Raw genomic sequence first — 44587 nt, 5'->3', positions numbered from 1 at the left:
GGCCCCCGGGACCGGTGGCACCGGTGACGCCCTGGGTTCCCTGCGGACCCGTGGCACCGGTCGCGCCGGTGACGCCCTGGGTTCCCTGCGGACCCTGAACACCCGGGATGCCCTGCTCGCCGGGCACGCCCTGATTGCCCTGGGTTCCCTGCGGGCCCCCGGGACCGGTGGCACCGGTGACGCCCTGGGTTCCCTGCGGACCCGTGGCACCGGTCGCGCCGGTGACGCCCTGGGTTCCCTGCGGACCCGTGGCACCAGGCACACCCTGGGTTCCCTGCGGACCCTGGGGACCCTGCTGACCCGCCCCGACGCCTCCGGGACCCTGCGGTCCCTGGGGACCGCGGTCACCCTTGGGGCCACGGTCACCCTTGGAACCACGGTCACCCTTGGGGCCACGGTCACCCTTGTCGCCCTTCGGGCCCTGCTTGCCTTCCTTGCCCTGCGGACCCTGCGGGCCCTGCTTGCCCTGCGGCCCCTGCGGGCCGCGATCGTGGTGGCCCCTGTCGGCCCACGGATCGTTGGAGCCGGCTGTCACGGCCGCATTGCGATCGCTCGACCTCTCGATCGCGTTGGCGATGGCAGCCGTGCTCGAGGCAACGTTGAGCGCCACGGCGAGCGCGCTCGCCGATACGAGCGTGGCCGACCTCAAACGTGAACTTCGGATCGTTCTACGGTTCAAGAGAACCTTCCTCAGGAACTGGGAGGGGATCAAACCGCAAGCACGCGCAGTCGGTGCGCTTCGTTCGCATGCGGGTCACGTGCCCTTGGCCACGGACGAGGACATTCTTTACTCACGGTGACGGAAATTTACGCAGCAAACACAGTGCATGGTCGGTGAATCACCCGAGCAGCCTCAATACGCCCGAATTGGCCTACGTTCGTTCCCCCGTACCTCTTTCGTGCGGGCCCTAATTCCGCGGACACCTCCGCCCAAGACGCTGCTCGGACGGTCTCTGCGGCAATCGGCACACCCCTCGGAGGAGGGGCAGAAATGGCAAGACGAGAGCCGAGGGGATTGACCCCGCTCACATGGTGACGCGCATCCCGCAGAACACGGACATACGACCACGGAGTTGTTTCTCCCGCCCTTGAACCACTCGTGCAATCACCCTCCACTACGCAGCGCTCCTTCCCGGCGCCATTCACCGCCCGGCTGGGGCATGACGACGGACCGGGGGTCCTCCAGCAGGCCCAGCAGATAGTGGCCGTAACCGCTCTTGAGCAGCGGCCGGGCCAGTTCGCGGAGCCGGGCGTCGTCGATCAGACCGGCCCGCCAGGCCGCCTCCTCGACACAGCCGATCTTGAAGCCCTGGCGCTCCTCGACCACGCGGACGTACTCCGATGCCTGGACCATCGAGGCGAAGGTGCCCGTGTCCAACCACGCCGTGCCCCGGTCCAGCCGGACGACGCGCAGGCTCCCGTTCTCCAGATAGGCGCGGTTGAGGTCGGTGATCTCCAACTCGCCCCGGGCGCTGGGCCGCAGACTCCGGGCGATGTCGACGACCCGATGATCGTAGAAGTACAGTCCGGGCACGGCGTACCGCGACCGGGGCCGGGCCGGCTTCTCCTCGATGGACAGGGCCCGGCCCAGTGCGTCGAACTCCACGACGCCGTAGGCCGAGGGGTTGGCCACGGGGTAGGCGAACACCGTGCCCCCCTGCACGTCCGCGTTGCGGGCCAGCCGGGTACCGAGGCCGCTGCCGTGGAAGATGTTGTCGCCCAGGATCAGGGAGACCGGCTCGCCGCCGACGAAGTCGGCCGCCAGCAGGAAGGCCTGGGCGATTCCCTCCGGGCGTTCCTGTGCCATGTAGTCGAATCGCAGTCCGAGTTGACTGCCGTCGCCCAGCAACCGGCGGAACTGCTGCTGGTCTTCCGGGGTGGTGATGATCAGAATTTCTCGGATTCCGGCCATCATCAGTGTGGAAAGCGGATAATAGACCATGGGTTTGTCGAAGACCGGCAGCAGTTGCTTCGACACCGTGCGGGTCAACGGCCACAGTCGCGAGCCGGTACCTCCGGCCAACAGGATTCCGCGCATGGCATCACCATAGGCGAATTGTCCATGAATGCTGCTTTTGGGCACGAGGTGCGCGTCTCTGCGGACTCGGCCGGCCACCGCCACTCGCACACCGAAGAGGCCGGGTGCGCACGCCGTTGTGCGCACCCGGCCTCTCGGGTTCGTCGCCGCGGCCGGCCGGGACGACGTTGCAGGTCAGGGCAGGTCGGTCAGCCGGCCGCGGAGCCTTGAAGGGGACCGCGTCAGCCCAGGCGCTCGACGAGCGCGCGGTACTGGTCCCACAGCTCCTCGGGCGTGTGGTCGCCGAAGGTGTTCAGGTGGTCGGGGACCAGCCCGGCCTCCTCACGCCATACGTCCTTGTCGACCGTGAGCAGGAACTCCAGGTCGGACTCGGACAGTTCGAGGCCGTCCGTGTCCAGGGCGGCCTTGGTCGGCAGGACGCCGATCGGGGTCTCGACGCCCTCGGCGGTGCCGTCCAGGCGCTCCACGATCCACTTCAGGACGCGGCTGTTCTCGCCGAAGCCCGGCCAGACGAACTTGCCCTCGTCGTTCTTGCGGAACCAGTTGACGTAGTAGATCTTCGGCAGCTTGGACTGGTCGCCGTCACGCTGCTCGGCGGCCTTGCCGACCTTGATCCAGTGGCCCATGTAGTCGCCCATGTTGTAGCCGCAGAACGGCAGCATGGCGAACGGGTCGCGGCGCAGCTCGCCGACCTTGCCCTCGGCGGCGGCCGTCTTCTCGGAGGCGACGTTGGCGCCGAGGAAGACGCCGTGGTTCCAGTCGAAGGACTCCGTCACCAGCGGCACCGCGGAGGCGCGGCGGCCGCCGAACAGGATCGCCGAGATCGGCACGCCCTTGGGGTCCTCCCACTCCGGTGCGATGATCGGGCACTGCGCGGCGGGCGTGGTGAAGCGGGCGTTGGGGTGGGCGGCGGGCGTCCCGGACGCGGGGGTCCAGGAGTTGCCCTTCCAGTCGGTGAGGTGCGCCGGGGTCTCCTCCGTCATGCCCTCCCACCACACGTCGCCGTCGTCGGTCAGGGCGACGTTGGTGAAGACCGAGTTGCCCCACAGCGTCTTCATGGCGTTGGCGTTGGTGTGCTCGCCGGTGCCGGGCGCGACCCCGAAGAAACCGGCCTCGGGGTTGATCGCGTACAGCCGGCCGTCCTCGCCGAACCGCATCCACGCGATGTCGTCACCGATGGTCTCGACGGTCCAGCCGGAGATCGTGGGCTCCAGCATGGCGAGGTTGGTCTTGCCGCAGGCGCTCGGGAAGGCGGCCGCGACGTACTTGGCCTCACCGGTGGGCGGGGTGAGCTTGAGGATCAGCATGTGCTCGGCCAGCCAGCCCTCGTCGCGCGCCATGACGGAGGCGATGCGCAGGGCGTAGCACTTCTTGCCGAGCAGCGCGTTGCCGCCGTATCCGGAGCCGTAGGACCAGATCTCGCGGGCCTCGGGGAAGTGCGAGATGTACTTGGTGGAGTTGCACGGCCACGGGACGTCCTCCTGGCCCGGCTCCAGCGGGGCGCCCAGGGTGTGGACGGCCTTGACGAAGAAGCCGTCGTCGCCGAGCTCGTCCAGCACCGGCTGTCCCATGCGGGTCATGGTGCGCATCGACACCGCGACGTAGGCGGAGTCGGTGATCTCGACGCCTATCGCGGACAGCGGCGAGCCCAGCGGGCCCATGCAGAACGGGACGACGTACATCGTCCGGCCCTTCATCGAGCCGCGGAAGATCCCTCCCTTGCCGTCCGCCCCCTGGAAGATCTCCCGCATCTCGGCGGGCGCCTTCCAGTGGTTGGTCGGGCCGGCGTCCTGCTCCTTCTCGGAACAGATGAACGTCCGGTCCTCCACGCGGGCCACGTCGGACGGGTCCGAGGCCGCGTAGTAGGAGTTGGGGCGCTTGATCGGGTCGAGTTTCCGGAAGGTGCCCTTCCGGACGAGCTCCTCGCACAGTCGCTCGTACTCGGCCTCGGATCCGTCACACCAGACCACGCTGTCCGGCTGCGTCAGTTCGGCGATCTCATTGACCCACGAGATCAGTTCCTTGTGGTGGGTGGGGATGACGGGGGGAGCCGCGATGTCGCGCGCCACGATCGCTCCTAAATGAGGGGTTTTTGTCTTGTCGCCCCGTGGGGGCTGCGACCCGGACGCTTCGTAGCCGCTCATCCGGTGCCGACCGCACTCATTTGATCATCCGACGAGAGTGCCCATCTGTCCAGGGGGCGTCACAGGTGAGCGACGTGAGTAATGCCACGATTCCCGCGATTCTTTGCGTCCACGTTGGGTTCGACTGAAGGTCTTTTTGCGTTCGGGCCAGTCGCCGCTGCTCACGGTCCGGGTCTGACAGGCGACTTACGGTGCCGTCGGTATCATGCGCGCATGACTGCGTCCGCCCCCGACGCGCCCCTGGACACGCCGGCCGCCGGCCGCGGTCCGGTCGCGCCCACCCCGCCGCACCCGGTCAAGCCGAAGCTGCGCGGCTGGCTGCATCTGGGCATGTTCCCGGCCGTACTCGTCGCGGGGCTCGCACTCACCGCGCTGGCCGGCTCCGCCCGCGGGCGGATCGCCTGCGGGATCTACGCCCTCACCGCCTGCCTGCTCTTCGGCGTCAGCGCCCTGTACCACCGGGGCGACTGGGGGCCGCGCATGGGCGGCGTACTGCGCCGGCTCGATCACGCCAACATCTTCCTGATCATCGCGGGCACGTACACGCCGCTCACCCTGCTCCTCCTGCCCGGCACCAAGGGGCAGTGGCTGCTGTGGGGCATATGGGCCGCGGCGGCCGCCGGCATCGCCTTCCGCGTCTTCTGGGTCGGCGCCCCGCGCTGGCTCTACACCCCCTGCTACATCGCGATGGGCTGGGCGGCCGTGTTCTTCCTGCCCGACTTCCTGCGCACCGGCGGCATCGCCGTCCTGATCCTGGTCGTCGTCGGCGGACTCCTCTACAGCGCGGGCGGCGTGGTCTACGGCATCAAGCGGCCGAACCCGTCGCCGAGCTGGTTCGGCTTCCACGAGGTCTTCCACTCCCTCACGCTGGCCGCCTTCGTGGTGCACTACGTGGGCATCTCGCTGGTCGCGTACCAGCACGCGTAACGCGACACGCCCTCTCCCACCCGGCCACGGCTCGCACGAGCCGTGGCCGTTTTCGTGCGCCCGGAACCCGACGCCGATTGACGTGCTTTATTTTTTGAGAGCTACTTTCATTTCATGGTTGCTCTCACTTACGCTGAAGACGCGCGGCGCGATCCCCGCCGCTGGTGGGCCCTCGCGGCCCTGGTCGCGAGCATGCTCGTGCTCGGCTTCGACATGACGATCCTCAACGTGGCCCTCCCGACCATGGCGAAGGACCTCGGCGCCACCACCGGACAGCAGCAGTGGATGGTGGACGCGTACGTCGTCGTCTTCGCGGCGCTGATGCTCCCCGCCGGACTGCTCGGCGACCGGTTCGGACGGCGCCTGATGCTGATCGCCGGGCTCGGCGTCTTCCTCGCCGGTTCCGTGGTCGGCGCCCTGGCCGCGGACGTGCACGCGGTGGTCGCCGCCCGCGCGGTCATGGGGGTCGGCGGGGCCCTGGTCATGCCGCTCGCCCTGTCCGTGCTGCCCTCGATGTTCGGGCCCGAGGAGCGCACCAAGGCCGTCGGCGTCATCTCGGCCGCCTCCGCGCTCGGCCTGCCGCTCGGCCCGATCATCGGCGGCTGGCTGCTGAACCACTTCTGGTGGGGCTCGGTGTTCCTGATCAACGTGCCCATGGCCGCCATCGGTGTGGCCGCCTGCGTCTTCCTGCTCCCAGAGACGCGGGATCCTGCGTCCCCGAAGGTCGACACCCTCTCCACGGCACTCACGGCGACCGGCCTCGGCGCGCTGATCTACGCGATCATCGAGGCTCCCGACCGCGGCTGGGGCGACCCCCGCGTACTCGCCATGTTCGCCGCAGCCGCCGTCCTCCTGGCCGGGCTGGTACTGCGCGAGCGCCGCGAGGCCCGCCCCATGCTCGACATGACGCTGCTCGCCCGGCGAGGCTTCCTGTTCAACACGATCGCCGCGACCCTCGTGATGTTCGTGCTGAGCGGACTGATGTTCGTGCTGCCGCCCTACCTCCAGGCCGTGCTCGGCCACGACGCGCTCGGCACCGGGGTGCGGCTGCTGCCCATGATGGGCGGGCTGCTGGTCGCCGCGAAGGGCGCGCAGCCGGTCGTCGCCCGGTTCGGACCGCGGGCCGTGGTCACCGCGGGCCTGGTCGTGCTCGCCTTCGCCGCGCTGCTGGGCAGCCGTACGACGGTGGACTCCGGCTACGGCTTCACCGCCCTGTGGCTGTCGATCGCCGGTGCCGGCTTCGGCTTCTCCGTCGTCCCGGCCATGGACGGGGCGCTGGGCGCCCTGCCCGCCGACCGGGCGGGCAGCGGCTCCGGCCTGCTGATGACGCTGCGCCAGGTCGGCGGCGCGGTCGGCATCGCCCTGCTCGGCAGCCTCCTGGCGAGCGCCTTCCGGCAACGGCTCGACGTCACCGGCCTGCCCGCCGGCACCGCCCACACCGCCGAACGGTCCGTGGTCGCGGCACACCTCGTCGCCGAGAGGACGGGCTCGGCGCACCTCGCGGCCTCCGCGAACGGCGCGTACGTGCACGGCATGGGCCTGGTGCTGCTGGTGGGCGGGATCGCCTCGGTGGTGGCGGCGCTGCTGGCGGCCGCGTTCCTGCCGGGCGGCGCCCGCGGCGCCGTGGAGGCCGAGCCGGGTCAGGACCCGGCCATGGCCCGGCCCTGACCCGATGCCGGACAATGACCTTCATGACGGCCGCACGTACCAGCACCCCAGCCGACCGCCCCACGATGGGACTGAGGGAGCGCAAGAAGCTCAAGACCCGGCAGGCGATCCGTACGGCGACGTACGCGCTGATCGAGGAGCAGGGGTACGACGCCACGACGATCGAGCAGATCGCCGACCGCGCCGAGGTGTCGCCGTCGACCGTCTTCCGTTACTTCCCGACCAAGGAGGACATCGTCCTCACGGACGAGTACGACGAGATCATGCTGGAGGAGCTGCGGGCCCGGCCCGTCGACGAGCCGTGGATGGACTCCCTCCGGCACGTGATGCACAAAGCCCTCGCGCTGGGAATGAGCGACGAGCCCGAGGTGTCCCGGCTGCGCGCCCGGCTGGGCGTGGAGGTTCCCGCGGTCCGCGCCCGGATGATGGAGAGCATGTCGGCAGCCGGCCTGCTCATCCGCCAGGCCGTCGCCGCCCGCACCGGCCTGGACCAGGACAGCCTGGAGGTGCGGGTCTTCGCCATGTCCCTCATGGGCGGCCTGATGGAGGTCTCCCTGTACTGGGCCGAGAACGGGTGCGAGGGTGAGCTGAGCGACCTCATGGACCGGGCCATGGACGTCCTGGAACACGGCCTGCCCACCGGAAATCCGTGAGCCCACGGCCCTCCGCCCGTGCCATCCTGTCCGGGTGAACGGTCCCGTGATCCACGTCGGGTTCGACCCCGGCCTGCACCTGTTCGTCCCGCACCACCGGCGCCCCGGCGCCACCGCGGTCGTCACGGACGGCGTCTCGACGCTCGGCCACGTCGTGGAGTCCCTGGGCGTGCCGCTCACCGAGGTCGGCGCGCTGGTGGTGGACGGCCGTGAGGTGTCGGTGTCGTACGTGCCGCGGGCGGCCGAGACGGTCCAGGTGTGCGCCGTCGCACGCCCCCAGCAGGTCCCCGGCGCTCCCCTGCGCTTCCTCCTCGACGTGCACCTGGGCACCCTCGCCCGCCGGCTGCGCCTGCTGGGCGTCGACACCGCGTACGAGTCCACCGACATCGGCGACCCGGCGCTCGCCGCCCGGTCGGCCGCCGAGAAGCGGGTCATGCTGAGCCGCGACCGGGGCCTGCTGCGCCGCCGTGAGCTGTGGGCCGGCGCGTACGTCTACAGCACCCGCCCCGAGGACCAGCTCCAGGACGTCCTCGACCGCTTCCGCCCCGAGCTGCGCCCCTGGACCCGCTGCACCGCCTGCAACGGACTGGTGCGGGAGGCCACGAAGGACGAGGTCGCCGACCAGCTCGAACACGGCACGCACCGCACGTACGACGTCTTCGCCCGCTGCCTCGACTGCGGCCGCGCCTACTGGAAGGGCGCCCACCACGACCAGTTGGAGGCCATCGTGGAGCGCGCCCTGGCCGGGTACGCCGACCGGAGCTGACGTCCTTCCCGAGTGGGTGCCCGGTGCCCGGCTCAGCCGCCGAGCACGGTGCGCAGGCGGTCCGGGTCGGTCGTGGGGGCGTCGCAGGTGAAGTCGCGGCAGACGTAGGCGGTCGGCTCGCCGTGGACGAGAGGGCGGTCGGCGAGCAGCGGGAACTCCTCGCTGTCCGGAGTGCCGTACGCGACGACCGCGCCGGGGGCGGTGCCCAGAAGTGCCGTACGGTGCAGGGCCCTTGCCGCCGCGTCGTCGAGGGACGGGCCGACGACCGCGACCTCGCGCGGGCCGTCCAGCAGGGCCTCGGCGACGGCCAGCCCCCAGCCGGTGAAGCGCGGAACGCGCGGGCCGAGCGCGCCCACCACGCCAAGCGCCCGCTCGGCGGCGGTGCGGTGGGCCTCGGAACCCGTGTGGGCGGCGTAGCCGAGCAGGGCGCCGGCCGCCGCCGACCAGCCGGAGGGGGTGGCATTGTCGGTGGGGTCCTGGGGCCGGCGGATCAACTGCTCGGCGTCGGCGGCGGTGTCGTACAGGGCGCCCGTCTCCGGGTCGGCGAACCGGGTGAGCACATGCCCGAGGAGCAGCCCGGCGAACTCCAGCCAGACGCCCTCGCCGGTGACGGAGGCGAGGGCGAGGAAGCCCTCGGCGACGTCGGCGTAGTCCTCCAGCACCCCGGCGTTGGCTCCGGCCCGGCCGTCCCTGCTGGTACGACGCAGCGCGGCGTGCTCGTCCATGTGCAGCCGGACCAGCAGATCGGCGGCGCCGACCGCGGCCTCGACCAGGTCCGGGCGGTCGAAGTAGGCGCCGGTCTCGGCGAGGGCGGCGATCGCCAGCCCGTTCCAGGCGGCGACGACCTTGTCGTCCCGGCCCGGTGCCGGGCGCTCGGCCCGCTTCGCCAGCAGCCGGCGCCGTACGGACTCGACCCGGTCGGCGTCGAACACGCCTTCTTGCACGGGGAGTTGCAGAACGGAGGCGCCCTGTTCGAAGGTGCCCTCCTCGGTCACGCCGAAGCAGCGGGCGGCGAGTTCGGCGTCCTCGGCGCCGAGTGCCTCCCTCAGTTGGGCGGGGGTCCACACGTAGTAGGCGCCCTCGACGTGCCGGCCCGTGCCGTCATCGCTGTCCGCGTCCAGGGCCGAGGCGAACCCGCCTTCCGCCGTGCGCAGTTCGCGCACCATGAAGTCGGCGGTCGTGAGGGCCACCCGGCGGGCGAAGTCGGAGCCGGTGGCCCGCCACAGGTGGGCGTAGACCCGGCACAGCAGGGCGTTGTCGTACAGCATCTTCTCGAAGTGCGGCACCACCCAGTCGCGGTCGACGGAGTACCGGGCGAAGCCGCCGCCGAGCTGGTCGTGGATGCCGCCGCGGGCCATCCGCTCGCAGGTGTCCGCCGCCATCTGGAGGGCTCCCTCGGAGCCGGTGCGGGCGTGGTGCCGCAGCAGGAACTCGATCACCATCGACGGCGGGAACTTCGGCGCGCCGCCGAACCCGCCGCGCCGGGCGTCGTACTCCCGGGTGAGCGCGAGCAGCGCCTGCGCCGCCTCCTCGTCCCCCGGCGGCCGCGCGGTGCCGTAGCCGATCTCCCGCTGTGACAGGTCCCGCACGATCTTCCCGGCGACGTCGGCGACCTCGTCCCGCCGGGTCTGCCAGGCCTGCCGCACCCCTTCGAGGACCTGCCGGAAGGAGGGCATGCCGTGCCGGGGCCCGGGCGGGAAGTACGTGCCGAAGTAGAACGGCTCGGCGTCGGGCGTGAGGAACACGGTCATCGGCCATCCGCCCTGCCCGGTGGCCGCCTGCACGGCCTCCATGTACACGGCGTCGACGTCGGGCCGCTCCTCGCGGTCCACCTTGACGCTGACGAAGTGCTCGCCGAGGAACGCGGCGGTGGCCGCGTCCTCGAAGGATTCGTGCGCCATGACGTGGCACCAGTGGCAACTGCTGTATCCGACGCTCAGCAGCACGGGGACATCGCGCCGCCGCGCCTCCTCGAAGGCCTCCGCCGACCACGGCCACCAGTCGACCGGGTTGTCGGCGTGCTGGAGCAGGTAGGGGGACGTCTCGTGGGCCAGTCGGTTCGGCATACCCCCATCCTGCCTCACCCCGCGCCGCCGGACGCGGAGGGTGATCGCACCGCGACTCCTCGTGTGCCCGCAGCTCTTCGCTTCCCGGGGGTCGGCGGCGGTCGGGACATGTGATCGCCGCCCCCTCGCGCTCCCGCGCGAGCCGAAGGACACTCGTAGGCAACGGAGTTGTCGCCGGAGGGGGACGGGACATGCGAGATGGCCATCGGGTGGACGCCGAGCGGCTGCTGACTCGGGCCGTGGAGGAGGAGGTTCGCCGCTCGGGCGGCCGGGTGGACGGAAGCGTGCTGCTGTCCCGGGCGCGCGGCGCGCTGGACACCATGGCCGAGGCCGCGGCGGAGGAGTACGGGGCCTACACGCGGGCGCTGGACGAGGCGGCGGCCGGGCAGCTCACGTTCGCCCAGCGCTACGCCCGCGAGGGCGGCGGAACGCCCCTGCTCGTCGCGGGAGTTGCGGGACTCGCCGCCGTCGTCGCCGATCTGGCGCTGGGCACCGGAGGCGGCACCGCCGTCGGCGCGGGCGTCACCGCCGGGGTGGTGGGCGCCGCCGCCACCGTGGTGAAGGTGACCGCCACCCATGTACCCGCCGCCCACCGCCGGGCCGGGGCGGCAGGCCAGCCCGGCGGACCGCAGCAGTTGCGGTTGCAGTGGCTGACCGCGCTGGAGGTGCGCGGCATCCGCCCGTTCCTCGACCAGCAGCGGGTGCTGAGCGCGTCCACCACGCCGAAGAAGGCGGCGCCCCGGCTGCGCGGCACGGACAAGAGCGCGGCGGCCCGCAGACGCAGTGCCCTCGAGCAGTCGTTCGGCCAACTGCCCGAGTCCGTGGGAGTGTTCGCGGGGCGGCGGCAGGAGATGGCGCGGATCCGGCAGTGGGTGCAGGCGGCCCGCGCGTCCACCGAGACCCGGCCGACCGTCGTGGTCCTGCACGGAGCGCCGGGCTCCGGCCGCAGCACGCTGGCGGTCCGCGCGGCCCACGATCTGAAGGACCAGTTCCGGGGCGCGGTCGTGGTCGACCTGCGCGGCGGCAGCAGGGAGGAGCCGCCGCTTCCCGTCCGCGACGCCCTGCTGCACCTGCTGAACCGGCTCGGCGCGCCCCGCGAGCAACTGCTGTTCCGTGACCGCACCTCCCCCGATCAGCAGCTCAAACGGCTCGGCGAGCTGTACCACCAGCATCTGACCGGGCTGCCGGTCACGATCGTGCTGGACGACGCCTCGGACGCCGAGCAGGTCCGCGCCCTGGTCCCCGAGCGCTCCGACAGCCTGGTCCTGGTCACCGCCCGCGAACCACTGCGGCTGCCCGCCGACCTGCCCGCCTGGGTGCACCAACTGCCCGTCGAGGCACTGGACGCGGTGGGTGCGGAGGAGCTGCTGACGGCCGCCGCACAGGACAGCTCGGGGCCCTACGACGCGGAATCCACCGACCGGATCACGCAGTTGTGCGGCGGGCTGCCGCTGGCCCTGCGCATCGCGGGCTCCTGCCTCGGCCCTCGCTCACCGCGCCGGCTGGCCGGCGACCTCGGCGCGTACGGCCCGGTGGAGCCGGTGGAGCGTGTCCTGTGGCTGCGCTACACCGACCAGTCGGAGCAGGGCCGCAGGCTGCTGAGACGGCTCGCCCTGGCCGGACGCGCCTCCATGGGCGGCGCGGCGGCGGCCGCGCTGCTGGCCACGGACGAGACGGAGGCGAAGAGGCAGCTGACCGCCCTCGCCAGGGCGGGTCTGATCGACCATGTGCGGGGCAACCGCTACCGGCTGCACGACCTGGTGCGGGCCTTCGCGCACGCGCGTCTGCTGGACGAGGAGGACCCCGCCGAGCGGACGGCCGCGCAGGAACGGCTGATCGAGAACTACGCCGAGCTGGCCGACTCCGTGCTGCGCCTGGTCGACGGGAACATGTCCACCCGGTCGGACCGCTTCAGCCCGCACGGTTTCACCTCCCTGGACGAGGCGCTGCGCTGGCTGGACGACGAGTCGAGCTTCATCACGGCCGCCCTCAGGCACGCGGAGGGCGTGAACCAGGGCGCCGTGCTGAACCTGCTCGGCGCCCTGTGCGACTACTGCCTGCTGCGCGGCGACCTGTACCGGCTGGGGGAGATCAGCGAGCTGACCCAGGCCGTCGACCAGGGACTTCTTGTCCGGTCGGTGCAATGGCGTACCGGCATCGCCGCCCGCCAGCTCGGCGAGCTGGACAAGGCGCGGACCACGCTGGCCTCGGTCGTCGACCTCTACCGGGAGGCTCACCACGAAGCGGGCGCGGCCCGCGCGCTGAACTCCCTCGGCATCACGCTGCACCACCAGGGCAACCTGACAGAGGCGGCGGCCCGCTTGCGGGAGGCCCTCGATCTCCAGGCGGCGCCCGAGCTGGCGACCGACCGCGCCTGGACGATGCACGCGCTGGCGGCGGTGGAGCGGGACCGGGCGCACCTGGCGGAGGCGCTGGAGCTGCTCACGCAGTCGCTGGTGCTGCACCGGGAGGGCGGTTCGGTGCACGGCGAGGCGTGGGCCCACTTCCAGCTCGGCCAGCTCGCGCTGCGCAGGGGCGACGTGGAGCGGGCCGAGGCGGATCTGCGCCAGGCGCTGGAACGCTACCGCCGCACCAGGGACGCCCGTGGCGAGGCCTGGGCCCTCACCCAGCTCGCCCGGGCCCGGCTGCTGGCCGGCGAGACGGCCGAGGCGGTGGAGGAGCTGCGGCAGGCGGCGGCGCGGCACCGGGACAACGAGGACGCGCGCGGCGAGGCGTGGACGCTGTACTACCTCGGTCAGGCGCTTGAGGAGACCGGCGCACTCGACCAGTCGGTGCGCGAGCTGGAGCGTGCGCGCACCATGTTCTCCCGGATGCGGGACGTGTACGGACTGGCCTGCGCCCGGCACCACTCGGCCCGGGTCACCCGGGACCAGCGGGCGGCGCAGACCGGCTCACTGCGCAACTCGGGTTTCGCCCGCCAGCTCCTCGTCGACGCCCGCGCCGACTTCCAGCGCATCGGCCTGGCGCACGGTCAGGCGTGGACGTGTCTGGAGCTGGCCGTGGTGGACGCCGGCAACGCGCGCACCCAGCAGGCGCTGTCCCTGTGCGACGAGGCGCTGGCCCTGTTCGCCACCTACGGGGACCGCCGCGGCGAGGACTGGGCGCGGTTCCTGCGCTGCACCCTGCTGCCGTACGCGGCCCCCGGCGGCACGGAGGTCGGCACGGCGGTGGCCCAGGAGGAACTGGCCCAGCTCGCCCGCGGCGCGCATCCGCTGCGCGACGGCAAGCTGAACGACTACGTCGAGGCCTACCGGCTCCTCCTGGAGCGCGGAGTGAGCCTGGAGGCGGGCTGGCAGGCCTGGCGCCTGGGCATGGTGCCGGAGCGGCACGCGCGGGAGGTGATGGGGGTGGCGGTGCCGGACCGTAACTGATCTTCCGTCCGGGCCGGGCCGGCCCGGCCCGCACGAGAGGCCGTGGGCGCACCGCCGGCCCGGGTGTCAGCCCCGCTCGGGCTTGGCCTCGCCGGAGGCGGCGCCGGGCCGCGCCGCGGGGTCCGGGGCCTCCTTGAAGTCGATCCTGCCCATGTGGCGGTTCATGGACTTCATCAGGGCCCACACCGCGAGGGCCATCACCGCGAAGACGACGAAGCCGAGGACGCCGGGGGTGACCTTGTTCTTGTCGAACTCGGCGAGAGGGACCAGGTGCGTCATTGCCAGGCTCACGCTTGCACTCATGTCAGGCATTGTCCCTCACGACTGCCGGACACCCGCAAAGAGGTCGTCCTCCGGGAGCGAGGTGTCGACGAGCGACTTCGCGAGCTCGTACTCCTCCGTCGGCCAGACCTCCTTCTGGATCTCCATCGGCACCCGGAACCAGCCGCCGTCGGGGTCGATCTGCGTGGCGTGGGCGATCAGCGCCTTGTCGCGGATCTCGAAGAAGTCGGCACAGGGGACGTGCGTGGTGAGCGTGCGCTCGGTGTGCCCCGACTTCTCCCAGCGCTTGAGCCACTCGCCGTAGGGGGACTCCAGGCCCCGGTCGAGCAGGGCCTGGTGCAGCGTCTCGGTGCGCAGGCGGTTGAAGCCCTGGTTGTAGTAGAGCTTCTGCGGCTGGTAGGCCGGGCCGTACTCGTCCTCCGGGTACTTCTCGGCGTCCGCGGCGCCCTCGAAAGCCACCATCGAGATCTTGTGGGTCATGATGTGGTCGGGGTGCGGGTAGCCGCCGTTCTCGTCGTAGGTGGTGATCACCTGGGGACGGAAGGAGCGGATCTGGCGGACCAGCTCACCGGCCGCCTTGTCGAGGTCCTCAAGGGCGAAGCAGCCCTCGGGCAGCGGGGGCAGCGGGTCGCCCTCGGGCAGGCCGGAGTCGACGAAGCCGAGCCACTCCTGGCGCACGCCGAGGATCTCGCGGGCCTCGTCCATCTCCTTCCTGCGCACCTCGTGGATGTTCTCCTCGATGTACTTGTCGCCCTGGAGCTTGGGGTTGAGGATGGAGCCACGCTCTCCGCCCGTGCAGGTCACCACCAGCACGTCCACCCCCTCGGAAACGTACTTGGCCATGGTGGCCGCGCCCTTGCTCGACTCGTCGTCGGGGTGCGCGTGCACGGCCATCAGTCGCAGCTGGTCAGTCAAGGCTCAGTCCTCAGGTCAAGTCGGTGCCCGGCTCGGCGGGCAGTCAACGGTGCCGTCCCGCGGCAGGATCGGTCCGGGGTCGCGGTCGGTCGGGCGGGCGCGGGCTTCTATAGTGACCGAATCGGGGGGCGAATAATTCCGGGGTCCGGCTCCGGAAGCCCCCGCGGGGCGCCCGTCCCGCACCGGCCGAGAGGACGATCATGAGCACGGCGAGCACCCGGCTGCCCGAGGGTCGCTACGGCCGCTCCGCGAACGAGCGCGCCGACCACAAGCTCAAGATCACCGGTGCCGTCCTGGGCGCGGCCCTGCTCGCCCTGATCGGCTACTTCGCCTACCACTACGTCGGCCAGAACAAGATCAGCGCGCAGGTCGTCGCCTTCCAGACGTCGGACGACGCGGTGCGGGTCCATCTGGAGGTCCACAAGGACGCCGGCGCCCGCGGCTACTGCACGCTGCGCTCGCAGGCGGCCGACGGCTCCGAGGTCGGACGGGCGGACTTCCGCTTCGACGAGCACGCCTCGCAGATCGACAAGGTGCTCACCCTGCGGACGACGGCCCGGGGCACGACGGCCGAGCTGCTGGGCTGCGACGCCGGGTGACGCGTCGGCGCAGACCGGAACAGCGGTGGCTGACCTGCATTGACGTAGGTCTCACGGCTTATGTCCTCCCCCTTTGCGCCCGGAATTGTTAGGCTCGTGGTTTCGCCCATCCATGAGGGAACATTCTTCTGGGTAGGGCGATGCTTTGTATTCCCAGCACCGACGAGGAGCACCTGTGACCCAGACCAGCGAGAACGTCACCTGGCTGACCCAGGAGGCGTACAACAAGCTCAAGGACGAGCTTGCGTACCTTACTGGTCCTGCGCGCACGGAGATCGCCGCCAAGATCGCGGCCGCGCGCGAGGAGGGCGACCTGCGCGAGAACGGCGGGTACCACGCGGCCAAGGAGGAGCAGGGCAAGCAGGAGCTCCGTGTGCGCCAGCTGACCCAGCTCCTCGAGACCGCCCAGGTCGGCGAGCCGCCGGCCGCGGACGGCGCGGTCGCGCCGGGCATGGTCGTCACGATCGCCTTCGACGGCGACGAGGACGACACCCTGACCTTCCTGCTGGCCTCGCGGGAGTACGCGAGCGCCGAGATCGAGACGTACTCGCCGCAGTCCCCGCTGGGCTCCGGCGTGCTCGGCCACAAGGTCGGTGAGGACGCGGAGTACGAACTGCCGAACGGCAAGGTCGCCTCGGTCAAGATCCTCAAGGCCGAGCCGTACAGCGGCTGAGTCCCCGCACCGGCTTCCGGCGAAGCCTCCGGCGCTCCGCGTGAGCACCGGGGGCTTCGTCATGTCCGGGCCACCACTGGCCCCGGCTTCGCCGTCGCTCGTGCTCAGGCCGTGGCCGAGCGGTACTTGCGCACCGCCAGGGTGCGGAAGACGAGGATGATCAGAGCCGAGTAGATCAGCGAGGCCCAGACCGGGTGCTGCATCGGCCAGGCGGTGGACGTGGACTGGCCGGGGTTGGCGAAGAGCACACGGCAGGCCTGGACGGTGGCGCTGAAAGGGTTCCACTCCGCGACATGCCGCAGCCACGGCGTCATCTTGCCGGAGTCCACGAACGCGCTGGAGACGAACGTCACCGGGAAGAGCCAGATCAGACCGCCGGAGGTGGCCGCCTCGGGCGTGCGGACCGACAGGCCGATCAGGGCGCCGATCCAGGTGAAGGCGTAACCGAGCAGGAGCAGCAGGCCGAAGGCGGCCAGCACCCGGCCGACGTTCGTGTCGCCGTCCGATCCGACGCGCCAGCCGACGAGCAGGGCGACGGCGGCGAGGACGAACAGGGTCAGCGCCGTCTGCACCAGGTCGGCGAAGGTGCGCCCGGTGAGCACCGCGCCGCGCGCCATGGGCAGCGAGCGGAACCGGTCGATCAGGCCCTTGTGCATGTCGTCGGCGATGCCGGCGCCGGAGCTGGCGGTGGCGAAGGTGACGGTCTGCGCGAAGATGCCCGCCATCAGGAAGTTCTTGTAGACGCTGGGATCGGTCGTGCCCTGGATCTGCATGGAGCCGCCGAACACGTAGGTGAACAGCACCACGAACATGATCGGCTGGATGAGCCCAACTGTGCGCGGGTGTGGTTCTGGTTGCAGCAGTCCCCGTCACTCCCGCAGGTCTTCAGGTTCTCCAGCTCCAGCGCCGCGAACTTCGGATCAATGCTGCCGGTGACCTCCATGGGCGGCAGCACCATGAGCGGCGGCACAGGAACCCCTCTAGAGCTTTTGAGCGCCTCCATGGCAGCCTGCCAGGAACCCGAACCGCGCCAGGCTTCCGCGCGCCGCCTCACGGCGCTCCAGGAGTTACCTGAGACCTGCACCTCACTCCACCGGGCAGCAGTCCGCAGCTTCCACAAGATCGCTTCGAACACCTCCCGCTTGGGTGTCCAGTTCTGGCGAGATTCAGGAAGCACGGCGTCAGCCGTCTCCCATTCCTCATCGCTGATCTGAAGCGGCACCAACGTGCCTGTCTCTCTGTGCCACTCCGTGAGGGGGTCGGCGATCCCCTTCCGGCGCGGCTGTCCCTTGCCGAGCACCTGTACACGGATGTCCAGCAGCTCAAGCAGGTCCCGACGCTGCACGGGGGTGAAGGAGTCCATCTCGGTCGCCTGCTCCTCCACCAGGGCAACGATCTCATCCGCCCGCTGCTGCTGATCTTCGGCTTCTCGGAGCCAGCGAGCCACGCGGTCACGCTCGGCCGTCAGTTCGTCTTCCTTCGCCTGGAGAGCTTGTTGCACCTCCCGGACCGTGTCCTCGTCGATGCCGTCTCCGGCGCCCTCATCCAACTCGTCCTCAATGAGCTGGGTGAGCTTATGAAGGAGCTGCCCCTTGCGACTCGCCTTCTTCTTCTCAATCTGCGCGTCCAACTCGGCGAGGCGCTCCCGATACGTCTCAGCGCGCGCCGGGATCGCCCCCAACCACTTGGCGGCGAGGTCCCTGAACTTGTCCACGTCCGAGAGCAGAGCCTCAATCTCAGCCCAGACGGCCCTTTCAACGTCGGGTGCAGGAAGTTCCGCGCAGTCGCACTTCAGCCCGAGCCGCTTTCCCATGCACCGGTAGTAGCCGATGGGAGATTCGGCAGACCTTCCACCCGTGTAGTAGCCGCCGCACAATGCGTGCAGACGACCGGTGAACAGATAGTGATTGAGATCCTTCTTCTTGAACGACCGCCGGTTGAGAGCCTTCCGAAGAGCATCCACCCGCTTCGGATCATTAATCGGTCGAGGGACCTCGATCCGAAAGACCTCAAAGGTCTCCTCCTCGTCATCCTCAGTGGTGCGCTCAATGCGGAACTCCACGTATCCGTCAAGAGCTGTGGAGTTAAGTCGCTTAGCCAGGTTCGCACCGGGCCACGGCAGGCCCTTACGGGTGCGGATACCAAGGGTGTTCAGATGCTCGGCAGCCTCGACACGCGTGTAGCCGAGGTCCACGATCAGATTCGCGGCAAGATTGATCACACGCACCTCGTCCTCGCAGAGGGCGGGAATGGCCTTGCTTCCCTTACCGTTGAGGGTCACGCCGTACGGGGGCTGGCCAAGAGGCCAACCGCCAGCAGCCAACTTCTGATCACGGCCGCCCATGGTTCGCTCAAGGATCAGGGTGTGTTCCAGCTCCGCCATGTACGACAGCAGGCTGAGCATGATGCCGAACAGTTCGTCGTCACTGTCCAGACGACCATCCGCCGTAGCAACCCTGATCTTGTGATGCTTGGTGACGTTGAACACCCAAAGGTGGATGTCCTCCATGGTCCGTCCGATGCGGTCCAGCTTGCCGAAAACGACGAGGTCAATGAGGCCCTTTTCAATGGCCTCGGTCATCTCGTCGAGATCAGGTCGAGAGTCCTTCTTTCCCGACTCCCCACCGTCGACATAAATTTTGTGAACCTTGTACTTTCCAGGCCCGACCTTATAGTCCAGCCATGCCTTGCACTGCTTTTCCTGAGCGTCGAGGCCGTATCCCTCGACCTGCTTCGCGGTCGATACGCGAAGGTAGATGGCCACCCGAATCACGCCCCGAGCGGTCCGACGACCGCGCATGACGGTACCCTTCCCCATGTCAGTCCCTCCGTGACTGGCAGGCCGGTCCATGACTGGCCTGGTCCCAGGGGGCGGCAACCCCCTGGGACCTCCATGTGATGTCCCATCAGGATAGCCGTCCCACTGCTACTCGTCAGGCAAGCTTCGATAACTTCCGCCGATCTCAAGGTTGTTGGACAAGCGGCCAAACAAGAGGTCGGCGAGTCGCTGCTCTTCGCGTTCTCCCCACTCAACGGCGCGCCAACGAGAAATGACTTCGCCGGGCTGCGGCTTCCTCCTCTTCTTCGGGCAGCTCATTCTCCCCACCTCTGATCGCTCATCGCTTCGCGGGCGAACTCACGGTTTAGGGCGAGATCTTCCGCGATTCCGGCGGCGAGTTGGGCAGCGCCAGGGGTGTAGCCGGAGCCGACGTAACGCCAGGTGGCTTCCGCGGCTGTTCCGTCTTGCGGCTCTGCGCTGTTTCTTTGGTGTGCAGCGCGGTCGGCGCGCAAGGCCGCGTAGGTGGTGGAGTAGGCGCGGGATTTGGTGAGGATGTGGCCTCGGTAGCCGAGGGTATGAGCCCAGTCCCGGAGCCGGAGGGGCGCATACTCGGCCAGGCTGCCCAGGTGCCAGCACGTGCGCATGAGGGTGCGGACGTGCCCGCTCACGGGGGCCGACTCGATGTCTCCCCAGGTCGAAAGCGCGTGGTCGACGCCGGCGCCTGTCTCGCTCGCTCCCTTGGTCACGTACTTGGCCACATACGCGGCCACGGCGTCATCGTCGGGTCCGTCGCCGTCGGCGCGTAGCGGCCGGGCGTCGACCTGGGCGCCCCAGCGCAAGACCAGCTCGCCCACGGCCGGGCTGTAGGGCGCGCGGACCAGGACCCGCCGGGCGGAGGCGCTTACGGCGCCGGTGAGCAGTTCGGCAGTGCCCCAGGCCGGGGGTGCCTCGTGGGGTCCGTTGGGGCCGTCGAGGCGGACGACGGCGTGCACGTGGACGGCTGCTCGCTTCTGGTACTCAGCGACGCGGGCGAAGGACAGCCGGGCGTGTTTGGCGAAGTGGGTCTGTACGAGGCCGACGGCGGAGGCGAGGCGACGCCGGACGTCGATGACGAAGCGGTCCCACAGCTTGGAGGCGTGCGCGTACCACAGCACGTGCTTCGCCAAGATCGCCGAAGCCACCGGCTACAAGCGCGAGCACATCGGCAAGATGGCCCGGCCGGAGACCGACGGCAAGGGCGTACGTCCACGGATCACCCAGTACTACAAGATCCTCGAAGTAGTGGACGCGCTACGCATCCCCGGCCATCTCGCAGGACTGGCCCCACGCCCGTGGGAGCTGGCCCAGAGTACGACTCCGTCACGGCCGGACGACCCGAGCACCTTGATCGCCCAGGGTGGGGCAGGCCTGTGGGATGTCGCGGAATTGCTCCGCCGCACGGAGTTGTCGAGCATCAACAGCGCCGCCCTGGAGTCCATCGAGCAGGGTATTGATCAACTCGCCCGCGCCTACCCGTACGCCGATGCCGACTACCTGCACGAGCGCACCCGAAACGACCTGCACTACGTCACCAAGCAGCTCGAAGGCCGGATGACCCTCCGCCAGCACCGCGAACTACTCGTCGATGCCGGATGGCTGTTCCTGCTGAACGCATGCGTCCAGTACGACCGCGGCCAGCGCGAGGCCGCCAACCTCAGCAAGGCCGCCGCACTCCGCATCGGCGAAGAAGCCGGCCACGGCGAGATCAAGGCATGGGCATGGGAGATCGAGGCGTGGTTCGCCCTCACCCAGAGCCGTTGGCAAGACATGCTCGACGCCGTCGAAGCAGGACACGCCTCCGACCAGACACATTCCGTCGGCGTGCAGCTATACGCGCACAAGGCACGCGCCGCCGCCCGCGTGGGAGACGCCCGCCTGGTCCGTGATTCCCTGGACGCCGGACGCGCGCGCCTGGACCGGCTACCAAGCCCGGACCACCCCGAACACCACTTCATCATCGACCCGGACAAGTGGGACTTCTACGAGATGGACGCCTACCGTCTCCTCGGAGACGACGAGCGCGCCGCCACCCACGCCCGGTCAGTGATCCGCATCAGCACCGGCCCCGACGGAACAGAAATCTCCCCCATGCGCGCCGCAGAGGCCCGTCTCACCCTCGGAGTCGCCGCCGCCCGCACCGGCGAAATCGAAGAAGCCATCGGCATGGGCACCGCAGCCCTCGAAGCCGACCGCAAATCCCTCCCGTCCCTGCTTTTAGTCGCTGACGAACTGGACAAGGAACTACGCGCCAGGTACCCGCGCGAAGCCGCCACACGCGATTTCCACGACCGGGTCATGACTATCAAGCAAGGCACTGTCCGACCCGAGCACCCATTCTAAGGGTGGCCCAAAAGAGATACAAAAACTAGTCAAAGTCGTGCTGAAAACAACCCTGTGTGGCTCCCGTGTCGCCCGTCAGCGTGGTGTGCGATCGAACACCCGCACGGTGTGAGGCAACGACACGAAACGGCTCGCCAATGCTCTGTCGAGCGGCGGCCAGCGATAAAGGAGTTGATCCCGATCAAGGGACGAACGAAGTTCGCGGGAGTGGGAGTCGCGGCGGCTATCCTGGTTATGGGCAGCGCGTTCTCGGCTCAGGCCACTGCATTGGACATCGCTCAGGCCAAGGCCCCGTATGAGTCCGGGGGCAAGGTCTACGCCGAAGCAACTCTGTTCGGCCCAAACCCCGTGGACACGCAACTCTGCGTCTACTTGAACGCGCAGCACCCATACGGCCCCGACGTCACCATCGCGTCCGCCTGCAAGAAGTTCGATGCCGGCACGGTGAAGGCATCTGCCCCACGACCCGCATGCGGCAACTACACCACCTGGGCCGCCGCGTTGTACAAGGGGAAAGTGATCTGGCAAGGCAGCACAGGGTACAGGGTCTTCTGCTAGCACCTGCACAATAAGGGGCTCGCCGGAATCACTCCGGTGAGCCCCTTATTCGTGTGCTGGGCAAAACGAATAACCGGCCACCCTGCGCCATGAGACAGTGTGGAAATGAGTCCTGTTTGGGCTGCTCGGCGGCCTGTTTGGGCTGGGTGTAACCCAGCGTGGGTACCGACGAACACGATTCTGGCTCGTCGCCATACGGCGGGCCTTCGTACTTTCGTGGTGTTGCACCTAGTCGACAGTCACGCACGGAGCGCGGCGAAGAAGCGCGCTCAACCGGCTGCCCGGCGGTACTTGCGTACCGCCAGCGTTCGGAACACCACGACAATCAGCACGGACCACAGCAACGATGCCCACACCGGGTGCTGCATGGGCCAGGCGTCCGGCACCGGATATCCCGCCGGGAGATTGCCAAAGAGCTGGCGGCATGCCTGCACGGTGGCGCTGAACGGATTCCAGTTCGCGATGGTCTGCAAGAACGAGGGCATGTTCTCCGACGGCACGAACGCGTTCGAGATGAATGTCAGCGGGAACAGCCAGATCAGGCCGCCGGAGGTAGCCGCCTCGGGGGTGCGTACGGACAGGCCGATCAGCGCACCGATCCACGAGAACGCGTAGCCCAGCAGGAGCAGCAGGCCGAATCCGACCAGTACCTTGCCGAAGTTCTCGTGCGTGCGCCAGCCGACCAGGACGGCGACGACCGCGAGGACCACCAGGGTCAGGGCCGTCTGCACCAGGTCGGCGAGGGTGCGGCCGGTGAGGACCGCGCCACGGGCCATGGGCAGCGAGCGGAACCGGTCGATGAGGCCCTTGTGCATGTCGTCAGCGATCCCCGCGCCGGCTCCGGCGGTGGCGAACGTGACGGTCTGCGCGAAAATGCCCGCCATCAGGAACTCGCGGTATCCGGCGGGGCTAAGGCCCGCACCCGGGACGTTGATCGAGCCGCCGAACACATAGCTGAACAGAACCACGAACATAATCGGCTGGATCAGCCCAAAAATAAGCATCTCGGGAATCCGGGTCATGCGGATCATATTCCGGCGGGCGATGACCAGGGAATCACTCATGCCACTCACTTCGTCTGCTCCTTCCAGGCATTGGGCCGGGCACCTCCACCATCAAGCGCGGGGTGACGGAGCCCCCTGCCGCCGACCTCCAGCCCACTCACGTCCAAGTCTCGGATGCGCGGCGAGATGAATCCTGACTGATACGAGCGAACAGGATCCGGGTCATGCGGATCAGGTTGCGCTTGGCGACGACCATCGAGTCACGTACGGACTGGGTCAGTACGTTGCCGGGCGGCGCGATCCGCGCGCTGTCGGGGGCGGCACTCACTTGGCGGTCTCCTTCTTGTTCCGGCGGTCCCTGGCGTCGGCGCCCCGGGCGCCGCTCGTGCCGCTCTCGTCCTTGGCCTCGGCCACATGGCCGGTCAGGGACAGGAACACGTCGTCGAGGGTCGGACGGCGCAGACCGATGTCGTCGATCTCGATGCCGCGTATGTCCAGCTCCCGGATGATCTCGGCGAGCAGCTTCGCGCCGCCGGTGACGGGCGTGGTGATCTTGCGGGTGTGCTCCTCGACGCTGGTGTCGCCCTTGCCGAAGCCGCGCAGCACCTCGGCGGCGGTGGGGATGTGCTCGCGCTCGTGCACCACGACCTCGACGCGCTCGCCGCCGGTGCGGGCCTTGAGCTGGTCGGAGGTGCCGAGGGCGATGACCCGGCCGTGGTCGACCACCGCTATCTCGTGCGCCAGGTGGTCGGCCTCTTCCAGGTACTGCGTGGTGAGCAGCAGGGTCGTACCGCCGGAGACCAGCTGCTTGATGACCTCCCACAGCTGCTGCCGGTTGCGCGGGTCGAGGCCGGTCGTCGGCTCGTCCATGAACATCACCGGCGGGGAGACGACGAGCGCCGCCGCCAGGTCGAGTCGGCGGCGCATGCCTCCGGAGTAGGTCTTGGCGGGCCGGTCCGCGGCGTCGGCGAGGTTGAACTGCTCCAGCAGCTCCCCCGCCCTGGTCTTCGCCGCCGCGCCCCTCATCTGGTACAGCCGGCCGACCATCTCGAGGTTCTCGCGGCCGGTCAGATACTCGTCGACCGCGGCGAACTGGCCGGACAGTCCGATCGAGCGCCGCACCTCGTTGGGATGTTTGAGCACATCGAGGCCCGCGACGACGGCCTTGCCGCTGTCGGGTCGCAGCAGCGTGGTCAGACAGCGGACGGTGGTGGTCTTGCCCGCGCCGTTGGGCCCGAGCAGTCCCAGCACCGTGCCCTCGGGGACATCGAGGTCGACGCCGTCCAGAGCCCTTACGTCACCGAAGGTCTTCACCAGACCTTCGGCGTAGATGGCGCCTGGCATATGAGTCTCCACGTCGTCGGGGATGGTCGGAAAAGCCTAGAGAGACAGGTGTTGTTCCGCCGGGAATTTTCGTCCGCGCCACGTCCGGGCCGCGTCCACGCAGACCGCGCCGCCCGTTCGCGAACACGACACACCATAACGCGATGTATCGCGTCTGCTCAATGGAATTTCTCGAACGAGTGAGGAAGGTGCTGGTGACCTCCGTGTTCCGCCCGTCCGCCGCCCGACCGCCCGGCGGAGGGCGGGCTCAGTCGATGACCGTGTAGCCGGACTCCCGCAGGGACCGGCCGACCTCGGCGCAGTGCGCCGGCCCCTTCGTCTCCAGGTGCAGCTCCACCTCCGCCTCCGCGAGTCCGAGCCGTGGGTCGGTCCGGACGTGGCTGACGTCGAGGACGTTGGCGTCGACCGCCGACAGCACCCCCAGCAGCGTGGCGAGCGCGCCCGGCCGGTCGGTCAGCCGCAGCCGGACCGCCAGGTAGCGGCCCTGAGCGGCCATGCCATACCGCAGTACCCGCTGGAGCAGCACCGGATCGACGTTCCCGCCGGACAGCACCGCCACCACCGGACCGGACAGGGGGCCCGAACGGCCCAGCAGCGCCGCGACCGGGCTCGCCCCGGCCGGCTCGACCACCAGTTTCGCCCGCTCCAGGCACAGCAGCAGCGCGGCGGACAGCTCGTCCTCGGTGACCGTGCGCACCTCGTCCAGCAGTTCGCGCAGGATCCCGAACGGCACGTCGCCCGGACACCCCACCCTGATGCCGTCGGCCATCGTCACCGGAGTGCCGACAGTCACCGGACGGCCCGCCGCGAGCGAGGGCGGATACGCCGCCGAGCCCGCCGCCTGCACCCCGACGATCCGCACGTCCGGCCGCAGCGACTTCACCGCCACCGCGATACCGGCCGCGAGCCCGCCGCCGCCGATTCCGACGACGATCGTGCCCACCTGAGGGCACTGCTCCAGGATCTCCAGGCCCACCGTGCCCTGGCCCGCGATGATGTCCGGATGGTCGAACGGGTGGATGAACACCGCGCCCGTCCGGTCCGCGTACTCCTGGGCGGCGGCCAGGGTCTCGTCGACCACCTGGCCGTGCAGCCGCACCTCGGCGCCGTAGTCCCGCGTGGCGCTGATCTTCGGCAGCGGGGCGCCCTTCGGCATGAACACCGTCGAGTGCACTCCGAGCAGCGACGACGCCAGAGCGACGCCCTGCGCGTGGTTGCCGGCGCTCGCCGCCACCACCCCGGCGGCGCGCTCCTCGGGCAGCAGTCCCGCGATCCTGACGTAGGCGCCGCGCAGCTTGAACGAACCCGTCCGCTGAAGGTTCTCGCACTTCAGGAGCACCGGCGCGCCCACCAGGCCGGACAGGTGCCTGCTGCCCTCCATCGCGGTCACCCGTGCCACCCCGGAGAGCATCTTCTGCGCGCCGCGCACGTCGTCCAGGGTGACGGGCCAGGGGGAGCCTGCCGTGCTGTAGCTCATGCCCCAAGTCTCGCAGTTCACAGGCCGCGGACGCCGTTGTGACCATCCTCCGAGACCCGGATCGCGCAGTGCCGGTACGACTTGCCACCAGTCCGCGTAACCTGTCCCCCAACCCAGCAGCTCTCCAGAAGCGAGCCCCCGGCCATGCCCACAACCCCCGACACGTCGACGGACGGGACGACCGTCGGTGACAGCGGTCTCCTCGACACCCTCCAGCACGAGGTGGCGGTGTTCGCCCGCCGGGCCGAGCAGACCCGCCTCGGCGGCGTCGGACAGGTGCGCAACTCCATGGACCGCGCCGCGTACCTGCTGCTCAACCGCCTCGACAAAGAGGGCCCGATGGGTGTCAAGGCGCTCGCGGCGAGCATGGGAATCGACTCCTCCACCGTCACCCGTCAGGTGGCGCCGCTCGTCGACACCGGCCTCGTCAAGCGCACCTCGCACCCCGAGGACGGGCGGGCCGTGGTGCTCCAGCTCTCCCCGCGCGGGCTGTCGCGGCTGGAGGAGGTCCGCTCGTCCAGACGGCAGCTGATGGCCGAGCTGACCCACGACTGGGAACCGGCGGAACGCGAGACCTTCTGCTCACTGCTGACCCGCTTCAACGACGCCCTCGCCGCCCGCCAGGGCATACCGCAGACGGACTCCCCCTCGGCGTCCTGAAGTCGCCGGCCGGGCGCGGTCAGCGGGATGCGAACGCGGCTCTTGACCGACGGGCCGTCCCTGCCCTCATATGAGACCGGGCCCTCCTCGTGCCCGGTCCGTCCTGCCCGGCCGTCGTGCCTGGCCGTCGTGCCCGGGCCAGGAGGCCGTGCGAGAACGGGTCCCGCGGTCACGGTCGCCCTTGGGGGGAGGCGCGGTGCGAGAGCGGCAGGCGGCCCGGGGCGCTCGCCGGGCCCGGGAGTTCGAGGCGTTCGTCGCGGGCGCGGCCGGGCGGCTGCTGCACTCCGCCACACTGCTCACCGCCGAGGCCCCCGGCGCCAACCCGCGCGCGCGGCGCCTGCTGACCCTCGCCCTGGCGCACACGTACGCGTGGTGGGACCGGCTGCGCGGCGAGGACCCGTACGACCACGCCCGCCGGCATCTGGCCGCGCGCTTCGCCCGCGAGGCGTGGCACCACCGCGGCGGTCCGGGCCGCGACCGCCGCAGGCCGCCCGGCGTCCTGGCCGCGCTCACGGCCCAGGAACGCCTGGTCATCGTCCTCAGGCTGTACGAGGGACTGGCCGAGGAACAGGCGGCGGCCCTGCTGGGCCTGCCCGCGGACCGGGTCCGCGTCCTCTGCGACCGCGCGAGCACGACGCTCACCCGCGCTCCGGTGCGCCGGGCGCCGGCGGTCGGCGGGGCCGGGGCGGCGGCCTCATGAATGGATCGCGCTCATGAGTGGATCGCGGGGAGCCGGCTTCCGTGGCGGGAACCGGGACGGCCGGGGCGGAGGCCGGCCGTCACCGGCTACCGCTGTTCTGCGCGGGCCATGTGGCCTGCGCGGCTCCTGTGGCCGGTGGCGGCCGTGAACCGGTCCGAACGGGAGGCGGCCGTACGGCGGATCCTGGAACAGCGACCGCCGCAGGTGCCCCCGGAGCTGTACGAGGACGCCGTACGGCGCGGGGGGCGGATGCTGCGCCGCCGCACGGCCGTCCGCCGGATGATGTGGCTGGTGCTGGCCGCGGCGGCCGTGGCCTTCACGGTGTGGGCGCTGACGGCCCGCCCCTGGGTGGAACCGCCGTCGCAGACGACTCCACCCGTGACCGGCTGGTGACTAGCCGAGGGCCTGCTTCAGGTCCTCGAGCAGGTCGTCGACGTTCTCGATGCCCACGGACAGGCGTACCAGGTCGCCGGGCACCTCGAGGGCGGAGCCCACCACGGACGCGTGCGTCATGCGCCCGGGGTGCTCGATCAGCGACTCGACACCGCCCAGTGACTCGCCGAGCGTGAACACCTTGGCGCGGTTGCAGACCTCGACGGCCGCCTCCTCGCCGCCCTCGACCCGGAAGGAGATCATGCCGCCGAACGCCTTCATCTGCTTGGCGGCCACCTCGTGACCGGGGTGCTCCGGCAGCCCCGGGTAGAGGACCTGGCTCACGCGCGCGTGCCGGGACAGCATGTCGGCGACCTTCGTCGCGTTCTCGCTGTGCCGGTCCATGCGCACCGCGAGCGTCTTGGTGCCGCGCAGCACCAGCCAGGAGTCGAAGGGGCCGGCGACGGCGCCCATCGCGTTCTGGTGGAACGCCAGTTCCTCGCCCAGCGCGGCGTCGCCGGTGATCAGCGCGCCCCCGACGACGTCCGAGTGACCGCCCATGTACTTGGTCAGCGAGTGCACGACCACGTCAGCGCCGAGCGCGAGCGGCTGCTGAAGGTAGGGCGTCGCGAAGGTGTTGTCGACGACGAGCCGCGCGCCCGCGTCCCGGGCGACCTGGGCGACCGCGGCGATGTCGGTGATGCCGAGCAGCGGGTTGGAGGGGGTCTCCACCCACACGGCCTTGGTCTTCGGTGTGATGGCGGCACGTACCGCGGCCGGGTCCGCGGTGTCCGCGACCGACCACTCCACACCCCACCGGGAGACGACCTTGGCGAAGAGGCGGAACGTGCCGCCGTAGGCGTCGTTGGGGATCACGACGTGGTCGCCGGGGCTGAGCAGCGTGCGCAACAGGCAGTCCTCGGCCGCCAGTCCGGACGCGAACGCGAGTCCGCGACGGCCGCCCTCCAGGGCGGCGAGGTTCTCCTCCAGGGCGGTCCTGGTCGGGTTGGCGCTGCGGCTGTACTCGTAGCCGTCGCGCAGACCGCCCACGCCGTCCTGCTTGTAGGTCGAGACCTGGTAGATCGGCGGGACGACCGCCCCGGTCCGGGGGTCGGCCGTGTTGCCCGCGTGAATCGCGAGCGTCTCGAAGTGCTCACTGATGTGCCTGTCGCTCATGGGCCCGAGGGTAGTGCGCTTGTGGGGGTGGTGCGGGACCGCGGGTCCCGGGCGGCACAGCGGGCAGGGTTTCCCACAGGCTCGCGGCACAGGTTGGCCAAGTGTCGGCACCGTCTGGTTCGCTTGTCGCATGGAGATTCTCTGGGTCGTGATGGCGCTGGCCATACTGGGCTTCGTGCTGGTCCCGTTCCTCAGGCGCAGCCGTGCCGGCATCGGGCAGGTTCCGCCGGGGCATCCGGACGCCGCGGACCCGGCGAACTACGGATTCGTCCGGCAGGAGGAACTCGACGTCCGCATGCCCGGACCGGACCAGGACCTGCTGGACGTCCTGGAGCTGGTGCAGCGCACCCAGGACTACCGCGCCGCCTCCCAGCTCCTCGCGGGCACGGAGAAGGAGGGCGAGCTGCGCTGGCAGCGCGTGCAGGCCTTCGCCGGGGCGGCCTCGGTGGAGCTCCAGCAGCGGCCGGGCGGGGTCAGCGAGACGCCCGGCGCGCAGTGGCTGCGGGTGTGGCGGGCCGAGGCGCCCAAGGATCCGGGCTGCGCGGCGGTGTATGCCGAGTTCCTCGTGCAGCAGGCGTGGCGTACGGCCACGCCGGGCACGAACGAGTTCCGGATCATCATGGAGGAGGCCCGGGAGGCGTGCGGGCAGGCGGCGCTGCTGGCCCCGGGCGACCCGGTGCCCTGCATCGTCGAGCTGTCCGTGGCGCGGGGCCTGGCGTACTCGCACCCGGAGTTCGAGAAGCTGTGGCTGAAGATCCTCGACCGCGCGCCGGCCCACACGGGGGCGCATCTCGCGGCCCTGCACTACTGGTGCGAGAAGTGGCACGGCTCGCGTGAGCTGGCGTACTCCTTCGCGGAGGCCGCCGCGGCCCGTGCGCCCCGGGGTTCGCTGCTGGCGGCCATGCCGCTGTTCGCGGTCTTCGAGCACCTGCCCGAGGTCAACCTGGTCAGGGGCTTCTACGAGAGCGAGGTCGTGACCAAGGCGGTCCACGGCGCGCTCTTCGCGGTGCACGCGGCCCGGCCCGACGACCCGATGCTCGCCCACGTCCGCCATCTGCTGCTCTTCTTCCTGGTCCGCTCCGAGCGCTGGGCGGAGGCGATGAGCCAGCTCATATACGTCGACGGCCATGTGGGCGCGGTGCCGTGGACCCTGTCCGAGGACCCGGCGGCGGAGTTCGCCGTCTACCGTGCGCTGGCCGTGGCGGGCTACGAGGCCAACGGCGGCAGCCCGGCGACGCTGCACCACTGACAGGCCCCGGCCGCGCACCCGGACGGGCCCAACCGCCTGCCCCGCCGGGGCGGAAGCCGCTACGCCCGCCGGAATCGCCGGAATGACGACGGCAGCGGGATCGTTGTCCTTGATGCCGCCGCCCGCGCACACGGGACCGGCGGAAGCGACGGGCCCGTTGTGACGGACGGGCCCGCCCCGGACCCGACCGGCCATCCCAGAAGGTCCTCACAGCCTCGGGCCACGGGCGCATCACCACTGAACCAGAGTGAGCACCGCGCCCGCCGGCGGACACGGCCGCGTGCCGTGTCCGCGACGGTCCGACGCGTTCGAGTCGAACGGACCCGGCCGGCGAATGAACCGGGGGCGCTCCCGCCGACCGGGCCGGCCGTGTGGTGCCGATCGGCACGGCGCGGCAGCAGAGATCCCTTGAATGGGCGATGCCTGGCCTCGGTCGTACCTGTGAGGCTGGTGGTGACGGCGTGGCCTTCGGCACGGCACCGCCCATCATCAGGAGGTGATCGCCTCATGGACACGATGCGCGCGGTACGCGCTCACCGGCGCGGAGGCCCCGAACAACTGGTCTACGAGACCGCGCCGCGTCCCCGGCCCGGGCCCGGCGACGTCGTCGTCGCGGTACGGGCCGCCTCCATCACCGCGGGAGAGCTTGCCTGGGACGCCACCTGGACCGACAGCTTCGACGGATCGGGGCGAGAACGGACACCCGTCATTCCCGCGCACGAGGTGTCCGGTGTCGTGGTCGAGCACGGGGCCGGTGTCACGGCTCCGGTCCTGGGTGCCGAGGTGTACGGACTCATCCCGTTCCTGCGTGACGGAGCCGCCGCCGAGTACGTCGCCGTACCGGCCGGAATCCTCGCCGCCAAGCCGGCCGGACTGGACCACCGCAGCGCGGCGGCCGTCCCGCTGCCGGCGCTCACGGCGTGGCAAGGACTGGTCGGCCAGGCTCACCTGGAGTCCGGCCAGCATGTACTCGTCCACGGCGGCGCCGGAGGCGTCGGCTCGTTCGCCGTACAGATCGCCGCCGCGCTGGGCGCACGGGTCACCGCGACCGCCTCGGCCCGCGACACCGGATTCGTCGCGGGCCTCGGTGCCCGGAACGTCGTCGACTACGCAGGCGGCCGGTTCGACGACCACGTGGCCGACGTGGACGTCGTATTCGACACGGTCGGCGGCGACACCCAGAACCGGTCCTGGACCGTTCTGCGCCCGGGCGGCGTCCTCGTCAGCATCGTGACGCCCCCCGACCCCGGGGCGGCCCGAGGCCCTGCTGCGCACGGAGTGTTCTTCGTCGTCGAGCCGGACCGTGACGGGCTCGACTCCATCAGCGAGTTGATCACGAGCGGACGGCTGCGCCCGCAGATCGACCGGGTCGTTCCCCTCGCACGAACCCGCGCCGCGTACGAGGCGCTCGACAGGGAGCACCGGCGTGGCAAGGTCGTCATCCACGTAGCGGACGGGTAGTCGGCCGGGGCCGACGACGGTCGGGCCCGCCGCGGAGCCTCTGCCGGTCGGCCTCCGCCTTCCGCCGAGCAGCCTCGGGGTCAGCCCTCCGCTCGGGCGGGCAGCCGCCATCCCGGGCGCGGGAAGTGGCAGGTGTAGCCGTCCGGGTAACGCTGCAGGTAGTCCTGGTGCTCGGGCTCGGCCTCCCAGAAGGGGCCGACCGGCTCCACCTCGGTGACGACCTTGCCGGGCCACAGTCCGGAGGCGTCCACATCCGCGATCGTGTCCTCGGCGATCCGCTTCTGCTCGTCGTCCACGTAGTAGATCGCCGAGCGGTAGCTGAGGCCGATGTCGTTGCCCTGGCGGTTCCTGGTGCTCGGGTCGTGGATCTGGAAGAAGAACTCCAGGATCGCGCGGTAATCGGTCTTCGCGGGATCGAAGAGGATCTCAATGGCCTCCGCGTGCGTGCCGTGGTTACGGTACGTCGCGTTCGGCACGTCACCCCCCGTGTATCCGACCCGGGTCGCCGTCACGCCCGGGAGCCGGCGGATCAGCTCCTCCATGCCCCAGAAGCATCCGCCGGCCAGCACTGCCCTCTGCGTCTGCGCAGCCATTACGGCCCTCCAATGTCTGTCACCTCGGTCGCTCGGGCTGCTCGGCTCGCACACCGCCGGCATCCCATACCCGTCGACCTCAACGCACGAGGCCGCGAAGCGATTCCTTGCCCGCCCAACCCGCCCTGCGGTCGCCGGCCACCCCCGCGCCGGTGACCTCATCAAACTGGATGACCCGTTCGGGACGAGCTGGAGGGCGTCTTGCCCGACGGGCATCTGCCGTAGGTACTGAAAAGCCGTGGCACCGGCTGTCCGCACGGTGCCACCGGTGCCCTCCGTCGCGGCGAGCGACGGTTGAAGATCGGTAGCCACCTGAACCGGCCGACTCCACGCTGTACGCCATGGATGAACCACAACGCAGGATCCGTGCGGCTCACTAGGAACACGCGATAACCGTCTACCAGGTGTCACGCCCGGAGATCGGCCTGCCCACGGTCCGCGACGGCCGCTTCCCCGCAGCTTGGAAGCGGGACCGCCTGGCATGGATCACCAAGGCGCGTTCACAGACGCTTACCGTGGCCGAGGCGCTCTGGGCATGGCAGGCTGAGGACCCCAGGGGAGGGGTACCGATGACCGATGCACCAAAGGGACACGAAGATGTCGTTGCCAAGGCGGTCAAGGCCCTGGGCGGTACCTGGGACACACAGCGAGCCGTGACCACACTGCGCGACTCCGGGCATGAGCCGGCCGACCAGCGGGCCGCGGAGAAAGAAGCACGGCGAGTTCTTCGCCGACTTGCCTCGAAGGGCTTGCTTGTGAAGATCGATCCGATCCGGGCCATCTACAGATCAGCCGTCCAAGGCGGAGCGCCAACAGCCGGAGGAACTGACCGTCCGTGACGAGACTTCACGACACCATGCTTTGTGACTGAGGCCGAAGCACTGCCCATCAACGCCACTCTCCGGTCAGTGCGATGGCCCGCGATACGTGCCCCACGCCGGCCTTTCCACGAGGCTTTTCCTGACCACCGTTGACGGGGGCCGACGAGGCGGACCTCGTTGGCGTTCCTGTCGATCCCGTCCCCGGCCTGCACGGTGATCACTGTCCGGGCACCACATCGGAAAAGGTTGTGCGCCTGAACCTGGACTGCATCAACTCCCTTGGGTGAGCCCGCCGAAGGGCGGATCATGGATACGTGGCGAAGTGGACGAAGAGAGAAGCTCTGGTCGAGCAGTCAGACCGCGAGCCGGAGCTTTCCGCATACCAACAGGCGATGCGGAGAAGGCTCCTCGCGGCCCCTGTGGTACCGGCGCCCGAGCCCTGGCAGCGCATCGCATACGTCCCCGTCGGCGGACTCCTCGGAATCGGCTTCGCCTCGCATCCCGACACCGGCCACGACTTGGTGATGGTCGTCTCACACGACGGCCACGGCCTCTTCCACGCCGTCACGGGAGTGAAGATCGCCCGGGATCCCCGACCCCGACCCCGAGGACAGCACTCCTGACGCGGTGGCCGATCTGTCGTGCCCCGGGCTGGGCCCCATCGCCGGAAGCCGGGTGCACATTGCCGGACTCTTCGGGGGAGGACTTCACACCACCACCGCAGACGGCTGGACTCTGGAAGTCGTCATCCCTGCCTGGCCCCACGAGCGTGTCCTGCTCTCCGGCGACGGCGGGCTGCCCCACCTCGGACCGCACGGCGAGCAGTGGTGGCACATCTTCCACTCCGACTACTCCGAACTCCGAGCAGCCGGCTTCTCGCCCTCCGGGCAGACCATCGCCGTCGCGACCAGCAGTGACGTGTCTCTCTGGACACGCGTGACGGACCAAAGCCCTGCCGACGGCTCTGAAGCGTCACCGAAGGACGCCACCCCGCCGGACATGGCGTGATCCAGAACGATCTGCGTCCGCGGTCACGGAGAAAGCATGGCGATGGATGAAGACGAGAGTCTGCGCCGCTACGGTCTGCACCCTGTCGGCGTGAGTCTCGACGAGGTACGAGGCCTGCTCAGGTTCCAGGTCCGACTGGAGCAGGAAGCCCAGGGGCACGGAGACACGGAGCTGATGAAGTTGTCCTGCGTACAGCTGTTCAACGCCGGCTCTCTCGACGACGTACTGCTGATCTGGCAGGCGAAGTCCGCCAGTATGGATGCCGACTGCTCGATCGATGTTCAGCTGTTGTGTGGAAGCGGACTGGCCCGGACCAAGGCGTACCTGCCGGGCCTGCGTCTGCCCGAAGCGGCTGCGGCACTCCGACGACTGGTCCAATGCGAAGCCGCCGGCGACTTCGAGGACTTCTCCGTCGAAACGTACTCAGCTCTGTACGCCGCCTACTATGCGCCGTGACGCGGAAAGTTGACCTCCAGCAGTCGCCGACTGACGAGCGAATTTCAGCGCCGTCCCTCCGGAGGGCCGCCACCGAAAGGGCTCGCGTGATTCGTCGTAACATCTTTTGCTGGTGGTCGATGTGGCCCGCGGGGGCGAATCTTACGAGAAGGTCGGCCTTGTCGAAGACCGGCGTCTACCCAACGGCTATCGCGACTTTCCGCCCGAGACGGTGGCCTGGCTGCAGTACATCCGCACCGCGCAGGCGCTCGGATTCTCCCTGTCGGTGATCGCACGCACCGGCGAGGAACTGCGAGAGGCACCGGACACCTCGGTGGCGCTGTCCGCGCTCTTCGAGAAGAAGATTCAGGTCATCGACACCCGTATCGCCGAGCTTGCCCCTCTGCGGGCGTCCGGCCGACCCGCCCGAGAAACCCGGGCCGCGGGATCGGCTCGAACCGGGGTGAGACAGGATGCACGCCAGACCAACACGAGAGAGCGGGGCCTGCGGTGACCGAACCAGGCGCGGTGGATCTGATCCACTTGGACGACGTGGATGGCGTCCGCCGCATCGTCCGCGTCACTGGTCGCTTCAAGCCCGGTGTGTTGACCGGCCACGACGTTCTCCGGGCTCAGGTCCTGGCGCACGCCGACTTCGTCGATGCCCGGCTGGAGCTCTCCCTCTCCCCGCGGGATCTCGACGCCTGGCAGCAGGAGCTGACCGGCCTCGCCCCTGGAACGGACGCGAGCGTCGGCCGGGGATCGCGGGCTGAGTCTCGTTCTCCACATGCACCAGGACCGCTCCCTGGCCGTGACGACTCACGACCCCGATCGTCTCAGCGCAATGCTGTGGATCCGGCCGCAGGAGAACTGGATGGACGAGCACCACGACCGACTGGAGCAGGTCCGGCGCACCTGGCCCAGCGAGGTCATGGAAACAGCCCCCATGACCTACGAATGGCGTCCAACCCACCAAGGCTGAACAGCACCGCTTGGCCCCGTCAGTGTGCCGGCAGCATCCGGATTCAGGCCCGCTTGTTCCACCTCGACGCCATGGCCCTGAAGCACTTTCGCCCTTGCCGCACCCGCCACGTCGGCGAACCCCGTCAACCGACCTGGAAGATCCGGTCCAGGTGACGGTTCAGGACCGCGGCTGCGGACTCCGGGCTGCGCTGGCCGACCAGGATGCTGGTGCCGAGTCCGGCTGACATGGCGAGCAGGCTGACCGCTTCGTCTCTCGCGTCGGTTCCGGGCCCGGTGAGATCGGCCCCTCGCGCCTGCCGGAGGAGCCCGCCGAACACCGGTCACGGACCGCAGATCGACCACGCGGACGAGGTCAACCGCCGGATGCTGGGCTTCATGGACTCGGTCGGCTGACGGGCGCTGACCTCAACGGGTCCCAGCCGCCCGCGCCGGTCCAGTGACCGTCTCCCGACGAAGGGGCTCAACGTACTTTACGATCAGTTGGCTTGCGTCGGACAGCCGCCGGGGATCCACAGCAACTTCGCGGAAATCCCGGCTTGTTGTGGGGACAAGGTGCCGGTGCGCGTCAATGGGAGGGGAACACCGCACATGCAGAACCGTTTCAACCGGGGCATGGCGACACTCGTCGGCCTCGTACTCACCGGCGCCGGTCTGGCCGCCGTGAACGCCGCTCCGGCGGCCGCGAGTTCGAACAGCTGCCCGGCGGGCTACTTCTGCGGTTGGAAGGGCAAGAGCCCCAGCGGCTCGATGTGGAAGACGAACAAGAACGTCGCATCCCTGGGCAGCTGGGACAACAAGATCCACACGTACACCAACCGTACGAAGAAGATCGCCTGCCTCTACGAGGACAAGAACTACGAGCCGGGGGGCGGCTACTGGGCCCAGAGGCCGAACAAGGCCGGCGAGTGGGCCTGGGGCCCGGACGCGACCACCAGCTCGATCAAGTTCGTCCGCACCAAGCGCGAGTGCTCCTCGCCCGCCTACCCGCGCTGGTATTCCGAGACCTCTCCGAAGGCGCTGGGCTTCGGGGACATGAACGGCGACCGCAGGGCCGACATGATCGTCCGCGACAAGGCCGGACGGCTCTGGTTCACTCCGGGCAACGGCAAGGGCAAGCTCATCGGCTCCAGCGGCTGGAACAAGATGAACGCCCTCACCCGCCACGGCGACTTCAACGGTGACGGCCGTGAGGACCTCATCGCACGCGAGGCGTCCACCGGCAAGCTGTGGCTCTACCCCGGCACCGGTACCGGCTCCCTCGGCAAGCGCAAGCTCATCAGTTCGGGCTGGAAGTCCATGACCCACATCACCGCCTTCGGCGACCTGACCGGTGACCGCCGCTCCGACCTGATCGCGGTCGAGAAGGCCACGGGCAAGCTGTGGCTCTACCCGGGCACGTCGAAGGGCAAGCTCGGCAAGCGCAAGCTCATCGGCTCCAGCGGCTGGAACAAGATGAACGCGCTCGTCGCCATGGGCGACGTGACCGGCGACGGCCGTCCCGACCTCTACGCACGCGAGGCGTCCACCGGGAAGCTGTGGCTCTACCCCGGCACGTCCAAGGGCAAGCTCGGCAAGCGCAAGCTCATCGGCTCAAAGGGCTGGAAGGCCATGGCAAACCTGATATCGGTCGGCGACTTCTCCGGCGACGGGCGTCCCGATCTCGCCGCCGTGACCAACACGAAGTACGTGATCGACGGCTACGCCGGCCACCCGGGCTGGCTGATCACCTACCGGGGACGGGACACGGGCACCCTGACGTCCGGCCAGCGGACCGACGGCGATTGGTGGGAGCTCAACGGCTTCTGCTAGGCCGGGCCGGCAGCGGGACCGGACGACGTGGATCAAGCCCGAGCTCCTCGAACGGGTCCGGGGGTGGTGGAGAGCTCTTGGCGCAGAGACCTGGCCTGCGCCTCGCCGCTCCTTCGCCGGGTTCGTGCCGCACCAGTATGGCTGCCGTGCAAGAAGTTCCAGCAGACCGATGAATCTCCGCTCCCGCGGGTGTCTACAGGTGCAACAGTCCCGAGCAACCTGAGACCAGGAGACGAAAAGATGAGCACCGAGCAGACCACCCCGGCCGGCGGCTTCTCCTACGAGCTGACTCGAGCGCTGGACGCCCCCGCAGTGAGGGTGTGGCAGGCGTGGACCACCCCCGAGCAGTATGCCCACTGGGCTTACGCCGCTGCCGGCTCCGTCGAGATGGACGTACGGCCGGGTGGAGCGTGGAAGGCCGTGATGGTCACGCCCGACGGCGGACAGTTCCCACTGACCGGCTCCTATCTCGAGGTCGTCGAGAACCGCCTCCTGGTGGTCGGCATGGACGTACCTGGCAAGCCCGCGCCCGCGGCCATGACCATGGAACTCGACGAGCAGGACGACCACCACACGCAGATCGTGCTCCGCCAGACCTGCGACACCGCCGAGGAACGCGACATGGCCGCCCAGGGCAGCGCCATGCTCCTCGACAGTCTGAGCGCCTTCCTGGCCGATGGAGCGAGGGACTGAACCCCCCTCACAGCTCACAGTGGGCCCCGGACCACGCGGCGGGCAGACACGCCCGGTCCTGCCCGCCGACCGACCAGCTGAGCAGCTCGATCTGGTCCGTCACCACGACGGGTAGTGCTGCTGAGGTGGATCCACCAAGCCGAGCGAAAAAAGGGTCACGAACACGGCTTGACGTGGATCACCAAGCCGCGTCGACAGACTCCTGCGGGCGCCAGCGGCCGGAGCCGCAAACAGGTGAGTGCGGCGATCCGTCCGCGCTCGGGGTGCAGCCGCCCGCCGCTGGGATGGGGAGTTTCCCGATCTCGCCCCGGCTTACGATCACCCCAAAGGGGGTGGTCGCATGGCCGAGGACTGGCGCTCCTGGGCGCGGCTCGGGGGATGGTTCGGACGGGCGGCGCGGCGACGGACGGAGGAGGAGCTCGCCGAGGTGGAGGCGCGGATCACCGCGTTCGGGGTCGCGCTCGACGAGCACGACTTCTCGCCGGGGGAGCCGGGGGCCACCGACGCGATGCGTGCCGACCTGGGGCGGGCCCTGGACGCGTACGAGGAGGCCAAGCGGGCCTTCGTCGGGGACCGGGACCGGGAGGACACCCTCGACGTGCTGCGGGCGCTGGACGACGGGTGGCACGCGCTGGCCTGTCTCGACGCCCGGCGGGCGGGGCTGCCGCTGCCCCGTCGGCTGCCGCTGTGCTTCTTCGACGCCCGGCACGGGCGGGCCGTGCGCGAGCTGCCCTGGGCGCCGGCGGACGGGGCCACCCGTAATGTCGCGGTGTGCGCGGCGTGCGGGGCGCGGCTGGAGGAGCGGCGCGGCGGGGGAGGAGAGAGACTTCCCGTTCCCCGGCGGGTGGGGTCCGGGGCCGCGCTCCGGCAGCCAGGGCCCGTGCGGGCCGCCGCCCATCCTGAGGCGGGTGCGCGGGCGTACGGGCAGGGTCCTGGGTCCGCGCGGGTGCAGCTGCCGGCCGTGGGGCGGGCCGCCGTGCTGGTGGTACGGAGCGACAGCGCCGAGCAGCCGACCGTCGTCCTGCTGCGCGGCAACCAGCGCAAGGGCTACACGCTGGGCGACGGCTTCGAGCCGGTGCACGCCCGGGTGCCGCTGCGGCGCTCGGGCAACCGCGAAGTAGCTCGGTTCCTGGTGGAGTTCCGGGGCGCGGCCCGGGCCGACTGGGAGGCGTGGGCCGAACCCGTCGACGCCGTACCAAAGTTCACCGAGCGAATCCACGGGCGCGGTGGTGACCTCGTACGGTACGCGGGCCCGGGCGGCCCGGCCGTGCTGCGGCACCGCGGGCGCGGCGACGTACGGCTGCTGGCCCTGGACGACGACCTTGCCGAGTGGGCCGAGGCGGCCCGCGGCAAGGGTGACGCCGACCTGCCGTTCCGCCTGCCGGGGCCCGGCGTCTACCAGGTGCAGGCCCGCGGCAGCTGGGTCATCGAGGCCGAGGTGGCGGACAGGGATTCGGAGGCGGGAGACAGGCGCGGGGCGTGAGGGAGGGCGCGCCCCCGTCTCCCGGACCCTGGCCCCGTGGAACCCGTATCGCGGCCTGTGCGTATGGGCCGTGACACAGAAAGCCGGCCCTCCAGGAGCCGCAGGCCGGCGAGCGGCTTCCGGTGCCATTCCGCTGGAGGACCGCCGTCGAAAGGTCTGTGAACACGGCTTGACATGGATCATCAAGCCGCGTTCACAGCCCCGTGCGGCCGGTGGTCCGGGGGATGCGGCGGTCGCCGTCACCGAGCGCTCGGTCCGGTCCACGCACCGCGACGGTTTCCTCACCGTGCGGGGCCGTCGGGTCTGGCGGATAGTGAAGGGAGGACGACGTCCGCCGCAGCTCCCCGTACCTCAGGAGGCTCGATGCCTTCTTCACGGTCGACGGCCGCGCTCATCGGCATCGCGTTGCTCGGCATCGCGCTCACCGCGTGCCAGGACCAGGCGTCCGGTCAGGTCGTGGCGCGGAACGGTGCCCGGCTCGTGGAGACCCTCTCCAACCCGCCTGTCCACGGATGTCATCGGTTCCCCGACGGCGTGACACACGTCGAGAATCGGACGCAGAGCGATCTGGTCCTGTACACCGCACCGGACTGCACCGTGCCGGCGGGCGGGCAGAGCAACTACCTGGACATCGGACAGTCCGACCAGGTCGCCAGGGTGACAAGTCCGTGGCGGAGCTTCTCCTTCGCCCCCGAGTGACATCGCGGGGTCGCCCGTCTACTCCACCTCGATGCCGAAGTCCCGCACCAGTTCCTCCAGGCCGCCCGTGTAGCCCTTGCCGCCCAGGACGAAGTCCCAGTCGCCGTTCGGCCTGCGGCGGAAGGAGCCGAGTACCAGCGCGGTTTCGCGGGGCCGGCCGTCGGAGACCTCCAGTCGTCCCAACTCGGCCAGTTTCGGGTCGAGCAGGCGGATGCTCGCGTCCGTGAAGCCGGAGAGGTCGGCGTCCGGGTTGGTCTCCGGGTCGACGGCGGCCACGAGGACGAGCCGGTCGGCCTCGCCCGGCAACGCGTCGAAGGAGACGCGGATCGCGGCCTTGTCGGGGGCGTGGGCGGGCAGGGCGCCTACCGAGCCGTCCGGTGTCCGCGGGTTGTTGAAGAAGACGAGGTGGTCGTCGCTGAGGACGCGGCTGCCACGGCAGACCAGGGCGCACACGTCCAGGGCGACGCTACCGCTCCACGACATGCCCAGGACGTTGTGGTCGTCGGGCAGCCGGGTGTCGGCAGCCGCCGGCGTCGGCTGCGCCGCGGAGGGACGGGCACCGTCGCCCAAGCGCCCGCGCAGCCCGTGGCGGTGGAGCAGGTCGACGAGTTCGGAGCCCGGGATCAGTTCCAGCGGCTTGCCGTTGGCGAAGGTGTGCGAGCCGGGGCCGAACTTCGACGTCGTCACGAGAACGCCCTTGTTGGCGCCCGCGTCCTGCACGGTCCCGTACAAGTCGCGCACGGCGGTGGGCGGCACCGTGTTGCGGTAGCGCTTGACCTGCACGACGATCTTGCCGCCGCGGATCGGTGCCGGGTCCAGCGCGTCGACGTCCACTCCGCCGTCGTTGGAGCGTTGGGTGGTGACCGCCTGCATCCCCATGGCCCGGAAGAGTTCGGCGACGAGGTTCTCGAAGGCGATCGGGTCCATCGCGTACAGGTCGGGGTCCTCGTCGCCGCCGTGTGTGACGACGCGGTTCCCGACCTCCTGCGGCCTGCGGCCCGGCCGCACCGCGGTGAGCTGGTCGGGGCGGGCCGAGAGCTGCCCGCGCAGTGCGTCGGCCAGGCAGCTGCAGGCGTCCACCTGCGCCAGGTGCAGGTCTCGGAACGTGGCGCGCGGGGCCATGACGGTCGCCAGGCAGATGTGGCCCGGCCGGCCCGTCGTGGGGTCGTGCCCGTCCACGAACCCGTTCAGCGTCACGGATTCGAGGGCGCCCAGCTCGTCCGCGGCGAAGAGTTCGTGCAGGACGAGCAGCGCGCACTGCGCCAGGACCTCCCGGTAGAGGGCCCTGCGCTGCGTCACCGGCCGGGGCGTCTCCTTGTCCTGGTCCGTCGTGGACACGTACCGAACGGACTTGACCTCGGGGACGACGTCGTACGGGGGCATCTCCCAGTCCAGCACGAGCTGTCCGGCCGCCGGGTCGTAGGCCGCCGCCACCTGCCGGGGAAAACCCTCCGGCCACGTGGTCGACGCGTACAGAGCTGCGGAGAAGTACTCGACCACGGCGTCGGGATCGCGGCGGCCTACTCCCTCGGTCAGCTCCGCGATGCCCGCGTTGTGCCGCCGCACATCGGCCAGTTGCGCGTCGGCCCACCGCTGGTACTCCCGCTGGTACGACGCCAGTTGCTGCTGCCGCCGCGCCTCCGCCGCCTGCGCCGCGTGCCAGTCCCGCTCGAAGCGCGCACGGGCCTCGGCCTGCGCCTGCGCCCGGCGACCGGCGGTCCACCCGCCCTGCGCCTGGTAGTGCTCGGCGTTCGGCATGGGCACGGGCTGGGCCAGTGGGCCCGGGGCGAAGGGCTGGACCGCCTCGGGGCGTGTGAGGGAGGAGGCACTGAAGGCCGGGGCCCGGCATCCCGAGGCGAGAAGACCTTGCAGGGACGCCACCTGTGCGTCCAGCTCCTCGGTACGGCGCCGGGCCTCCGCCTGCCGGTAGTCGCGGTGGCTCTGTGCCGCTCGCCGCTGACGGGCACGTGCCTGCTGCTCCTCCTGTCGCCGCCGCCGGGCCTCGGCCTCCGTCTGGCGCTGCTGCTGCCTCTGCGTCTCGGCCCAGACCCCGACCATGCCATTGGAACGACGACTCATGTGCTGCAGGCCCTCCCCGAGGCGCTCTGGTTGCCCCACAACCAGGTGTAAAAGGACGACTTTATCCAGCGAGGGCCGTCCCGCACATCCGCCCGGCAGGAGCAGGCTGCTCGCGAGCACGGGAACGGCCCGCCGGAAGCAGTGCTTCCAGCGGGCCGCTCATCCGTCAAGAGTCCTCACGGGCCCTCGGCACCGGCTCACTTGCCGCGGTACGCACCGTAGATCGCGACCGTGGACACGTTGCCCTTCTTGTCGGTGATCTTGGCCTTGTACGAGACGGCCTTGCCCTTCGCCGGGTTCTTGACCGTGATCTTGCCCTTCTTGACGGTGACCTTCTTCCAGGTCTTGCCGTCGTTGTAGGACACCCAGACGGTGAGCGACTTGAGGTTCTTGCCCGCGGCGGCGCCCTCCACGGTGACCGGGAAGGTCGCCTTCTTGCCCGCCGGGACACGGTTGTCCAGGCCGGTGGTGGCCTTGAAGCGGAGCGTGGAGGCCGGCAGCCGGACCTCGGACGAGCCGGACGGCTTCTTGGAGCGGAACGTCCAGCTCGCGTCGACGCGGGTGGAGGCGCCCGCGACCTTCGCGCTGCGCTTGACCGAGGTGGTCAGCCGGTACTGGGCGTCACCGGCCGTGACGTCGAAGGACTCGCCGAGCAGCGGGTCGTGGTTGGACGCGACCTTCTTGCCGTTGCGGTACAGGTTCGTCTGCACCGAGGTGAACGTCGAGAAGCCTCCGTGCGCCCCGGAGTCGGCGAACAGCGGCAGGGAGCCGTAGAGCTCGTTCCTGTAGCGGAAGACGCCGTAGTCCCGGTTCAGGTGGGGACCGAAAACCGCCCTGTTGAAGGTGTTGGTGTAGGTCTTGCCGCCCTTGTAGGCCTTCACGTCGTCGGACGTGTACAGCGCCTCCCTGATCGGCCGGTTCTGCTTGTCGTGGCCTCGGAACTGCTCCGCGAAGAGGAACCAGTAGACGCCGTTGCCCGTCGACAGGTACAGCGTCCGGGTGCCCGGCAGCTTCTGCTCGATGCTGTCCGTTATGACGAGGCCGTCGTCGATGAGGGCCCAGGGCGTGACGGCGCCGGTCTTGCCGGAGGCACCCGCGCCGAGGGAGTTCTTCACCGTGGCCAGCTCACGTGCCGCGTAGTGGCGCACCTTGCCGCCCTGGAACCGCTTGACCTTCGCGGTGGTCACCACGTCGTACTCGGCCGACGAGCCCTTGGTCCACTGGCCGCTCCAGACCTGGCTGAGCCCGCTGACGTCGCCGCCGATGGAACCGGTGCGCAGCTGGGACCACGAGCCGAGGGGCATGGCGACGTCGTACATCGCCGGGTCGTAGGAGTAGCCGATCGTCGCGCGGTGCTGCCGTGCGGCCTTGTCCGGCACGGTGATGTCGGCCGGCTTGGCCTTCCGGGCGTCGACCGTGACCGTGACGTTCCCGGTGACGCTCAGCTTCGGCTGGACCAGCCAGTCCAGACCGCCCTTGAAGGTGGTCAGGTCCTTCGCGATCCATGCGTCCAGCACGTAGGTGCCCTTGGGCACGCGCACGGTCGTCGTGCCGGCGCCGTCCGGCACCCGGTAGGTGCGCCAGGCGCCGCGGCCGGTGTAGCCGTACAGGATCGTGTCGTGGGAGGCGGTGGGCTTGCCGTCCCGGCCGATGTGCTTGACGGTGACGTCGTACGACTCGACCTCGCGCTGCACGGCCGCGGCCGTACGGACGTTCTGCCCGCCGCCGGTCGCCGTCACGTACGCCGAGTACCCGCCGTCCAGGGTGCCGCCCAGCCGGGTGTTCACGGTCAGGTCGACGGAGGCCTTGTCGCCGGCCGGGACCGTCACCTCGGTGGCGCCGAGCGTGAAGAAGCCGTCCGGGACCGGCCGGCCCTTGGGGTCGGCGGCCGTCATGGCCAGGCTGAGCGTGACGTCCTCGGTGCCGAGGTTGCGGTAGGTCAGCTGCTTGGTGACCGGCTCGTCGTCCGTGTGCGGCCAGGACTGGATGCCGAAGCTCACCGAGACCGGGTCGGCGATCACGGTCTGCTTGACCGCCTTGTCGACGGCGATACGGCCGGCGCCCTGTTCGAACGGGGTGTACGGGCCGCCCTTGGCGGAGCCGGTCAGCGCGCCCTTCAGTTCGGCGTAACCCCAGTCCGGGTGCTGCTGCTTGAGGAGCGCGGCGGCACCGGCGACGTGCGGGGTCGCCATCGAGGTGCCGTCGATGGTCAGGTAGCCGGCCGGGCTCTCGCCGACCTCCTTGCCGATCAGGCTGTTCTTGGCCGCGGCGGCGGTGATGGCCACGCCCGGCGCGGTGACGTCGGGCTTGATGACGCCGTCGCCCACCCGCGGGCCGGTGGAGGAGAAGTCGGCGAGACGGTTCTTCTTGTCGACCGCGCCGACGGTGATGGCGGAGTCGGCGCTGCCGGGCGAACCGACCGTCTCGGGGCCCTCGTTGCCCGCGGCGATCGCGAAGAGGATGCCCTTCTCGGCGGAGAGCTTGTCGACCTCCGCCTCCAGCGGGTCGACACCCGGGGTGTCCTCGCCGCTGAGGCTGAGGTTGACGATGTCGGCGCCCTGCTGGGCCGCCCACTCCATGCCGGCCAGGATGCCGGAGTCGTCGCCGTAGCCCTCGTCGTCGAGGACCTTGCCGTTGAGGATCTTGGCGCCGGGCGCCACACCCTTGTACTTGCCGCCCGACTTGGCGCCGGTGCCCGCCG

At 70.0% G+C, this 44587-nt stretch carries 36 protein-coding genes, 4 pseudogenes and 1 CRISPR repeat array (1 of these 41 cut by a window edge); of the genes and pseudogenes, 23 read left to right on the top strand and 17 right to left on the bottom strand.

Features of this window, described 5'->3' with window-relative positions:
• Positions 1–20: 20 nt before the first annotated feature.
• Positions 21–244: a CRISPR direct-repeat array (repeat unit 26 nt; unit sequence CCGGTGACGCCCTGGGTTCCCTGCGG).
• Between the two features lie 861 nt (positions 245–1105).
• Positions 1106–2038 (bottom strand): glucose-1-phosphate thymidylyltransferase RfbA, encoded by a 933-nt coding sequence (gene rfbA / locus ACIOWN_RS19735; protein ID WP_362346288.1) that lies wholly within the window; start codon positions 2036–2038, stop codon positions 1106–1108.
• A gap of 221 nt (positions 2039–2259) precedes the next feature.
• Positions 2260–4107 (bottom strand): phosphoenolpyruvate carboxykinase (GTP), encoded by a 1848-nt coding sequence (locus tag ACIOWN_RS19730; protein WP_401982927.1) that lies wholly within the window; start codon positions 4105–4107, stop codon positions 2260–2262.
• Between the two features lie 288 nt (positions 4108–4395).
• Between ACIOWN_RS19730 and ACIOWN_RS19725 the strand changes: the two genes are divergently transcribed.
• The 4 genes from ACIOWN_RS19725 to ACIOWN_RS19710 all read left to right on the top strand — a co-directional run bounded on the left by ACIOWN_RS19725 (position 4396) and on the right by ACIOWN_RS19710 (position 8196).
• The gene (locus ACIOWN_RS19725; RefSeq protein ID WP_401982925.1) at positions 4396–5109 is read left to right on the top strand and encodes a hemolysin III family protein; all 714 of its coding nucleotides are present in this window, start codon (positions 4396–4398) and stop codon (positions 5107–5109) included.
• Positions 5110–5223: 114 nt separating this feature from the next.
• Complete coding sequence (locus tag ACIOWN_RS19720; RefSeq protein WP_362346294.1) at positions 5224–6777, top strand: MFS transporter; 1554 nt, start codon at positions 5224–5226, stop codon at positions 6775–6777.
• Positions 6778–6791: 14 nt separating this feature from the next.
• Positions 6792–7430: a TetR/AcrR family transcriptional regulator gene (locus tag ACIOWN_RS19715; RefSeq protein ID WP_401982923.1), complete on the top strand. Its 639-nt coding sequence runs from the start codon at positions 6792–6794 to the stop codon at positions 7428–7430.
• Positions 7431–7464: 34 nt separating this feature from the next.
• Positions 7465–8196, top strand: coding sequence for a Mut7-C RNAse domain-containing protein (locus ACIOWN_RS19710; RefSeq protein ID WP_401982921.1), 732 nt, complete (start codon positions 7465–7467; stop codon positions 8194–8196).
• Positions 8197–8228: 32 nt separating this feature from the next.
• Here ACIOWN_RS19710 and ACIOWN_RS19705 read toward each other — a convergent pair whose 3' ends face one another.
• A complete protein-coding gene (locus tag ACIOWN_RS19705) occupies positions 8229–10262 on the bottom strand; it encodes a thioredoxin domain-containing protein (protein ID WP_401982919.1) in 2034 nt (677 codons plus the stop codon).
• A gap of 191 nt (positions 10263–10453) precedes the next feature.
• Here ACIOWN_RS19705 and ACIOWN_RS19700 point away from each other — a divergent pair, with 191 nt between their 5' ends.
• Complete coding sequence (locus ACIOWN_RS19700; protein ID WP_401982917.1) at positions 10454–13654, top strand: tetratricopeptide repeat protein; 3201 nt, start codon at positions 10454–10456, stop codon at positions 13652–13654.
• Positions 13655–13720: 66 nt separating this feature from the next.
• Here the strand turns inward: ACIOWN_RS19700 and ACIOWN_RS19695 are convergent, their stop codons facing one another.
• On the bottom strand, positions 13721–13966 hold the full coding sequence (locus ACIOWN_RS19695) for a hypothetical protein (protein WP_362346302.1): 246 nt from the start codon (positions 13964–13966) through the stop codon (positions 13721–13723).
• A 6-nt stretch (positions 13967–13972) separates the two neighbouring features.
• A complete protein-coding gene (mca, locus tag ACIOWN_RS19690) occupies positions 13973–14830 on the bottom strand; it encodes a mycothiol conjugate amidase Mca (protein WP_362346651.1) in 858 nt (285 codons plus the stop codon).
• A gap of 221 nt (positions 14831–15051) precedes the next feature.
• On the opposite strand from mca, the gene ACIOWN_RS19685 reads away from it, so the two are divergent.
• Complete coding sequence (locus ACIOWN_RS19685) at positions 15052–15450, top strand: DUF4307 domain-containing protein (RefSeq protein WP_362346304.1); 399 nt, start codon at positions 15052–15054, stop codon at positions 15448–15450.
• A gap of 175 nt (positions 15451–15625) precedes the next feature.
• On the top strand, positions 15626–16123 hold the full coding sequence (gene greA, locus ACIOWN_RS19680; protein WP_358728708.1) for a transcription elongation factor GreA: 498 nt from the start codon (positions 15626–15628) through the stop codon (positions 16121–16123).
• A gap of 104 nt (positions 16124–16227) precedes the next feature.
• Here the strand turns inward: greA and ACIOWN_RS19675 are convergent.
• From ACIOWN_RS19675 to ACIOWN_RS19665, 3 genes and pseudogenes are all read right to left on the bottom strand, one after another.
• Positions 16228–16953: pseudogene (locus ACIOWN_RS19675) on the bottom strand (ABC transporter permease); the annotation flags it as partial.
• On the bottom strand, positions 16848–18923 hold the full coding sequence (locus tag ACIOWN_RS19670; RefSeq protein WP_401982943.1) for a recombinase family protein: 2076 nt from the start codon (positions 18921–18923) through the stop codon (positions 16848–16850). The pseudogene ACIOWN_RS19675 and the gene ACIOWN_RS19670, both read right to left, overlap by 106 nt.
• 293 nt (positions 18924–19216) lie before the next feature.
• Positions 19217–20068, bottom strand: coding sequence for a replication initiator (locus tag ACIOWN_RS19665; RefSeq protein WP_401982914.1), 852 nt, complete (start codon positions 20066–20068; stop codon positions 19217–19219).
• On the opposite strand from ACIOWN_RS19665, the gene ACIOWN_RS19660 reads away from it, so the two are divergent.
• Both ACIOWN_RS19660 and ACIOWN_RS19655 read left to right on the top strand, forming a co-directional pair.
• Positions 20031–21281, top strand: coding sequence for a tetratricopeptide repeat protein (locus ACIOWN_RS19660; RefSeq protein WP_401982913.1), 1251 nt, complete (start codon positions 20031–20033; stop codon positions 21279–21281). The genes ACIOWN_RS19665 and ACIOWN_RS19660 overlap by 38 nt on opposite strands.
• Before the next feature lie 171 nt (positions 21282–21452).
• Positions 21453–21839: a hypothetical protein gene (locus tag ACIOWN_RS19655; protein ID WP_362346312.1), complete on the top strand. Its 387-nt coding sequence runs from the start codon at positions 21453–21455 to the stop codon at positions 21837–21839.
• 269 nt (positions 21840–22108) lie between these two features.
• On the opposite strand, the gene ACIOWN_RS19650 is transcribed toward ACIOWN_RS19655, so the two are convergent.
• The 4 genes from ACIOWN_RS19650 to ilvA all read right to left on the bottom strand — a co-directional run bounded on the left by ACIOWN_RS19650 (position 22109) and on the right by ilvA (position 25664).
• The gene (locus ACIOWN_RS19650; protein WP_362346313.1) at positions 22109–22903 is read right to left on the bottom strand and encodes an ABC transporter permease; all 795 of its coding nucleotides are present in this window, start codon (positions 22901–22903) and stop codon (positions 22109–22111) included.
• Positions 22904–23000: 97 nt separating this feature from the next.
• Positions 23001–23171, bottom strand: coding sequence for a hypothetical protein (locus ACIOWN_RS19645; protein ID WP_401982910.1), 171 nt, complete (start codon positions 23169–23171; stop codon positions 23001–23003).
• Positions 23168–24187: an ATP-binding cassette domain-containing protein gene (locus ACIOWN_RS19640; RefSeq protein WP_362346315.1), complete on the bottom strand. Its 1020-nt coding sequence runs from the start codon at positions 24185–24187 to the stop codon at positions 23168–23170. Before ACIOWN_RS19640 ends, ACIOWN_RS19645 begins: the two co-directional genes overlap by 4 nt.
• Positions 24188–24434: 247 nt before the next feature.
• Positions 24435–25664, bottom strand: a complete 1230-nt coding sequence (gene ilvA, locus ACIOWN_RS19635; protein ID WP_401982908.1) for a threonine ammonia-lyase — start codon at positions 25662–25664, stop codon at positions 24435–24437.
• A 144-nt stretch (positions 25665–25808) separates the two neighbouring features.
• Here ilvA and ACIOWN_RS19630 point away from each other — a divergent pair, with 144 nt between their 5' ends.
• The 3 genes from ACIOWN_RS19630 to ACIOWN_RS19620 all read left to right on the top strand — a co-directional run bounded on the left by ACIOWN_RS19630 (position 25809) and on the right by ACIOWN_RS19620 (position 27417).
• Complete coding sequence (locus ACIOWN_RS19630) at positions 25809–26324, top strand: MarR family winged helix-turn-helix transcriptional regulator (protein WP_401982906.1); 516 nt, start codon at positions 25809–25811, stop codon at positions 26322–26324.
• Between the two features lie 196 nt (positions 26325–26520).
• On the top strand, positions 26521–27024 hold the full coding sequence (locus ACIOWN_RS19625) for a sigma factor-like helix-turn-helix DNA-binding protein (protein ID WP_401982904.1): 504 nt from the start codon (positions 26521–26523) through the stop codon (positions 27022–27024).
• 144 nt (positions 27025–27168) lie between these two features.
• On the top strand, positions 27169–27417 hold the full coding sequence (locus ACIOWN_RS19620; protein WP_401982902.1) for a hypothetical protein: 249 nt from the start codon (positions 27169–27171) through the stop codon (positions 27415–27417).
• Here the strand turns inward: ACIOWN_RS19620 and ACIOWN_RS19615 are convergent, their stop codons facing one another.
• Positions 27418–28572, bottom strand: a complete 1155-nt coding sequence (locus ACIOWN_RS19615) for a cystathionine gamma-synthase (protein ID WP_401982900.1) — start codon at positions 28570–28572, stop codon at positions 27418–27420.
• Positions 28573–28702: 130 nt separating this feature from the next.
• On the opposite strand from ACIOWN_RS19615, the gene ACIOWN_RS19610 reads away from it, so the two are divergent.
• Both ACIOWN_RS19610 and ACIOWN_RS19605 read left to right on the top strand, forming a co-directional pair.
• Positions 28703–29821 carry a hypothetical protein gene (locus ACIOWN_RS19610; protein WP_362346324.1) on the top strand — a complete coding sequence of 373 codons (1119 nt, stop codon included), beginning with the start codon at positions 28703–28705 and terminating at the stop codon, positions 29819–29821.
• Positions 29822–30328: 507 nt separating this feature from the next.
• Positions 30329–31282 (top strand): NADP-dependent oxidoreductase, encoded by a 954-nt coding sequence (locus ACIOWN_RS19605; RefSeq protein ID WP_401982898.1) that lies wholly within the window; start codon positions 30329–30331, stop codon positions 31280–31282.
• A gap of 80 nt (positions 31283–31362) precedes the next feature.
• Here the strand turns inward: ACIOWN_RS19605 and msrA are convergent, their stop codons facing one another.
• On the bottom strand, positions 31363–31875 hold the full coding sequence (msrA, locus tag ACIOWN_RS19600; RefSeq protein WP_362346328.1) for a peptide-methionine (S)-S-oxide reductase MsrA: 513 nt from the start codon (positions 31873–31875) through the stop codon (positions 31363–31365).
• 404 nt (positions 31876–32279) lie between these two features.
• On the opposite strand from msrA, the gene ACIOWN_RS19595 reads away from it, so the two are divergent.
• From ACIOWN_RS19595 to ACIOWN_RS19575, 5 genes and pseudogenes are all read left to right on the top strand, one after another.
• Complete coding sequence (locus ACIOWN_RS19595; RefSeq protein ID WP_401982896.1) at positions 32280–32714, top strand: hypothetical protein; 435 nt, start codon at positions 32280–32282, stop codon at positions 32712–32714.
• Between the two features lie 374 nt (positions 32715–33088).
• Positions 33089–33704, top strand: a pseudogene (locus tag ACIOWN_RS19590) (hypothetical protein).
• A 36-nt stretch (positions 33705–33740) separates the two neighbouring features.
• Positions 33741–34160, top strand: a complete 420-nt coding sequence (locus ACIOWN_RS19585; RefSeq protein WP_362346332.1) for a hypothetical protein — start codon at positions 33741–33743, stop codon at positions 34158–34160.
• A 106-nt stretch (positions 34161–34266) separates the two neighbouring features.
• Positions 34267–34653 carry a MerR family DNA-binding protein gene (locus ACIOWN_RS19580; RefSeq protein WP_401982894.1) on the top strand — a complete coding sequence of 129 codons (387 nt, stop codon included), beginning with the start codon at positions 34267–34269 and terminating at the stop codon, positions 34651–34653.
• Positions 34650–35121, top strand: a pseudogene (locus ACIOWN_RS19575) (DUF5959 family protein). The gene ACIOWN_RS19580 and the pseudogene ACIOWN_RS19575 overlap by 4 nt, the downstream one beginning before the upstream one ends.
• Before the next feature lie 124 nt (positions 35122–35245).
• Here the strand turns inward: ACIOWN_RS19575 and ACIOWN_RS19570 are convergent.
• Positions 35246–35428: pseudogene (locus ACIOWN_RS19570) on the bottom strand (TetR family transcriptional regulator C-terminal domain-containing protein); the annotation flags it as partial.
• Between the two features lie 283 nt (positions 35429–35711).
• Here ACIOWN_RS19570 and ACIOWN_RS19565 point away from each other — a divergent pair.
• The 4 genes from ACIOWN_RS19565 to ACIOWN_RS19550 all read left to right on the top strand — a co-directional run bounded on the left by ACIOWN_RS19565 (position 35712) and on the right by ACIOWN_RS19550 (position 39807).
• Positions 35712–36932 (top strand): FG-GAP-like repeat-containing protein, encoded by a 1221-nt coding sequence (locus tag ACIOWN_RS19565; RefSeq protein ID WP_401982892.1) that lies wholly within the window; start codon positions 35712–35714, stop codon positions 36930–36932.
• 240 nt (positions 36933–37172) lie between these two features.
• The gene (locus ACIOWN_RS19560; RefSeq protein ID WP_362346337.1) at positions 37173–37625 is read left to right on the top strand and encodes an SRPBCC domain-containing protein; all 453 of its coding nucleotides are present in this window, start codon (positions 37173–37175) and stop codon (positions 37623–37625) included.
• Between the two features lie 340 nt (positions 37626–37965).
• The gene (locus tag ACIOWN_RS19555; protein WP_362346339.1) at positions 37966–39108 is read left to right on the top strand and encodes a hypothetical protein; all 1143 of its coding nucleotides are present in this window, start codon (positions 37966–37968) and stop codon (positions 39106–39108) included.
• Positions 39109–39471: 363 nt separating this feature from the next.
• A complete protein-coding gene (locus ACIOWN_RS19550) occupies positions 39472–39807 on the top strand; it encodes a hypothetical protein (RefSeq protein ID WP_362346341.1) in 336 nt (111 codons plus the stop codon).
• 18 nt (positions 39808–39825) lie between these two features.
• On the opposite strand, the gene ACIOWN_RS19545 is transcribed toward ACIOWN_RS19550, so the two are convergent.
• Together ACIOWN_RS19545 and ACIOWN_RS19540 are read right to left on the bottom strand one after the other, a co-directional pair.
• Entirely contained in the window at positions 39826–41886 is a 2061-nt protein-coding gene (locus ACIOWN_RS19545) for a restriction endonuclease (protein ID WP_401982889.1), read from the bottom strand.
• A gap of 197 nt (positions 41887–42083) precedes the next feature.
• On the bottom strand, positions 42084–44587 hold the 3' portion of the coding sequence (locus ACIOWN_RS19540; protein WP_401982941.1) for a S8 family peptidase. Its footprint extends 727 nt past the window's final position; 2504 of the gene's 3231 nt are visible here — the last part of the coding sequence; its start codon lies beyond the right edge, outside the window; it ends in the stop codon at positions 42084–42086.

Origin of the sequence: Streptomyces sp. NPDC087787, from assembly GCF_044743035.1 — a bacterium.
Lineage (GTDB): Bacteria > Actinomycetota > Actinomycetes > Streptomycetales > Streptomycetaceae > Streptomyces.
Note: the sequence above shows the minus strand (reverse complement) of the source record. Positions and strands in the feature narration are given on the sequence as shown.

Excerpts from the sequence above, each read along its gene's own strand:
- rfbA (WP_362346288.1), bottom strand. The coding sequence starts at position 2,038 with ATGCGCGGAATCCTGTTGGCCGGAGGTACCGGCTCGCGACTGTGGCCG.
- ACIOWN_RS19725 (WP_401982925.1), top strand. The coding sequence starts at position 4,396 with ATGACTGCGTCCGCCCCCGACGCGCCCCTGGACACGCCGGCCGCCGGC.
- ACIOWN_RS19720 (WP_362346294.1), top strand. The coding sequence starts at position 5,224 with ATGGTTGCTCTCACTTACGCTGAAGACGCGCGGCGCGATCCCCGCCGC.
- ACIOWN_RS19715 (WP_401982923.1), top strand. The coding sequence starts at position 6,792 with ATGACCTTCATGACGGCCGCACGTACCAGCACCCCAGCCGACCGCCCC.
- ACIOWN_RS19705 (WP_401982919.1), bottom strand. The coding sequence starts at position 10,262 with ATGCCGAACCGACTGGCCCACGAGACGTCCCCCTACCTGCTCCAGCAC.
- ACIOWN_RS19700 (WP_401982917.1), top strand. The coding sequence starts at position 10,454 with ATGCGAGATGGCCATCGGGTGGACGCCGAGCGGCTGCTGACTCGGGCC.
- ACIOWN_RS19695 (WP_362346302.1), bottom strand. The coding sequence starts at position 13,966 with ATGCCTGACATGAGTGCAAGCGTGAGCCTGGCAATGACGCACCTGGTC.
- mca (WP_362346651.1), bottom strand. The coding sequence starts at position 14,830 with ATGGCCGTGCACGCGCACCCCGACGACGAGTCGAGCAAGGGCGCGGCC.
- ACIOWN_RS19685 (WP_362346304.1), top strand. The coding sequence starts at position 15,052 with ATGAGCACGGCGAGCACCCGGCTGCCCGAGGGTCGCTACGGCCGCTCC.
- ACIOWN_RS19670 (WP_401982943.1), bottom strand. The coding sequence starts at position 18,923 with ATGCGCGGTCGTCGGACCGCTCGGGGCGTGATTCGGGTGGCCATCTAC.
- ACIOWN_RS19650 (WP_362346313.1), bottom strand. The coding sequence starts at position 22,903 with ATGAGTGATTCCCTGGTCATCGCCCGCCGGAATATGATCCGCATGACC.
- ACIOWN_RS19640 (WP_362346315.1), bottom strand. The coding sequence starts at position 24,187 with ATGCCAGGCGCCATCTACGCCGAAGGTCTGGTGAAGACCTTCGGTGAC.
- ilvA (WP_401982908.1), bottom strand. The coding sequence starts at position 25,664 with ATGAGCTACAGCACGGCAGGCTCCCCCTGGCCCGTCACCCTGGACGAC.
- ACIOWN_RS19630 (WP_401982906.1), top strand. The coding sequence starts at position 25,809 with ATGCCCACAACCCCCGACACGTCGACGGACGGGACGACCGTCGGTGAC.
- ACIOWN_RS19615 (WP_401982900.1), bottom strand. The coding sequence starts at position 28,572 with ATGAGCGACAGGCACATCAGTGAGCACTTCGAGACGCTCGCGATTCAC.
- ACIOWN_RS19610 (WP_362346324.1), top strand. The coding sequence starts at position 28,703 with ATGGAGATTCTCTGGGTCGTGATGGCGCTGGCCATACTGGGCTTCGTG.
- ACIOWN_RS19605 (WP_401982898.1), top strand. The coding sequence starts at position 30,329 with ATGGACACGATGCGCGCGGTACGCGCTCACCGGCGCGGAGGCCCCGAA.
- msrA (WP_362346328.1), bottom strand. The coding sequence starts at position 31,875 with ATGGCTGCGCAGACGCAGAGGGCAGTGCTGGCCGGCGGATGCTTCTGG.
- ACIOWN_RS19585 (WP_362346332.1), top strand. The coding sequence starts at position 33,741 with ATGGCGATGGATGAAGACGAGAGTCTGCGCCGCTACGGTCTGCACCCT.
- ACIOWN_RS19565 (WP_401982892.1), top strand. The coding sequence starts at position 35,712 with ATGCAGAACCGTTTCAACCGGGGCATGGCGACACTCGTCGGCCTCGTA.
- ACIOWN_RS19560 (WP_362346337.1), top strand. The coding sequence starts at position 37,173 with ATGAGCACCGAGCAGACCACCCCGGCCGGCGGCTTCTCCTACGAGCTG.
- ACIOWN_RS19555 (WP_362346339.1), top strand. The coding sequence starts at position 37,966 with ATGGCCGAGGACTGGCGCTCCTGGGCGCGGCTCGGGGGATGGTTCGGA.
- ACIOWN_RS19550 (WP_362346341.1), top strand. The coding sequence starts at position 39,472 with ATGCCTTCTTCACGGTCGACGGCCGCGCTCATCGGCATCGCGTTGCTC.
- ACIOWN_RS19545 (WP_401982889.1), bottom strand. The coding sequence starts at position 41,886 with ATGAGTCGTCGTTCCAATGGCATGGTCGGGGTCTGGGCCGAGACGCAG.